The sequence below is a fragment of the Vibrio sp. ER1A genome (assembly GCF_000733315.1).
In the GTDB taxonomy this organism is placed as follows: Bacteria; Pseudomonadota; Gammaproteobacteria; order Enterobacterales; family Vibrionaceae; genus Vibrio; species Vibrio mediterranei.
The window spans coordinates 38,633-96,303 of record NZ_JPJA01000088.1 but is presented as its reverse complement, the minus strand read 5'-3'; the positions used below and the strand labels follow the sequence as shown (position 1 = coordinate 96,303).

The window sequence follows — 57,671 nt, the reverse complement described above, 5'->3', positions numbered from 1 at the left end:
GTCATCAATATCCGAATCTAAGCATCAAACTGGACACCAAACAGAATCAAAGTGATTTTCAGTTCGAACCATACGATGCTGCTATTTTTTACAGTGAAGGTATTTATCCTAACCACTTCAGCCGGCGACTCTTTGCTGGTCAGCGTATACCGGTTTGCAGCCCGGAGTACGCTGAAAAACACCAACTGCATCTTGATGATTCTCAACTAAAAGACGTGCGTTTTATTCACAACAGCGACAGCATTGCTTGGCAGCACTGGCTCAATGAGATGCAGCTCAACATCAACTGCCAGGTTAAGTGTGACTATTATAGCGATAACAGGATTGCCATAGATGCGGCCCAGCTCTCTTTGGGAGTCGCTCTCGGCAGAAAGGAGTTTATTGCACCGTTAATTAAGCAGGGAAAGTTAGTGGCTCCATTTGCCAGCGTGGAATCAGGTAAAGGCTATGATTTAGTCTGCCCAAAAGGAATGGAACAGCGGGTAAAATTTCAAGCGTTGTCAAACTGGTTAACAGAACAACTGCGCGACAAGCATTAACAACAACTGTTTCTCATCTATTCTCCAGCAAATATAAAAAAGAGGTGCCACTGCACCTCTTTATTCATTACGCTATAAGATATTAAAGCTTACTGAACTCTCGATTTACTTTGTATGCCTCTGACGTGACATACGCTTCCATATCTCTCACTTTATGCTCCATCGAGTCAAAATCGCGCTCTAGCGTATTCAGCAAGTCTTTCGCGTTTTGCCCTTGTTGCCAAGGTTTACTCTTCAATGAGTGTTCTTTCTTGGTTTTCATGGCTTCAACAAAGTTGTCAGGCTGCTTTTCTAGCATCAAGCTCATTGCTACGTACGCCAACAAGACTAAAAAGCTCCCCCCTAACAGCGCCGCCGAAATTACAAGAATTCGTATCAGCCAAACTTCAATACCGAAATAATTGGCTAAACCTGCGCACACCCCTGTCAGCTTACCATTGACCGGATCTTTATACAGCTCTCTATGAGTCATAGGTTTGCCTCCAGTTTGGGGATTCCGCATCCAGAATTCGCTCTAGGTTATCCACACGTAGCTGCATTTTCTCTGCACGTTGAGACAGCGATTGCAGCTTTTGGAAGTTTTGCTGCGACAGACCACTCTCTGATTTACGCTTGCTGCGGTAGTGGAGAAAAAGCCACAGCGGTGCAACAAAAATCAAAAAGACAATTAGTGGACCCGCAATTAAAAATGACGACATACTTTTCTCCTAATCCGCATTATTTTTCGTTATTCATTTGCTCTTTAAGCTTAGCGAGCTCTTTATCAATTTCGTCCTGTGCTTGCAGCTCAGCAAACTCTTGATCTAAAGACTTCGCGTTACCTGTTTTCGAATACAGATCCGCTTCCGCTTCTAGTTCATCAATTTTGCGAGAGTATTGTTCAAACTTCGCCATCGCTTCATGAGTGCGGCTGGTATGCAAGTGCTTCTGCACATCACGACGATTACTTGCTGCTTCCGAACGGATGATCAGTGCCTGCTGCTTCGCACGTGTCTCGGTAATTTTGGCTTCTAATTTAGCAATTTCATTAGTGAGCTTGTCGATGGTTTCTTCCACCAAAATTTGCTCATCGTGCAGCCCTTTCACCACATTTTCAAGCTTCTGCTTTTCAATCAGTGCTGCTCGCGCTAAATCTTCACGCTTTTTTGTTAACGCAAGTGTCGCTTTTTGCTGCCACTCTATAATTTGCTCTTCAATCACTTTCACTTTGCGAGCTAACTCTTTTTTGTCGGCAATCGCTTTTGCTGAGTTAGTGCGAACTTCAACTAATGTATCTTCCATTTCTTGAATGATCAGACGAATCATTTTCTCTGGATCTTCTGCCTTATCAAGTAAAGCGCTCACGTTTGAATTTACAATATCTGCAAAACGAGAAAAAATACCCATACTACTTCTCCTAATTGGATGAGCTCGCCAATGAACTCTGAATCGTTGCTACAGCTAATCCAATTAACGTGCCAATTTGTTAAACCCATAATATTCAATAAGATAGATATTACACTCGCTTAATCAGATTGACATGCTATGATGACTCTAGCCAACTATTGGTAATATTTACCAACCTAGAGGACTCACTATGGCGCAAAACTTAATTGGCGAATCTCCAGCTTTTCTAGCTGTACTCGATAAAGTATCTCGGCTCGCTCCCATTGACCGTCCTGTACTGGTTATCGGTGAGCGTGGTACAGGTAAAGAACTGATTGCTCAGCGTTTACACTACTTGTCTAAACGTTGGGATCAACCTTTGGTTTCTCTTAATTGTTCAACCTTGAGTGAAGGGCTAATCGACTCTGAGCTGTTCGGGCATGAATCTGGCGCTTTTACCGGCGCAAAAGGTCGTCACCAAGGACGATTCGAGCGAGCAGAAAATGGCACACTGTTCTTAGATGAGCTCGCTACTACCCCTTTATCTGTGCAAGAGAAGCTCCTTAGAGTGATTGAATACGGGCAGTATGAGCGTGTAGGCGGAGCAAAAGCGTTGGAAGCAGACGTTCGACTGGTTTGTGCCACCAACGAAGATTTACCAAAACTCGCAGAGCAAGGAAAGTTCCGTCCTGACCTTCTTGATAGGCTGGCATTTGACGTGATCCATCTGCCGCCTCTGCGCCATCGTCCCGAAGATATTCCACTATTAGCCGAGTTCTTTGCGATAAAAATGTGTCGAGAGTTGGGTCTACCGTTCTTTGTTGGGTTCACCGAACAAGCTTGGCAAAGCATGGCTGACTACCCTTGGCCAGGTAACATTCGTGAATTAAAAAACGTAGTTGAGCGTGCTGTGTATCAACAACGGACCAATGAACAGCCCATTGAGTCATTAATATTCAATCCATTTGAAGGTCAATTCGGTGCACTCCCATCAATGAGAGCGGAACATAGTGAGAAGCCTTCTGAACAAGAGTCTCAGTCCTCTCAACCTTCAACTGAAGAAGCGTTTACCTTTCCACTCGATTTTAAAACATGGCAGGATGAACAAAATATAAAGTTGATTAATGAAGCACTTAAGCAAGCTCAATACAATCAACGCGGTGCTGCTAAGCTGCTAAGCTTGAGCTATGATCAGCTAAGAGGTTTAGTGCGAAAGTATAAACTGGTTTGAGCAGGGTCAGACAGTTGCCACACTTTTTAACCAATTGCACGATAAGTACTTGTGATTATTGGTTTAGCTGACGATTTAGTGGTAAATTACCCTGATCTCAATACAGATATTACGTTCGCTAAAATGAATGTAGCGTGTTTATGAAGGCATTAATCAATTTATCGCTTGGACTTTGCGGTCTCATCCTATTGACAGGTTGCGAAGAAAAAGTCGATCACTCGAAAGTTAGACAAGACGGATTCGTCTATTGCGACCAAGGTCGTCCTAGTACTTTTAACCCGCAATTAGTAGACGGTGGCATCACTGTCGAATCCATTGCGCCGCAGTTATTCGATACGCTACTGACGCTAAACCCAGGCACTCACCAACCCGTTCCAAACTTAGCAAAATCTTGGCAAGTTAACGAGGAAGGCACAGAGTACACGTTCACTCTGCGCAAAGGTGTAGAGTTCCAAACCACTGAATGGTTTACTCCCACACGTCCAATGAATGCGGACGATGTTGTATTTAGCTTCACGCGTATTATCGACCCTAACAATCCGTTCCACGACGTAGGCGGCAGTGTCTATCCGTGGTTCGCAGGCATTGACTTCGCAAATTTGGTCGAGAAAGTTGAAGCATTGGATGACAATACGGTCAAGTTTACTCTATCGAGGCCAGACAACTCGTTCCTTTCCAACATTTCGACGGCACACGCACCAATCTATTCTGCTGAATATGCTGATCAACTCGTCTTTTCCGATCATAAACTCGATATTGATATTTACCCTGTTGGTACCGGGCCTTTCTACCTAGACGAATACCAAGTCGCAGATTTAGTTCGCCTAAAGCGTCACGAAAACTACTGGCGTAGCAAAGTAGATATGGAACAAGTCGTATTTGATATCTCTCATCGCGGAGCTGGCGCCTTAGCTAAACTATTAAGAAATGAGTGCGATGTCCTGAACTCGCCTATTTCGAGTCAAATCCCTGTGATATTGAATGAAGAGTCCATCGTTCTACAAGCCAAACCAGCCATGAACGTGGCTTTTGTGGCTATCAATACTCAGCATAAAGCACTTAGTGACCCCAGAGTTCGTAAAGCCCTGAATCTCGCGATCAACCGCGACAACATTCTCGAAGCGGTTTATTTTGGCACCGGAGAGAAAGCTTATAGCCTTCTTCCACCAAGTTCTTGGGCACACCAGAAAGATGCTACTCAAATTCGCTACGACCGTAATTATTCAATGGCGCTGCTAAAAGAGGCTGGCTATGAGAAAGGTCTGGAGCTCACTATGGCGGTACCTCTTGAGCCACGAGTCTACAACCCGAGTCCACGTAAAACGGCAGAACTTATCCAAGCTAACTTAGCCGATGTAGGGATTACCCTTAACCTACTCACCGATGATCGAGTCGATCGCCAAGAGCTATCGAATATTGAGTCCGTTGATCTACTGCTCACAGGTTGGGTGGGAAATACTGGCGACCCAGATAACTACTTACGTCCTTTGTTATCTTGCACGTCAAAACGTGAAGGTTTGAATCTATCTATGTGGTGTAATGATGACTTCGACTTTCTGTTAGATCTGGCGCTTGAAGTGAGTCAACCAAGATATCGACTCAATCTATATCGACAAGCACAAAACATTTTGAATGAGGAAGTTCCTGTGTTGCCTATTGCACACGGTCAAAAATATCAAGCACATAGCGATAGCCTGACAGGTTTTAGAACCAGTCCATTCAACGCCCAACCGTTTGATCAAGTTGTGAGGTTGAAGTAGATGTTTTGGTATTCTGTCCGCAGACTAAATCTATTTGTCATTACGTTATTGATCCTGACTTTCGTCGGCTATAGCTTAGTCAGACTTGACCCTGATTCTTTCTGGACTACTCAAGCGTTTTTCCCTGGCTGGCTTGATTATGTCGCTCAATTGTCTCGTCTAGATTTTGGACTGACTAAAGCTGGTGTACCCATTACCCAAGAGCTTTCAGCTGTACTTCCTGCAACTCTAGAGCTGTGTTTTGCCGCGTTTATGATATCTGTGTTTGTAGGTATTCCAGCTGGCACCATCGCGGGTATGAGACAGGGTAAATGGTTGGATAACATCATTTCGTTCTCATCCATGGTGGGTTATGCCGCCCCCTTATTCTGGATTGCGTTATTGATGATTATGTACTTCTCGCTGAATTATCAATGGTTCCCTGTTGCAGGACGCTATGACCTACTTTATGAAATTGATCATGTCACAGGGTTTGCACTCATTGATGCTCTGCTGTCGGACGCACCTTATCGCAAAGAGGCGTTACAAAGCGTTATTGAACATATGATTTTGCCGTGTTTAGTGCTCGCACTCTCACCAACAATGCAAGTTATCCGTATGATGCGTACTTCAGTAACCGAAGTAATGGGACAAAACTACATTCGAGCTGCTCGAATTAAAGGTTTGTCGAATTATGAAATCGTCATTGAGCATGTGCTACGTAATGCCATTCCACCTATTATTCCTAAACTTGGAGTTCAGCTCTCAAGTATGATCACACTTGCCATTATGACCGAGTCTATTTTTAACTGGCCGGGTATTGGACGTTGGCTGCTGGATGCGCTCTCCAATCAGGATTACGCATCAATTCAAGCAGGCGTCTTGGTCGTGGCTTCTATCGTCTTAGCAGCAAGCATTTTGTCAGATTTGTTGGGTGCGATGGTCAACCCTCTAGTAAGGAAGGAATGGTATGCTGTCAGATAACGTCTACCAAGAAGAGCGCATTCCTACTCAGCTTGAGCGATTCTGGCGTAGTTACCGCTCGAATAGCCTATCAATGTTTGGCCTTTGGTGTTTGGTCTTTGTCATTATCATCACTATTGCATCGCCATTTATCACTCCCTACGACCCAATGGCGCAGAGCTCCTATTTGTTGATCCCACCATCTTGGGATCCTCAAGGTACCGTCGATTTCTTCTTTGGAACTGACGACTTAGGTCGCGATATTTTGTCACGCATTATCGATGGCTCTCGCCTATCTTTTGGCGCAGCAATTATCATTACCGCGATTGCAGCAGCAGTAGGATGCTTGATTGGTATATTAGCAGGAATGACACGTGGCCTGCTCTCGAGTACGCTGAACCACCTTCTCGATACCGTAATGTCTATCCCATCGCTACTACTAGCGATCATTTTCGTAGCTTTTTTAGGTCCCGGTGAGTTCAACATTCTACTAGCAATATGTTTAGCGCTCATTCCTAGATTCATTCGCTCAATCTATGTTGCGGTTCATACCGAAGTTGAAAAAGACTACATCATGGCTGCTCGTTTAGACGGTGCGAACGACTTTTATCTGCTGTGGAACTCTATATTGCCTAATATACTAACGGTCATTGCAGCCGAAGTAACATTTGCATTATCCATCGCCATTTTAGACATTACCGCACTTGGTTTCCTTGGCCTTGGCGCACAAGCCCCAAGCAGCGAATGGGGAGCAGTGTTAGGTGATGCCGCCGAGTTGCTCTATTTAGCACCATGGACCGTTATCCTTCCAGGTTTAGCTATTCTGTTTACCGTTGTCGTGGTGAATATTGTTGGTGAAGGTGTGCGCAGCGCACTAAACGCGGGGATCGAATAATGCCAGTTTTAGATATTCGACACTTAACCATCGAAATCGAGACACCACAAGGTCTCGTCAAAGCGGTGGATCGCATGAGCTTCACCATTAATGAAGGTGAAATTCGAGGTTTGGTTGGCGAATCCGGTTCAGGAAAAAGTCTTGTTGCCAAAGCCATTGTTGGTGTCTGTAAGGACAACTGGCGCGTGACTGCCGATAGAATGCGGTTAGGTAATATCGATCTACTACAACTCACGCCTCGTGAGCGCAGACGTGTTATTGCTCGCGATGTGGCAATGATCTTCCAGGAACCTTCAACCTGTCTAGACCCGTCTGACGAAGTGGGCAAGCAGCTTATAGAGTCGATCCCTTCTCGTTCCTTTGAAGGTAAATGGTGGGAGCGATTTAAGTGGCGTAAAAAGCAAGCTATCGCGTTACTTCATAAGGTTGGCATTAAAGACCATACCCGTATCATGAACAGCTACCCCTACGAGCTCACTGATGGCGAATGTCAGAAAATCATGATCGCTATGGCAATTGCAACCAAGCCAAAGCTGCTAATTGCCGATGAACCAACCAACGACTTGGATCCAATTACTCAATCGCAAATATTGCGTCTTTTAAGTCGTATGAATCAGTTAAATAACACCACCATCATTCTGATTGGTCATGACTTAACGACCATTACTCAGTGGGCGACTCGAATTACAGTGATGTACTGTGGTCAATCGGTCGAATCGGCTGATACTGCAAAACTACTCGCAAAACCCAAGCATCCCTATACAGTGGCGCTGCTCAAGGCAATGCCGGATTTTGGCGATTGGATTCCACACAAAGAGAAACTGCAATCTTTACCAGGTTCTATTCCACCATTGCAGCACTTACCGATTGGCTGTCGCCTTGGGCCTCGTTGCCCCTATGCGCAAAGACAATGTGTGGAAATCCCTAGCGCTAAACGCATTAAGAATCATAAATACAGTTGTCACTTCCCTCTTAATACGGAGAAAAAAGCATGAGCGCGTTGTTAGAAGTCTCCGGATTAAAAAAAGACTTTGTAACTCGATCTAAGCTATTTAAGAAGAAAGTTCAGCACGCAGTCAAACCGGTGAGTTTTGACCTAGAGGCTGGGCAAACTATCGGTTTTATTGGCAAGAATGGCTCTGGTAAATCCACACTAGCTCGTATGCTTGCGGGTGTAGTTGAACCAACCGCGGGAGAAATTCGAGTCAATGGCGATTTACTTGAACACGAAGATTACTCCACCCGTTGCAAACTGATTCGCATGATCTTTCAAGACCCAAACACGTCTTTGAATCCAAGAATCCAGATTGGTCGTATTTTGGAAGGCCCGCTAAAACGGAATACCAATATGCCTCCAGAAGCGCGTATGCGACGAGTAAAAGATACTTTGGTTCGCGTCGGTTTACTTCCAGAGCACGCCTACTTCTACCCTCAGATGCTGGCAACCGGTCAAAAACAGCGTGTCTGCCTTGCTCGTGCTTTGATTCTTCAACCTTCCATTATTGTCGCAGATGAAGCACTTAACGGGCTTGATATGGCGATGCGCTCGCAAATTATTAACCTATTCTTAGAGCTTCAAGAAGAGATGGGGGTTGCCTTCGTTTACGTGTCACAACACTTAGGCATCATCAAACATATTACCGACAAGGTCATGGTGATGCACGAAGGCGATGTAGTGGAATATGGCAACACGAACGAGATCATGACCAACCCACAACATATTGTGACTCAGCGTATGGTGGAAAGCCATTTCCGTAAAACCCCAATGCACAGGTAGAAGTTGTGTAGGTAAGACTTTGCACCGTTATAAGATACGCGTTCTTAAGACGAAAAAAAGCCAGCTGTTTGAGCTGGCTTTTTGCTAACTGGAACGCTTAGCGTCGAGTCTTAGAACGAGCGCTTTGCTCGCCAGCAGACTTTTTGTTGCGACGTTGCTGGTTGCTGCGACCTTTAGGTGCGTTAGCACGCTCTTCATGACGGCGTACCGCACGACGAATTTTCTGGCTACGAGAACGTTCACGTTGACGTGACGTGTTCTGGCTAAGGTCTAGCATGGTTTCTTTTTCAGGACGTAATTCAACAAGCTCACGAAGATAGTTCACTTCTTTCAGTGTCAGCTCCATCCATCCGCCACGTGGCAGTTTCTTATCTAGATAGATGTCACCATAGCGAACACGTTTCAGGCGGCTAACTGTCGTTTCTTGTGATTCCCAAAGGCGGCGAACTTCACGGTTACGACCTTCGTTGATAACTACGTAGAAAGTATGGTTCATACCTTCACCACCGGCATAAACTACATCTTCGAAACGAGCCATACCGTCTTCAAGTTCTACGCCGTTCACCACATTGCGAACTTTCTTCTCGTTAATTTCACCAAATACACGTACCAAGTACTCACGTTCAACCTGACGGCTTGGGTGCATTAGACGGTTTGCTAGCTCACCATCAGTAGTGAAAAGAAGTAGACCTGATGTGTTGGCATCAAGACGACCAACTGAAATCCAGCGCGAACCACGGATCTTAGGTAGGCGATCAAATACTGTGCGACGACCCTCAGGATCGTGACGAGTACACAGCTCACCTTCCGGCTTATAATAGGCCAGCACTCGACAAACCACTTCTTCTTGTGCTTTGGCGGAAACAGTATGACCATCAATACGGATAACCGCATTTTCGTCTTCTAGACGTTCACCCAGTCTTGCTACCTGACCATTAACACTCACGCGCCCAGATTTAATTAGGGCTTCAAGTTCACGGCGTGAACCATGGCCTGCGCGAGCAAGCACCTTTTGTAATTTTTCGCTCATTTACCTACCTATAATGTCGTCTTCACAGACGTCGAAACCAGATAATGCGACCTTAAAAATCGCGGTCGCACATTATCGCAAAGAATTCTGTTAGACGCACCAAGTTTCTTACCTTTATTAGTAAGAAAACATTGACCTATTATTGGAATGGCGTTGGGTCACCAGCCCCGGTTCTTAGGACCTTCGCTTCATCATCGCTGAAGTCGATAACTGTGGTTGGTTGCTCACCCAAATAACCACCATTCAATATACAGTCAACAGCATGTTCCAGTTGGTCGCGAATCTCTTCTGGATCCGATTCTGTCACTTCGTTGCCCGGTAAAATCAATGACGTTGACATTAAAGGCTCGCCTAAAGCTTCTAACAGATCCAAAGCGATTTGGTTGTCAGGAACACGAATACCTATTGTCTTACGTTTAGGATTCATCAAACGACGAGGAACTTCTTTAGTCCCTTTAAAAATAAAAGTATAAGGGCCAGGAGTATTGTTCTTCAACAAACGGAAAGCGGTGTTGTCTACTCGAGCATAGAGAGATAGCTCAGACAAATCTCGACATAGTAACGTGAAGTTGTGTTTGTCATCTAAACGACGAATTTGACAGATACGCTCTAGCGCCTGTTTGTTCTCAAGCTGACACCCCAATGCATAACCAGAATCGGTTGGATAAATAATCACACCACCATTTCGAACAATGGCAACAGCCTGATTGATCAAGCGTGCTTGTGGGTTTTCTGGGTGTACATAAAAAAATTGACTCATTGTTATTCCTTCAAGCTTTTAGGATGCTCTCGGTACAACCTTCCATGTTGTTCGACTTCAAGAGCGATCTCTTAACTACTGCGTGCAGCATCCCCACTATCTAGTGTAGCGTTGTCCAGAGAGGTTGCTGTCTTTAATGATAATTGGTCCCATACTGGTTCTACTCCAGATGGAAGCCATAAATTCCTGCCTAACTCCATCCAAGGTGACGGGTAATGGAAATCCGACCCTTGTGAAGCTAATAGATTGTATTGTATCGCATAATCGGCAAGGTTGCGTCTTTCTTGAAGACTTTGTTGTGGCTGTGCTACTTCCATTGCATCACCGTTAGCCTCACAAAATGCAGCGATCAGTCGCTTGAGCCACTTTGCGGTTAATTGGTAGCGCCCTGGATGAGCGAGAACTGCCACTCCTCCCGCACTATGAATCGCCGCAACAGCTTCTTGCATTGAACACCAGTTGGGCGGCACATAACCGGTATTATTGCGCGTCATATATTTCTTAAACACTTGTTGCATGGTTTTAGCATAGCCGTTGTCCACCAACCACTTTGCAAAGTGTGCTCGAGTGATTGGTGCATCTCCCGCGATAAGCTTCACTTCTTCTAGAACGCCTTCACGAGTAGCCTTCTCCAACCTATGTGCAATGAGTTCAGAGCGCTCAACACGTCTTGCTTGCTGAGCTTCAATAAGCGCTAACAGTTCAGGAGAATCAAGTGACACGCCTAGCCCCACAATATGAATGTCTTTGTTCTGCCAGACGGTCGAGATTTCAATGCCATTAACCAACTCAATCGGCAGTGATTGTTGCTCAATAAATTCAAGCGCTTCGGGAATCGCATCCAAAGTATCATGGTCAGTAATGGCAAGAACCTTGACATCAAAACCAATTGCTCTGTCTAAAAGTTCGGCAACCGATAGTCGGCCATCTGAGGCTGTGGTATGGCTATGTAAATCTATCTTCATTTTTTCACAATTTCGGTTGACTTTCGCACCACGAACTAGTTAACTAGTACGCAGATACATTATTTGAGTTAAGCACGTATGTTACTAGATATTCATACAATCAAAAAACCTTTAAACCGTATGGTTAATTCTCTACAAGGTTGGTGGCGCACTTGGACACAATCCGAGTGGGCTTTTTTGCGTGCATAATCAAAACCTAATTTGATTAAAGCCCACTCAAACGAGTGGGCTTTTTTGTTTTTCGATTTAACTGATTAATTAAGCAACAAATTGAACCTATTCAACGTTGGGCAAACGTTTTAATTATGCGAGTATGTATCAAGATTGTTGCAAAAGCAGATTCAAAGAATTTAGAGGAGGTTTTGTGAACAAAGCCATTACCATCAAAAAGCAAGGTCGTTTGGAAGTACTGTCATTGCAAGTACCTTATACCCAAGATCCGACTCGACTGTTTCATACGCTATGTGAAAACAAAACAGACAGTCTGTTGCTTGAGTCTGCTGAGATTGACTCTAAACAAGATCTCCAAAGTCTGCTTATCGTTGATTCAGCGGTAAGAATTGTTTGTGAGGGTCACAAAGTTCGCTACGAAGCCTTAACCACAAACGGCGTTAACTTGCTCAATATCATTGCTCAGAATCTTGCTGAAGGCATTGAATTTACCCTACAAGAACGTGAGTTGGTCGTTCAGTTTGAGATGCCTGATGATACGCTTGACGAAGATTCTAGACTTCGTGAAGCCTCTTCTTTTGATGCACTTCGTCTTGTACAACACAGTTTCGACCTGACAGACCAAGATAAAAATGCATTATTTATGGGTGGGCTTTTCGCTTATGACATCGTTGCCAACTTCGAACCACTAGGTGATGCTAAACAATCAAACCAATGTCCAGACTTCGTATTTTACGTTGCAGAGAGTCTACTTGTTGTTGACCACCAAAAAGAATCCTGCGACTTGCATACAACGTTGTTCAATCATGATGAAGATGAATTAGCTCGTATCCGAGGAAGGATTCTACAAATCAGTCAGCAATGCGATGACCTAAAACTTGTTCCAGAGGCGAAGAAAGTTGAAGGTATCGAAGAGAGCGTCAGTATCTCTGATGAAGATTTCTGCCAGATAGTAAGAGATTTAAAAGAGTACGTCGTTCGTGGAGACATTTTCCAAGTCGTTCCATCACGCCGTTTCACTCTGCCATGCCCTTCTCCGCTTGCAGCATACAAAGAGCTGAAGCAAAGCAACCCAAGTCCATACATGTTCTACATGCAGGACGAATTATTCACCCTATTCGGAGCATCACCAGAAAGCGCACTTAAGTACGGTTCTGACTCCAATCAAATTGAAATTTACCCTATTGCTGGCACACGACGTCGCGGTAAAAATACCGATGGCTCCATCAACAAAGATCTAGACAGCCGCATTGAACTGGAACTGCGTAGTGATATGAAAGAGAACGCTGAGCACATGATGCTGGTCGACTTAGCTCGTAACGATGTTGCGCGTATCGCAGAACCCGGCACTAGGCATGTCGCCGATCTGCTTCAAACCGACCGTTATAGCCACGTCATGCATTTAGTGTCCCGTGTTGTTGGTCAGCTCCGTGGTGATCTTGATGCCCTTCATGGCTATCAAGCATGTATGAACATGGGAACACTTACAGGCGCACCAAAGATTCGTGCGATGCAGCTCATTCGTCAATTTGAAGGACAAACACGCGGTAGCTATGGTGGAGCAGTTGGTTACATGAATGGTGCTGGTGATCTTGATACGTGTATCGTAATCCGCTCCGCCTATGTGGAGGATGGTGTTGCTCAGGTTCAAGCCGGCGCAGGTGTTGTATTTGATTCCGACCCGCAGTCTGAGGCAGACGAAACACGAGGCAAAGCACAAGCTGTTATTTCTGCTATCAAAACGGCGCACAAGGGGTAATCACGATGTCTACTACTATTTCCAGCAAAGCCAACATTGTGTTTGTCGACAACTTCGATTCATTTACCTACAACCTTGTCGACCAATTCCGTAGCTTAGGCCACAACGTAAAAATCTATCGTAATCATATTGCCGCAGACGTCATAGCCAACGCGGTGCTTGAATTGGACAATCCGGTGGTTGTACTTTCTCCAGGCCCAGGCGCGCCAGCAGATGCCGGATGCATGCCAGAACTCATCAAAAAACTGCGTGGCAAAGTCCCTATGATCGGTATTTGTCTAGGTCACCAAGCGATTGTAGAAGCTTACGGTGGTGTGGTAGCTGGTGCTGGAGAAATCATTCACGGCAAAGTCTCGATGATGGCTCATGATAACCACAGCATTTATCAAGGACTGCCATCACCAATGGCTATCGCACGTTATCACTCTTTGGTCGCAACAACAGTGCCTGACAGCTTAAATATCACTGCAGAAGTCGATGGTTTGGTTATGTCTGTAGCGCATGAACAAGACCGCGTCTGCGGTTTTCAGTATCACCCAGAGTCGATCATGACGACGTATGGCGCAACGTTGCTAAGTAACGCTATTGCGTGGGCAACGAAACAGCTTTAATCATTCAAACAACTGAACCAAATTCAAGGAATCGTAATCATGGAAACTATTATTAATAAACTTTACGACCAACAAGACCTGTCTCAACAAGAGAGCCAGCAGTTGTTTGACACTATCATTAAAGGGGAACTTGACCCTATTTTGATGTCTGCCGCGTTGACCGCTCTGAAAATCAAAGGTGAAACCCCAGAGGAGATCGCTGGTGCAGCCAAAGCGCTATTAGCCAATGCCAATCCCTTCCCTCGTCCTGACTATGACTTCGCAGATATCGTGGGTACTGGCGGCGATGGAGCCAACACTATCAACATTTCCACAACCGCAGCATTTGTTGCCGCTGCTTGTGGTCTAAAAGTAGCGAAGCATGGTAACCGCGGTGTGTCGAGCAAATCTGGTTCTTCTGACCTACTCGACTCTTTTGGTATCAACCTAGCGATGTCTGCCGAGGACACACGCAAAGCCGTTGATGATATTGGTGTTGCCTTCCTATTTGCGCCGCAATATCACGGTGGTGTTCGTCATGCGATGCCTGTTCGCCAAACCATGAAAACTCGTACTATCTTCAATATTTTAGGTCCACTGATTAACCCTGCAAGACCAAACATCGAATTGATGGGCGTTTATGACGCGAAACTGGTTCGTCCTATCGCAGAAACCATGCTACAAATGGGGATGAAACGTGCAGCTGTAGTACACGGTAGCGGTCTAGACGAAGTAGCAATTCATGGCGAAACGCTAGTAGCAGAAATCAAAGACGGGAAAATTACCGAGTACACGTTAACACCAGAAGATTTCGGCTTAGATGCTCATCCACTTGAGGCTATCAAAGGTGGTGAGCCAGAAGAAAACCGTGCAATCATCACCAATATGCTGACCGGAAAAGGGACTGACGCTCAACTTGGCGCTGTTGCTGTCAACGTTGCACTATTGATGAAACTGTTTGGGCATGACGACCTTAAGTCCAATGCTCAACAAGCGATAGACGCAATGAATTCAGGTAAAGCGTATCAGCTCGTCCAGCAACTCGCTGAGCGCGGATAAACCATCGACGACAACATAGGAAAAGAAAATGGAAACGGTATTAGCAAAAATCGTCGAAGACAAAAAAATCTGGGTTGCGGCTCGTAAAGAGTCTCAACCGCTAGAAAGCTTTAAGGCCGATCTAGTGCCATCAGATCGCAGCTTTTATGGAGCGCTGTCGACAGGAAAAGCTGCCTTCATTCTTGAGTGCAAAAAAGCGTCCCCATCTAAAGGGTTAATCCGCGACGATTTCGACTTGGACTACATAGCCTCGGTGTACAACAACCACGCAAGCGCGATCTCTGTTTTGACCGATGAGAAGTATTTCCAAGGTAACTTTGACTTCCTACCCCAAGTTCGTCGTCAGGTTAAACAGCCAGTGCTATGTAAAGACTTTATGATTGACACTTATCAGGTCTATCTTGCTCGCCACTACAATGCTGACGCTATTCTTTTGATGCTTTCAGTACTTAATGATGACGAATATCGTGAGCTTGCAGCCGTTGCAGAGTCTCTCGACCTTGGTATTCTCACCGAAGTAAGTAACGAAGAAGAACTAGAGCGAGCTATTGCGCTTAAGGCGAAAGTTGTCGGCATCAACAACCGCAACCTTCGTGACCTGTCGGTGAATCTTGAACGCACTAAGGAGCTTGCTCCAAAACTTCCTGAAGGAACCATCATCATCTCTGAATCTGGTATTTATAACCACCAGCAAGTTCGAGATCTTTGTCCGTTTGCTAATGGCTTCCTAATCGGTAGTTCGCTCATGGCAGAAGACAACTTAGAACTTGCCGTTCGTAAAGTGCTGTTCGGAGAAAACAAAGTGTGTGGCCTGACCCAAGCAGACGATGCGGCAAAAGCTTACCAGGCTGGCGCAGTAAAAGGTGGGTTGATTTTCGTAGAAAAGTCTCCTCGCTACGTCGATTTAGAATCAGCTCGCATGGTCATGAGTGGCGCTCCACTCGAGTTTGTTGGCGTGTTTCAAAACCATAACCCGGAGTTTGTCGCAGATACAGCAAATCAACTGAAACTGTCTGCGGTACAGCTGCACGGTAACGAAGACCAAGCCTACGTAGATACACTCAAACCTCTTCTTAATGATGATATCAAAGTGTGGAAAGCACACGGTGTCACCGATGAGCTGCCAGACCTAAACAGAATCAATGTTGACCGCCACTTATTGGATGCCAAGGTGGGTGAGCAATCAGGCGGTACCGGGAAAAGCTTTGACTGGCAATTATTAAATAACACCACTGACATTATGCTAGCTGGAGGACTGTCTCCTGAGAATGTTAAGCAAGCTAGTGAGCTTGGATGCATCGGCTTAGATCTCAATTCGGGCGTTGAGTCCGCACCGGGTAAGAAAGATGCCGAAAAACTCAACCAAGCCTTCGCATTAATTCGAGATTACTAAAACTTGCTCTAGTACGAGTAACAAGTTTCAACTAAAGGAATTTACCATGTCTAAATTAGATGCCTATTTTGGCGAATACGGTGGACAATTTGTTCCACAGATCCTTGTCCCTGCACTGGATCAACTAGAGCAAGCCTTTATCGATGCTCAGGATGACCCTGAATTTCGTTCAGAGTTTATGTCCCTACTACAAGAATACGCGGGACGTCCAACGGCACTCACACTAACTCGCAACCTCACCAAAGGCACCAAAACGAAGCTTTACCTTAAACGTGAAGATTTACTTCACGGTGGTGCTCACAAAACCAACCAAGTACTTGGCCAAGCTTTGCTTGCCAAACGTATGGGTAAAAATGAAATTATTGCCGAAACAGGTGCTGGTCAGCATGGGGTAGCAACAGCACTTGCTTGTGCGTTGCTTGGACTTAAATGCCGAGTATATATGGGTGCAAAAGACGTAGAACGTCAAAGCCCTAACGTTTTCCGCATGCGTCTAATGGGTGCTGAGGTAATTCCAGTTCATTCGGGTTCAGCAACACTAAAAGATGCCTGTAATGAAGCACTACGTGACTGGTCAGCCAGCTACGAAGATGCGCACTATTTGCTAGGTACAGCCGCAGGCCCTCACCCGTTCCCAACCATTGTACGTGAATTCCAACGTATGATTGGTGAAGAAACCAAAAATCAAATCCTAGCACGTGAAGGGGTTCTTCCTGACGCTGTTATTGCCTGTGTCGGCGGTGGCTCAAATGCCATTGGCATGTTTGCAGACTTTATTGAAGAAGAGAGCGTTCGCTTAATCGGTGTTGAGCCAGCTGGACTAGGGATTGATACAGACCAACACGGCGCACCATTGAAGCATGGTACTACAGGTATCTTCTTCGGCATGAAAGCACCACTTATGCAAGATCCAAATGGCCAAATAGAGGAGTCTTATTCCGTCTCTGCAGGTCTCGATTTCCCATCTGTTGGACCACAGCACGCTTATCTCAATAGTATTGGTCGAGCAGAATACGAGTCTATTTCTGACGACGAAGCGCTCGAATCATTCCAAGAACTAGCACGCGGAGAAGGTATTATCCCAGCTCTTGAGTCTTCACACGCACTGGCTTACGCGTTAAAGATGGCACGCGAAAACCCAGAGAAGGAACAACTTCTTGTTGTTAACCTATCAGGACGCGGAGACAAAGATATATTCACCGTTCACGATATCTTAAAAGAAAAAGGAGTTATGTAATGAGCCTGAATCAAGATCGCTACAAAGAAATGTTTCAACGCCTAGGCGAGAAGAATCAAGGCGCTTTCGTTCCTTTCGTGACAATGGGAGACCCAACCCCAGAGCTGTCTCTGAAAATCATCGAAACCTTAGTTGAGTCTGGGGCTGATGCGCTAGAGCTTGGCATGCCGTTTTCAGACCCTCAAGCGGACGGTCCTACTATTCAAGGCGCAAACATTCGTGCTTTGGACTCAAAAACCACACCGACTATCTGTTTTGAGCTACTGGCACAAATACGCTCAAAATACCCAGAGCTTCCAATTGGATTGCTCATGTACGCAAACCTCGTCTACTCAGGTGGCGTTGACACTTTCTATAAGAAATGCGCGGAAGTGGGCGTCGACTCAGTACTTATCGCTGACGTCCCAACTAACGAAAGCAAAGAGTTTGTTGAAGCGGCTCATAAACACGGTATTCACCCTATCTTTATTGCGCCACCAACAGCGAGTGAAGAAACCATTCAGCAAGTGGCAAAACTAGGCGGCGGCTATACCTACCTGCTTTCGAGAGCCGGAGTAACTGGTACTGAAACTAAAGCTAATATGCCTATGAATACTCAGCTAGATAAGCTCACTAAACATGATGCTCCGCCATCATTACTTGGTTTTGGTATTTCTGAGCCGAAACAAGTCTCTGAGGCATTGGCTGCTGGTGCGGCAGGAGCTATTTCTGGCTCTGCGGTCGTTAAAATCATCGAAAACAACTTAGCAGAGCCAGAAAAAATGCTAAACAAACTTTCTGAATTTGTTAAAGCGATGAAAGCCGCGACACAAAGGTAGACGTTTTTTTAGACAGTTCATTTCGCCCTTTCATAACAGAAAAGTTGCGTCAATTGCGCAACTTTTTTTTTACATCTTAACTTTCACAACTATTATCAATATCTTTCAATCCGTAAGTAATTATTAACCAAATTCAAAGCAAACGTTTGCTATCGGTCAATAGAACAGCATTCCTTCTAATATTCTTATCTAAATCACCTCTAATTGATTTCTATCTATTGCTAACAGTGCTAATAAAGTGTAAAAACTCCAACGAACATTAGTCTAACATTTGCCGTTCATCTGGAAGACTATGCTAGGATTTTATAATTTATTAGCACAGGAGTTAAGGAAGTGTTAAAAGAAAAGTTGATGCTAAACAATATTGGCGTCCAAGTCGTGATTGCAATGATCCTAGGTACCCTAATCGGTGCCATGATGGGTGAATCTGCGTCTATGTTTGCCCCATTGGGTACTATCTTTATTAATCTAATTAAGATGTTAGTCATTCCTTTGGTTGCTGTAGCTCTGATTTCAGGTGCTGCAGGTCTTGGTAACAGTAGTAACGCAGGTAAAGTTGGTGTCACCACACTAGCTTATTTTGGTCTAACTTCAGCTCTAGCAGTGGCGTTAGCGCTTGTTATGGGTGAAGTGTTCCAACCAGGTATTAATATCGATACAGCAGGCATCGAAGGCATGTTCTCTGCTGAATACGCTTCTAAGGGCGACCTACCTTCTTTCTGGGCAACCATTACAGGTATGATCCCGACCAACGTTTTTCAGTCCTTAAATGAAGCAAACATCCTACAGATCTTGGTGTTCTGCCTATTCTTTGGTATCGGCCTTTCTAAACTAGAAGAAACTCGTCGTAACCCTCTTCTTAATGGCGTAAACGCAATCGTTGATGTTATGGTGTGGATGATCAACAAAGTGATGATCATTGCTCCTATCGGCGTATTCGGCCTAATGGCAGAAGCCGTTGGCACCTTTGGCTTTGGTGCGCTAATGGTGGTATTCAAGCTGTTCGTCGTCTACATCGCAGCCATTCTTATCTTCGGCTTTGTTGTATACCCTCTGATGATTCAAGTGTTTACAAAGACCTCAGCGAAGAAGTTCATTAGTGCCATGAAAAAGCCTCAAGCAGTTGCGCTTTCGACGGCTTCTTCAATGGCTACACTGCCTGTAACTATGGACACAGTAGAAAAAGAATTAGGCGTTAAGAACTCGACCGCATCGTTCGTACTGCCACTTGGTGCGACCATCAATATGTCTGGTAATGCAATTTACTATGGTCTGGTAGCTATCTTCTTTGCACAGTTATTCAATATCGATCTTTCAATGGGCGCATACATTGCTATCATCGTGACATCGACATTGGGTGCGGTTGGTCAAGCCGGTGTTCCTGGCCCGTCATTCCTTGTCGTAGCGGTACTACTGGCGGCAGGCATTCCTATTGAAGGCCTACCTCTTCTATTCGCTCTAGACCGTATCTTCGACATGATTCGTACTGCTCTAAACATCACTGGTGATGCAGCTTGTGCGGTCATCGTTGATGCTCTGGTTGAAGAAGAAGCACAAGAGGCTGAGTTACAAAAACAGCAAGCGTAACTTAGGTCAAAAAACCGGTTTCACGGGCTGTCACTTTATAGTGACAGCCCTTTTTTATATAAAACTGTTTTAATACGACTTTTCTACTAGGTTATCTATGGTTACAAACAAAAGGAGTTTGACGTACCCATGGGAAAGATAATCTTTTATATGCCAACACCAACCTCTGACGCTCGAGCTTGGATGGAATATGGTGAAATGACCGACGAAGATGGCAATTTCTCCGACAACATTATGCATCGCAAAAACCATCGGTGGATACAACATCTTGCTACGACCAAAGATAAAGAAGCCATTCAGATCTGGTATCAAAAAGGCGTTACCATTAACGAACTGGTCAATATTTCTAATGATGACCAAATATATATCCGTGGACATGGATTCCCGGGGAAAGAACATATCACCATGGCTAAATGCTGGGGCACTGTCGTGGGTCACAGGTATGTCGTCGACCGACTAAAAGAAAATGGCCTTCCAAAGACTTTTACAGGCAAAATCAAATGCTATAACTGTAACAGTGCCTCTTGGGTAAATGGTCAGCGAAGCTTCGCTCAAGCTCTTGCGGATTATATGTATGGCTGGGGCTACGATAAATGTACTTACTACGGTTACAGAGGAAAGCTAGACTCCTACTATAAAAACGGATTTGATGGCATACACAAGTACATCCGTGGCGGCAATTTCACCGATGGTGTCTGCCGAGCCAGTGATGCCAGAGTGCAAATAAAACCGCAGGATCTTAACCCCCCTCAGTACGCATCGATCTCTGGTTTAAAAAAACCTATCACCGAATAGTGTATTAGGAATAGAAGATTAACAAAGGCCCGACTTTTCGGGTCTTTCTAGCTCGTCTCGTCACTGGCACACCTCCCTTGTCCCGAGCATCTTCACCACGAATTTGTTCAAATTGTTTTGTATTGGCAACGTTTTGGTTACACTGTCGTGAATCATCACTAAAAGGTTTGCGAGAAACATGAAGCAACTACTTGATTTTATTCCACTGATTATCTTTTTCGTTCTATATAAGATGCAAGATATCTACGTGGCTACGGGCGCATTGATCGTCGCAACCGCTGTTCAAATCGTCGTCACCTATTTCCTATATAAGAAAGTCGAAAAAATGCAGGTCATTACATTCTTAATGGTCGCTGTGTTTGGGGGCATGACAATATTCTTGCATGATGACAACTTCATAAAATGGAAAGTAACTATTGTTTACGTGATATTTGCGATAGGTCTAGCGGTTAGTCATGCGATGGGACGAAGTGCTATTAAAGGTATGCTGGGTAAAGAAATCACCTTACCTGACGCGGTTTGGGCCAAAGTAAACTATGCATGGGTCGGCTTCTTTTCTTTCTGCGCGGGTTTGAACATTTACGTCGCTTACTCCCTTCCACTCGACGTTTGGGTAAACTTTAAAGTCTTCGGTCTATTGGCCGCTACCCTGCTCTTCACCATTCTCACTGGTGTGTATATCTACAAACACATTCCGAAAGATGAAGAAGGCAAACCTGCCAAAAATGAGAACCAAGATCATACATCTTGATTCAAGGCGGAAGTTTTGTATACTCCGCAGATAATTGAAAACAGCGACCTACGGGTCGCTGTCTTGTTTCAGGAAGACTATAACCATGACCAATACAACATCAAACACACCTAAAGGCCAACCTATAATTCGCACGCTGGCTATGCCGGAGAATACCAACGCGAATGGCGATATATTTGGTGGTTGGATTATGTCTCAATTAGACTTAGCTGGCGGTATCCTGGCTAAAGAGATCTCTCATGGCCGTATCGTGACGGTTTCAGTTTCAGGAATCACGTTCAAGCACCCCGTAAAAGTTGGTGATGTAGTTTGCTGCTACGGTGAATGCACCAAAATTGGTAACACCTCAATGACTATCAATCTAGAAGTATGGGTTAAACCAGTAAGTCTAGAGGGTGTCGGTGAGCGTTACCAAGTATGTGAAGCTACCTTCCATTACGTTGCCATTGATGCAAATGGACGCCCCCGTCCAATTAATCCAAATTAAAGCAGTTCTAGCGATGACTTTTCCGTGAAAAAATGACATCTTAAGAGGACATGACTATTTGAAGGAAACAAATATGTGGTACGTTATTTTTTCACAAGACGTTGAGAACTCACTAGAAAAACGTCTCAGCGTTCGCCCACAACATCTGGAAAGACTTCAAACACTCCAAGATGAAGGTCGATTGCTCACCGCAGGCCCAATGCCAGCCATTGACAGTGATAATCCGGGAGATGCTGGGTTTACAGGCTCAACCGTTATTGCTGAGTTCGAGTCGTTAGCAGCAGCGCAACAATGGGCAGATGCCGACCCGTACATTGAAGCTGGTGTTTATGCTAACGTTATCGTTAAACCATTTAAGAAAGTATTCTAAAGGCGAACGATGAAAAAATCTCTTTGGATGGCTATCACGGCAGTGACCGTGTTAGCGGGCTGTTCTAGTACCAATGATGACCAACAACGTCAGATAGAAATGCTAGCTCAAAGCCGCGCTAGCGTGTTGTCTTCTGGTTTGCCGATCGAACAGGGCCCGTTGTCCATCATGAAGGCCTCTGCCAACAAAGGCACGGTTGAGATTATGATGATCTATAATACCGATGCTAAAGGCGCTAAACCGCTTGATACGGTATTACGTAATAGCATGAACTATTACTGTACCGACCGTGAAGTGAAGTCAAATCTGGATATGGGCTTGGCCTACCGGATCAAAATTCGCAACTCGCGCGGCCAACTTATGGTAGACCAGCTTGTCACAAAAGACTATTGCGACAAGCCGCCTGCGAACTAATTCGAATCATCAAAAAAGGCTTGCATCTGCAAGCCTTTTTTATTTTTCCACCGATTAACTTAGCTTTCTACGTAAGTTACTCGCTGCTTTCACCAAGTTGTTTAATGATACTTCCGTTTCTTCCCAGTTACGTGTTTTTAAGCCGCAGTCCGGGTTCACCCACAGTCTCTCTACAGGAATGCGCTCAGCTGCCTTCTCAATCAACTGCTCAATCCATTCAACGGTCGGAATGTTTGGAGAGTGGATATCGTAAACCCCCGGTCCAATCTCATTTGGATAGTTAAACTCTTCAAACGCATTTAGCAGTTCCATATTTGAACGAGAAGTTTCAATAGTAATCACGTCTGCATCTAACGCAGCCACAGATTCAATGATTTCATTAAACTCGCTGTAACACATATGAGTGTGTATTTGGGTTTCTGGTTTAGCACTTGCAGCAGACACCTTGAACGCTTTCACCGCCCACTCTAAATACGCTTTATGGTCACGCTGTTTTAACGGTAAGCCTTCGCGAATTGCAGGTTCGTCAATCTGAATGATGTTAATTCCAGCGTTCTGCAAATCATTAACTTCATCTTGAAGTGCTAATGCAAGCTGATTGGCTATCGTTTGTCGCGTCACATCCTCACGAGGGAACGTCCAGCATAAGATGGTCACAGGCCCCGTTAACATACCTTTCATTGGTTTTGAGGTTAACGACTGAGCATAGGTTGACCACTCGACTGTCATTGGCTTGTCACGTTCTATATCAGCAACCACGATGGCGGGTTTCACACAGCGCGATCCATAACTCTGTACCCAACCAAATTGAGTAGTTTGAAAGCCTGAAAGATTCTCTGCAAAATACTCCACCATATCATTACGTTCAGCTTCACCGTGCACCAAAACATCTAATCCGGTGGCTTCCTGTCGCTCTACCGTATCTTTGATAAACGCATGCATAGCAGTTTGATAACTTGAGAAATCAATGTCATTACGTTTGTACGCCGCACGTGTTTGTCGAACTTCAGAGGTTTGCGGGAACGAACCTATCGTCGTAGTTGGCAATAAAGGAAGCTTCAATACTTCTTTCTGGTGATGGGCTCGCTCATCATAAGGTGCGCAGCGATCACCGTTGGTTTGGCCCAAAGCGGCAACACGCTTTTGAACCTCAGGCTTATTTACCCAATTCGATAGCTCACGCTCTATAATGGGTTGACTGTATTGAGCACAATACTGTTTTGCATCTTCATCGCCATCTAATGCCTTAGCCAACCATTGCACTTCACTAACCTTCTGTTTGGCAAAAGAGAACCAATTTTTTGTCCCCTCTGGAAGTTTGGTTTCCAGTTCTAAATCAACCGGGCTGTGTAGCAAAGAGCATGAGGTGGCCACCCACAAGCGTTCACCAAGCTTTTCTTTTACTGGCTGCAATTGTTGGAGCTTACTGTGTAAATTTGCGCGCCATACATTTCGACCATTGATAGTACCGACCGATAACACCCAATCTTCTGGTAATTGATCAACCACGATATCTAGCTGTTCAGGAGCCGCAGCCACATCAATGTGCAGGCCATCAACACTTAGTTGCTTAATCACATCTAACGATTCAACAACCGAGTCAAAATAGGTTGTCAGTAGCACCTTCACATCACTTCTTATTACCTGATAAGCCAGCTTAAAACTACTTAGCCATGGCTTTGGAAGCTCAAGAGACAATATTGGCTCGTCAATTTGCACCCACTCTACACCCAGCTTTTCTAGCTTCGCTAAGATAGCTTGGTAGGCTGTCAAAAGACGTGGCAACAGTGTGAGTCTATCAAAACCGTCTTCGACTTCTTTACCAAGGTAAAGGTAACTCAAGGGACCTAGAAGCACAGGTTTCACATTGCGGTTATTTTGCTGAGCTTCATTTATCTCATCGAATAACTGGGTCCAACTGACTTGAAAACTATCTTGAGAGGAAAACTCAGGAACAATGTAGTGATAATTTGTGTTAAACCACTTCGTCATGTCTGACGCTGCTTCGCCACTGCAGCCGCACTGAGCTTGTGACTGACCTCGCCCTACACGAAAAAGAGTATCAAGGTCAGGAAAGCCTTTAGCATGTCGCTTTGGCACATGACCTAATAGTAAGCTGGTACCAAGTACATGGTCATACCAAGCAAAATCACCCGCTGTCACGAAAGACAGTTCATTATCGCGCTGCAGAGCCCAGTTGTTCTCTTTGATGTCACTTGCAGCTTGCTTGAGAGCAGCTTGGTCGCTCTCCCCTTTCCAGTATTTTTCTAGAGCAAATTTGAGTTCGCGTTTTTCACCGATGCGTGGATAGCCAAGAATGTGCGTTACTGTCATGTTGATGTCCTTTATCTGAAGCAGTCTGGATGGCTAAACTATCTCCCAGCCAACAAATATGAACAATCTCAAATTATTCACATTGAATATGAAATTAATTCAACAACAGATAGAAAACAATTTTGGACGTCTAGATGTTTACACATCCTATGAATCACGTTAAGTTAATAGTTAAGGGAACAGGATGAGGGATATTCATGATAGAGCTAAAGCACTTAAAAACATTGGCATCGCTACGAGATACAGGATCACTAACTGCGACTGCCACATCGCTACACCTAACTCAGTCCGCCCTCTCTCATCAACTAAAGGACTTAGAAGCGCGTATCGGCTCACCGTTGTTTATTCGCAAGACACGTCCAGTTCGATTTACCTCAGAAGGTGAGATACTGCTCAACCTCGCGAACGAAATTCTTCCACGCATCGCGCAAGCAGAGGGTGATTTAGCGGGTCTCAAGGAAGACATCAACGGTCGTTTACACATGGCCATAGACTGTCATTCTTGCTTTCAGTGGCTGATGCCTGCTTTGAAAGAGTACCAACTCGCTTGGCCACATGTAGAGCTCGATTTTTCCTCTGGTTTTGGCTTTGAGCCTATTCCTGCTTTAGTTGCTGGAGAGCTAGATTTGGTGATTACCTCCGATATCCAACCGCGCTCTGAAATACATTATGAACCCCTATTCGATTTTGAGATGCGTTTAGTCACGTCCATCTCTCACCCACTAGCAGAAAAACCTGTAATTGAGCCCGAAGATCTATCAGAGCAGACCTTATTGACGTATCCGGTTCAAAAGCAACGACTCGATGTAGTCAAACATTTCTTAACCCCAGCAGGGATAGAACCAAATAAATGGAAACAAGCTGACAACACCTTAATGTTGGTACAAATGGTATCGGCGGGTTTAGGGGTCGCGGCTTTACCCAACTGGGCAGTGAGTGAGTTTTCTCGTCAAGGATTAATTACCAGCAAGCCACTGGGACAAGGGCTTTGGCGAAGGCTCTTTGCCGCGGTGAGAAATGGGGAGAAGGATAAACACTATCTACAAGCCTTTTTCGGCACCGCAAGAACGCAATGTCAGCAGCATCTGGAAGGTATCAAGATCGCTTAAGTTCTATTGCAGAAGTGGATTCAAAAAGTGAGCCCTCCATAATGGAGGGCTTAATTCATTATAACGCAGTACTGGTTAAGAACGTGGACTCACGATTCCCAAACATACTGCTTGTTGTTTGTCCTGCGGAGAATCTTGATAAATCACTTCTTGCTGAATATCAGGTACAAACTGCGGCCATTCATTAGTAAAGCGAGCGAATACTCCTTCTTTACATCCTGCCCCCATATTGCCCATTAACAACACACCTTGCTGCTCAATTGCCTCTGCTGTGATATGACGATTGTAAACATTAGGTAGCGTCTCATTGCTCCACTGGTTTGTCATTTTTGGATGAGGTGCGATATAGAAGGTAAACCATTGAGAAAGCTCTGTACCACCAACTAATGTCAGTGGCTTATCATTGTGTTGATACCAAAACTGTTCTGCTTCACTGCTTAACGTCTTAATGCCACTAAAGCTCTGCCCCGCATTGCGAACGTTAAAGATCATCACCGAGGCATAACCAACAATCATAACCAATGCCATCACGGACAACACTTTAAATGGTCTCGATAGTTTACCTACAACATCTTTTGCCAGATAAGCAACCAATACTGCCGGCGCAGGCATAAAGAACGGGTGTAGCCATTCCACAAGGCGATTACCTTTATGGAAGGTAAACCAAGCCATGATAAGCACCAGCGGAGCGAGTAAAACGAACGTTGTTAACCATACTTTTTCAGGCACATCTTTAGTTAGTTTCAGCGCCCGTTTGCCCAGCAACGCCGCTAACAAAACAAACGGATAGAATACCGATAACAGCGCTAACCAACTACCAGGACTCAACTGTGCCGATACTTGACCACTCACCCACTTCACCGACGAGAAGTTGTTAGCAAACATCCAAAAGAAGTTTGGTGTTACTAAAGCTAGAAACGCAACAATGCCGGCATAGAAATACGGTTCTTTCCAAAAGCGACGCACGCTTGGCACTGTAAGGCTAAGTACAAATACCATCGCAACTGGTGCGAAGGTCGTGTATTTAGCCATTGCAGAGCAACCGGCTAACACACCAAACGGTAACCACCACTTCGCGTTTTCATAAACCGCTTTAACAAAAAACAGCAAAATCCATGACCAAGAACCAAACAACAAATAGTTGTCGTTATATGGGATGGCTTCAAAATTGATAACACCTGATAAGTTTAGAGTCAGTAGCCCCAACCAAGCTAAGGCCGTTGAATCTGTAAGTTTGTAAGCGAGTCTGTAGCAACCCAGCATACCCAATGCGATAACAGAGAAGTGTCCTACATACCAAAATGCTGATGCAAACTCTGTGGTATCTGAGACAAGTAAAATACGGGCAAAGAAGCCTACAAACCACGGATTGTTCGGACTTCCCCATTCCCCATTACTGGCCCAGTTCAACGCTTCCACTGCGTCATAAGGTACGGTTGGATCTAGGTGATAAGACACCAAAGACCAAGCGACGGCATAGAAAAAACACCACATGAATGCAAAGCGATGCGAACGCTGCACATCTGTTGAACTCATGGATGCTCGGTCAAAACTGAGAATAGTTGAAAACATTGGCTAAAAAGGGCTCCCCTAAAAAGTCAAAATAGAAGGTTTTGGCGATAGACTTTACTCACTTGAAGTGCATCACAAAATGGCTTCAAGTCATTTTTCTGTAAATATCTTATTTATTAATAAGTTACATAAATTAATGACACTTATAATATGAATAGTCTATATGGATAGATAGTCAAGAGCTGTAATGAAATGTCAGCATCGAAGGGACAGAAGAGTACCTTCAGATCGGAAGAGTAAAACGAGAAGTGACTGATTCTATTTATGAATCACACCATTCAATACATTCTGTACAAACTGCATTAAACCGTGTGATTCATAATAATTAGAGAGATGTTGAATTATTGCGCGTTAGCCGTTTGAGATTCCACCTGTTCGATGTGTTGAACCGCACTCTCAGAAAACCCATCGTGCAAGTGATAATAGCGTTTGTAAACAATGCCACTAATTGCCATTAAGATTGCAGGTAAGCCCACCATCATGAACTCAATGCCAAAAATAGTATCCGCAGTTTGTTCTACGTTCGGCACATAGCCGACTAATGACAGTCCCACACCAACGATGAAGCCACCGGCTGCACCCGCGAATTTTACCAACATGGTTTGAACTGAGAAAATAACACTCTCGCTGCGACGACCAGTTTTATATTCACCATAGTCCACAACATCAGCAAGCATCACTGTTTGTAGTGCATTCGCAATACCGATACCAAATTTGATAGCTGCACCTGAGAGACCGATAAGCACCACGTTACCCGGAGCCAAGCCACTCATCGCAAGTAACAGGCCACATGAGAGTATCGGGAAACCACAAGCGATAAACCACAAGTTCTTTCTAGGCAACTTAGCAGCAATGCGTGGGAATAAGAAAACACCCGCGACTTCCGCAGCACCAGCAACCATCATATAGATAGGGAAAAGTTCAGGATTTCCTAACGCATAAGAAAAGTAATAGATAGCAAATCCGCCCACTAGCAAGTTAGCGATTTGGAAAGATAATACCGTACCAATCAGTGCTTTTAGTTGGTCATTTTGACCAATAATTACCATGACATCTTTGAAATTAAACTTCTCCGCTGCGTTTGCTTTGATGTTGGTATCTTCTTTTACGTTACGAGCTACCAAGAAAGCACTTAACACAAATAGAATCGCGATTAGGATTGATAGATTGAAGAAACCGTCTCCTTGATTGCCATCTCCTAACGTACCAACAATATGCAAGCCGTAAGTACCGATGATAAACCATGCCAAGCTAGCGAATAGACGAGGCCATACGACTAACTTCTCGCGTTCTTGTCTAGAGCTAGACAGCGCTGGAATCATTGACCAATAAGGAATGTCCATAATGGTATAGGTCAGCCCCCATAAGATGTACGCTGCCGCAGCATATACATATAAGGTTGTACCCTCAAACATATGAGTACTAAACAACGCAATCAGAACAACCGCATTTAGAATCGTCCCAACAACAATCCACGGACGGAACTTACCCATTTTTGAACGAGTGTTGTCAACGATCACGCCCATAAGTGGGTCAGTCACAGCATCGAAAATTCGGGCCACAAGGAAGATTGAACCGACAAACGCAGCGGACAACCCTGCGACGTCTGTAAAGTAGAACATTAGGAAGATGTAGATAGGCGCACAAGCAAAGTCTTTGCCTAAAGCACCTAGGCCATATGAGAGTTTGGTTTTTAGAGTCAGTTGATCAGACATAGGTTACACTTAGTTTCTTTGATTTATTGGTCTGAGCGCAATCCTACTGACAGAAGAGTCACCTTTCTGTGATCCATGACCACAACTGGAAACGTTTACACGGACATATTTAGAAATGAGATCTAAAACAACAAAACATAACAATATGTAAATTAAATGTGATCGAATACATCTAATATTAGCTTTAAGGAGTAAAAACAAACAGGAAACGATTACAAATAGACCAATAAAAAAGGCTGCAAGACAAAGTCATGCAGCCTTTTTGCAATCAGTACAGTTTAGAGTCTCTGTAACACCACTAGAACCGCAGATTCTGAGTCTAGTATCGGCATCGTCAACCCAATCTCTTCGCACCATTCTCCGGTTAACTCACATCCCTCTTCCATCCAAGGCGGTTGGTAGTTAACGATGTCATCAAACAAAGCAGGTTTATCAATCACGGAAACTTTGTACCTTGCTTTAGGATCCAATCCTGGTATCCGTAGATGCCCACTCAACGAATTCGTTGGCATGGCCAACTGAGCGATCTGGATAACCGCTTGAGACTGGTCCTTGGCAATAACAGCCGAGATCTGATGAGCGTTATCATCGGTTTCAAGACGCCATGAATTCCCGCTGTGTAGCAACGATCGCAATGATTTATGCAACTTGATGTAGCGCTCAAATCCTTGCTTTTCAATGTCACTTTCTTTGACTGGATCAAGTTCGATTCCCATATGACCGAACAAGGCGGTGAGGCCCCTAAATTCGATAGAGTGACGGCGTCTGGTACTATGGCAATGACTCGCGCCGATATGGCTCCCCATGACTTCCGGTGGGAAGAAATAGCTCATACCTCGTTGTATAGACTGTCGCTCGAGCGCACCATTATTATCTGATGCCCAGAAGCGATGGGTACGCTTCAACACTTCAAAATCGATTCTCCCACCGCCTGCTGCACACGATTCAATTTCTACGTTAGGATGTTTTTCTCGCACTTTATCAACCAGCTGATAATAGCGAACCACTTGTTGATACCCAGCCGCTCTACCTTTGTGTCCAGGTTGCACCACTTCACGATTCATATCCCACTTGATATAGCCGATATTGTATGTGGATAGGAAATAATCCAAGCGCTCAAACAAGAACTCAAACGCTGCATCATTTTGAAGATCGATGACATATTGGTTTCGCCCAGTAGGTTGTTGATAGCCATCAACTGCCAGCAGCCAATCAGGGTGACTACGATAAAGATCGGAATTTTTGTTGATCATTTCCGGCTCAAACCATAGGCCAAATTCCATTCCGAGACTATTTACATGCTCAACAACAGGCTGCAAACCGTTTGGATATTTCGTTTCATCTAGAAACCAATCCCCCAACGCAGCTTTGTCGCCATCGCGGCCCTTAAACCACCCGTCGTCTATAATAAAGCGCTCAACGCCCATCTGTGATGCTTGTGTCGCCATAGACATAATGTAGTCAGGATCGTGATCGAAATAGATACCTTCCCATGTATTTAGGTGAATTGGACGAGGTTTATTCACAAACTCAGAAGGTAAAATTGAGTGGCGGACGTGTTCATGGAATTGCTGGCTCATGCCATTCAACCCTTTATCGCTGTAACTGGCATACAGCCAAGGAGTAGTTAGACTTTCACCTTGTTCAAGAGTCACTTCTCCGGGCAGATAGATAACTTCAGCCTGAGCATAACGGCGGCCATCAGCTTTCACATCAACTCTTAACCTGTGGTTCCCACTCCACGCAAAATGGAAACCCCACACATCACCAGACATTTCATCAAAATGGCTGGTACCCGCAATAATTGCTGGATAATGCTCATGAGAGGTCCGCCCACGGCGGTTCTCTTGTTGGAAGCCTCCTTGCAATAATGGCTGGCGTACCGTTTGGAATTCATGGACCCAGCGCCCGAAGAAGCTCATCAACTCTTTGGCTCGTTCTGGCAACATCAGAGTATTGGCTAATCGGTTTACTTGATACGCACCCGACTTGGTATTCGTGAGTGAATGGCGAACCTTAACCACATCGTACTGATCCAGATGCAGTTCAGTGGTTAACGTTAGCCCCGCAGTAGCATCTTCACTGATTAAGGTAAGCTGACCATCCTTGTGGAGAGTCTCTGAAATGGTAAAAGCCGGCGCCCAATCTAGGCCGTTGCGGTGTCCCTCTATGGCCGGACTGCTAAATAACCCGCGAGCTAACTCCGGAGTTAAAGACATAGCGATATCATCATCCAAGCGCCCATAAGGAACTGGGCGATGCAACGCCAACCGTGATTGAGGGTCAGACACATCGATGTTCTTACCCCAGTGCAAAATCTCAGCTAACTCCCCGACTTCAAGAAGCATCTGTGTGTTGGTGCCCTTAAGTTCAATCAGCGTTTTATTTGTCATTCACTCTAACCTCAGAAACGATTTGCTCTACATAATAGCTTCAAATCATAGAAATTCTGTGAGGCACTGCATAATCATGGAAACGTTTACAATTATGATCTATTCAAAGCGTGTTTTCTGAACATAGGAAGATAAAGCGACGGAACGTAAAGTTGTGTTCAAACAAGACGGTCAAATAGAGTTAAACTTTATTCACAGTGACATTTTTGGAAACGATTACTCTAATCGTTAAAAATGGGGGTTCACGCACACTAATAGCGTTTGTCATATTTGCTTAAGCATTGTTTAATAAAATGATTAATAAGATGTAGAGAGCGTCATGGCCACAATCAAAGAAGTCGCAAAAGAAGCTGGCGTTTCAATCGCGACCACATCCCGAGTTATAAACAATGCGCCCCACACCAGTGAGGCCGCTATTGTTGCAGTTCAAGCTGCCATGAAAAAGCTTGGCTATCGACCAAATGCAAACGCACGTGCGCTGGTTAGCAAATCGTCCAACACTGTAGGGATTCTGGTACACGACGTATCTGCTCCGTTCTTTGGGGCTATGGTTAAAGCCATAGATACCATTGCTGCAGAACAAGGCAAACAAATTCTCATTGGTAGCGGATACCACGACCCCGTCAAAGAGCGAAATGCCATCAACCTGCTCATTAGCAGTCGCTGTGAGTCACTTGTCATCCACAGTAAAGGACTGTCAGATGAAGAGCTCACTGAACTTGCCGACGAAATACCTGGAATGATGCTCATTAATCGCTCTGTTCCGGCAATCGCAGATCGCTGCATTGCACTCGATAATTTCAAAGGTTCGTATTTGGCCACTGAGTTTTTGATTAAAAACGGCCACGAGAAAATAGGTTATATCGCCTCCAGCCACGACATCGATGATGCTCATGATCGTAGAGATGGTTACCTAGCGGCACTCAAAGATCACAACATCGAACCCAATGAAGAATTTATAGAGTATGGTGAGCCGGATGAGATTGGCGGTGAACAAGCCATGGTGAACCTACTCGCCAAGAATCTATCGATTACTGCCGTTGCTACTTATAACGATGATATGGCGGCAGGCTGCTTAGCATTAATCCAAGAAAATGGTATTCGAATTCCGGAAGATATGTCTGTTATTGGATTCGATGATGGATTGATCGCTCGTTTTATCTACCCTCGACTAACAACTATTCGTTACCCAATTCAGGTGATGGCTAAACAAGCTGTATTAGAAGCATTGCAAAGAGCCAGCGGGAAAGACGTTGAAAGAGCACAAAACCTATTTGCGCCAATATTAGTAAAACGCTCTTCAGTAAGCAGAAGATAACTGGAGTTAGATCGGTGCTGCGCTACTCAAGAGCGCAGCAATCCGTAGACAGCGTGGTCAACAACCCTGCCATTTAAGTTCTCATTGCGAGTAATTATCCCTTCCAGCGAGAAGCCCAAACGCTCCGCCACATTTCTACTAGCCGTATTTTCCGTAGCAGCACACAGCTGAACCTTCTCCATACCAAGCTCATTAAATGCATAATCGATAAGCCTACCGACGCTGCGCGTTACAATCCCGTTACCTTGTGCCTTTGATGACAGCCAGTAACCTAACTCCACCTTCTTCAGCGACAGGTTGATAGCGTTAAAACTAATGTTTCCTACCAACTCGCCACGATAGATCATGGCACACACCAAAGATTTACCATCCGCGTAATCGTGCAGTGACTGGGTAATAAATCGCTGGAAAAAAGCTTCTGAGTCGGCATGAGGTGGCCACGCTAACCATTGCGCTAAGTAGTCACGTTGATCGTTAACAATCTCCAGATACTGTTCTGCAAAAGAAGGCTGTACCAACGCAAGCTCAATTTCGTTATCAACTTTTAGAGTGAACACCACAAGTCTCCCTTCAACATCTAACTAACAGATTAATCAGAATCTTTTCTTTTAATAGTGGTCTAGTTATACCTGATTAATGAGATTTCACAATTATCAGATTTTTGCGGGACTGATATTTCCACAGAATCACTTGGTTTACGCCGCATAACCTGAGACAATCCGCCGGTAATTCTTATATCAAATGGCTCATTATGAAAATCTTAGTTCGAAACCTTGACCGTGACACAATAGAACACGACGTACGAAAACTGTTTCTAGGCTACGGCCGCGTTGTTGAGTGTACACTGGTGTTGGATAAGGAAACGGGTAAGTCCAAAGGCTTTGCGTTCGTAGATATGCCAAACGAAGATGAAGCGAAAGTGGCGATCAAAGAACTGAACCTTACCATGTTCAATGGCAGCAAGATTCGCGTCAAATTTGCAGGTCACTAATTTGCAGGTCACTAAGACCAATAAGGCCAGTCTAAGACTGGCCTTAACATTTTCTAGCAAAACGTTTCAATATACAGACGCTCTACTTTATCCCTCGCCCATTGCGTTCTACGTAGAAACTTGAGCGATGATTTAATAGAAGGATCATTCGAAAAACAGTTCACTCGAATGATATCGTGTAGCCCAGACCACCCATAATGTTCCACCAATTGAGTAAGAATTTTCTCCAGCTTTAGACCATGTAGTGGGTTGTTTGGTTGTTCAGTGCTCATTAAAAGTTCCAAAATAGTGTGTGGGTGGAATGCGGCGCTATTTCATCATAGGCTCTAGCCAGAAAGCAATCGCATTTGCTGTTGTCTTTCAATACATCGTCTTATGTCACTACTACACTCAGTATTACAGTTACATTATCAATAGCAAACTTCTTACTTTTTAGAATGAAAACTCAGGACTTAACCATGACTACTATCACTTTGGAAACGAACGTCGGCAATATCGACATTGAGCTCAATATAGAAAAAGCCCCTGTTAGTGCCAAAAATTTTCTTAAATATTGCCAAGAAGGTTTTTACCAAGGAACAGTATTTCATCGTGTCATTGACGGGTTCATGATACAAGCTGGCGGTTACAACCAAAATCTTGAAGAAAAGCCGGGGCGCGCACCTATCGTCAACGAGGCCAATCGAGGACTTAAAAATGTGACAGGATCTATAGCGATGGCTCGTACTGAAGCTCCTCATTCTGCAACATCGGAATTTTTCATTAATTTAGCCGACAACGACTTCCTTAATCACACTGCCACCACAAACCGTGGCTGGGGCTATTCGGTTTTCGGCAAAGTGACCGTAGGCATGGATGTGGTCAACGCCATTGGAAAAGTAACAACGCATTCCTACAAAGGGCATGATGATGTCCCTTGTGAACCTATTGTCATTACTAAAGTGGTGGTGAATTAGCCACCATTTGCCCACTTTCATGGCAGTGGATACAAAACTAAGATTTTTGTATTGCAACTCAATAAATATCAACTTAGCCTATGAATAAATGGATAAAAATTTAAGGATCTTAGTGTGAAGCCCTTTGCTGTCGCCCTCCCTCTAACCTTGTTGTTAGCAAGTACAACTGCTAGCGCTCATAGTTTTCAATTTAACGCGGGCGTAGATACCAATAAATCATTTGCCTTTGGCATTGAAGGGTTGGTTTACAACAATTTTCTGCTAGGAGCGCAAGCAAACTTAGGCTCTACTGATGAGTACAATTCAGGCCCTTACAATCACCCAGATATTTCCAATGCCACCTATACCCAAAAACGCTCATTGCAAAGCTACAGTCTCTATGCTGGCTACCAATTAGATACGACTATGCTAAAAGGTCTAGCGTTTAAAGCTGGTGTTTCTCAGATAAGAGCCAATTTCAATGCCGATGTTTACGGTACAGAAAATGGCAATGCAACATCTGAAGTGCTGTATGACATGACTAAGACTAAATACGCGCCGTTCGTTGGGTTGGGTTATCCGGTATCGGATAATATCGTGTTGAGTGTGCACGCTACGTTCGACGGAATCGATACAATCGTTGTTGATGGTAAATCTGAACCTTCAGGCTTTGACAAAACAACGGTTAGCTTTTTAGCTGGTTTCAGGTTTTAATCGTTCTTAAGAAGCAGAGAGCATCCCAACCGGCATGCTCTCCGTACCACCGTATCACATCAAGTAAGTTGTTCGATAAACGATTGCCCACTTTCAGGTAAGCCTGCACCAAAGTATTCAGCAACACTTGCACCAATATCAGCAAGAGTGTTTCGTTCACCCAAATAAACATTCTCTAGACCAAGTTTATGGACCAATAGTGGTACTTTTTCCCTAGTGTGTTGCCCATGACCAATATAGGGGTCATTCCCATGGTCGGCTGTAACCACTAAAATATCCTCATCGTTCATCAATTGCATGATTTTAGCGATTCCAACGTCGCTTTTTTCCAACACCTGCCAATATAAATCTGGATCTTGTCGATGCCCAGATAAATCGGTTTCCTGCACATTGATACAAATAAACCCATGTTTTCGCTTATCAATTTCCTGATAAGCAATAGATAAGATCTGTTCGGTATCCACTAATCCTTTGAAACTCACACCAAGGTCGTTTTCTACAATGTCGGCCACCTTACCAACCAAAACAGTTTCACAATCAATATTGGCGAGTAAATGGGGTACTTGCACTAAATGGTTAACCCCGTACCCTAGGTGTGCGACTTGAAACCCCCTTTCATAAACTCTAGATTTAGGTGCATTAACTCCAATGCACTCTCCACGGACTTCTATCGAATCAATAAGCTGTTCGGTCGCATCAAGTCGCCCTCCAAATACAATGTTTCTTGCTACATCATTATTTGCACGAATAATTCGACCGATATTCAATAAACTATCAAATTCGATACGATTTAAATCCGCAGCAACGTTATACACCTCACCTAATTCAGCTTCCAGATTGTCGCCAATCACTACGGATTGCTCGACCAACAGTACAGCAAGCTCTCCTCTCTTTACTCGCTCAACGAAATACCCCGCCTCTTCAAGGGACTCTTGAATCGTATCAATGGAGTTATGAAATGGATTGACCCTTGGTAATTTAGGTAGCGTTCCCATAAGCTCTTGATGTCCAGCAAATGTGTCGCATCCTTGGTGTTTTAGGTTGATGGTACCGGTGTTGGCGTTAGGGTTTTGTTTAAGGCGCGATACGTTGCAATCAACAACATTATTAAGTCCCAATAACGCTAGAGCGGGTAAATCTCCATTGGGGTAAGAGGCCAGTAGTTTGTATGCGGTATTCGCTCCAATATCTTTGGTTCGGCTTTCATAGACATCATCCATGGCACCAACACCGAATCCATCCAAGACAATAACGATAAATCTACCCATCTATCGCCCCTCCCAGTGAATCATAGCGCCCGATAACCCTTGGGTTCCCAGATTGAATACCATCAACTAAAACCACATCGGAACGAGTGACAAAGACCTGAGTTCGAAATGCCATGATTATCGGTGTACCTATTTTATGGATCCCAGATACTTTTAGGTGATAATCGATAGCGTTCACATCCTCATTGCTAACAGGGAATACCGAACCATCAATCAATGCATGTTCAAGTTGACCACGACGGTAGTAACCACCGCCATAACAATACGACGCACCTTGAAACTGATGAGAAATCTCTGATAAATACAGCATCGCAACTTTTTCAGGCTGACTGCCATCAATGTTAGCTGGGAATGTACCAGTCAAAGCATGCCCCGGCTCACCATGCGTTCCACCTAGCCGTTTAATCATGGTTAAAGTGTTACAACATGTCGCTGAAGGCATGTTAACTTGGTGAGGCACCCCACCCTCTGGCCAATGTTCGATGACTTGATGCAGCGTGTCGACATTCTCTGTTGCCGTAAGCTGCTCACCATCAAACAAAAAGCAAGGGAAATGAGTCACTCCTTCTAGGCGAATCCCCTTCATTTGACCAAGTGTCTCTAACACAGCGTCGACTTCAGCAATCGGAAATCCTGCCTCTTGGTTAACATAAAGCCTGTCCTCGTCACCATAAAACTTCACTAGCACAGGTTGCACTCTGCCGCACTTTGAGGCTGCGTCTGAGATTTGACGTGCTTTATCTAGCGAATAGACGGTCATAACTTCTGGCTTCATCTCTCCCACGATTTGTTCCACCATAGCCGTCGGAGGCTGGACTAAATGACCTACGTGTTGAACTTGGACTCCCGCTAAATGCAAAGCTCGCGCTTCCTTGAAATCCACGGCAACAATTCCGTCATAGCCTAAATCAAGAAGTAGCTGTGCTAAATATGGGTTACGCCCAAACTGTTTGGTCATGCCATACAACTTTAACCCAAGGTCGTTAGCACGCTGCCTTATGACTTTGGCGTTTGCTGTAAATTGTTCGACATCAATGACGTACGAATCCGGTAACAGGTTCCCCTGCTCATGAAGAGCAAGGGTAGCCTGAATCAGTGCGTCGTTTTGATGTTGCAAAGCATTTAAATACATATACTTTTCAATCCACTCATTTATTTTCATTTTTTTGAAGATTAATTTCCAAAAAAATCCAGTTACGACACACTCAGTTTGATTGCATACAGATTGCTCAAAAGAAAACTGATTTCCGTCTCAGGCATCTCTGGTACGCCAGACGCCGAACATAACTGATTGTTCATACTGACAATGTCTGAAAATACGTCGTCATCTTGCATTTCTTTTAGAATCTCAGAGTCCAAGCCTTCTACAATAGGATTGCTTTGTAGTACTCGGTCAATAGCACGTGCAAAATGAGTCATCGCCATCTGAAATTGTTCTGAATCCTCTTTCACATTCCATTCAATCATCAAGATTCCGACAGCCCTCATGGTCGCATCAAACGCGATTTGACTGATTACATTATGCTCCAAAAGAAGAGACATTCGTTGTTTCATAATTTCTCCAAATCTCTGTACAGATAGGTATGAAAAAAGCTGTACACGTATTTATGCAGGAACAAAAAGCCCAAAGACGTAAAGTAGGTTTAACACCACCCCAGTAAGTATTGCCGCTACTGCAGGCGCTGCAATTTTCAAAATTGGACGACCCATTACTTCGTTCAAGTAGTACAACATTGCAAAGATCGTAAACCCGGTCGTGCTACCCATTTTCATCACTGCAAGCACACCCCCAATAAGCAAAGCAAATTCCATTAGCGTGTTCATGCTATTACGAATATTGTCCGAAGCATTTCGAATTGAAGGGAACTGCTCTAAGAAGCGACCAATACCACGAAGCAAGAAGATCTCGATGCAAATTGTAATCGCGCCAAGTACTGCCGCCACAGGTACATTTGGTGAGAGATATCCCACTACAAACACAAACGTAAAGCCAACAACGCCATAGACCCCAGTAGCAAGTGCCGTAGTGGCAATCAGTGGAATAAAACCTAAACCACGCATCATTTCAGACAAAGCGACTTGGTTTAATGCTTCTTTTTGAGCAACAGGATCTTCTATTTTGTAGGCATCTGCTAACGAGTAAATAGAGACTTCTGAACCCGCAAAGATTCCCGACGCAGCGGCGGCGGCTATCAGTGCACCGACAACAGCTAAGTAAGGCATGTTCTTGAAAATTCGCTTAGTTCGCTCTTCAAACAAGCTTCGCATACCACTCATATCTGGAGGGGTAATACCGTTCGCTTTATCTTGAACATCTTTACGAATCGCTATAGCCACAAGCATCACCATACCAACAAAGATCTGAATCGACTCAGGATAGATACCCGTAAACTTCATCACAAACAGTCGTGATAGAAGTATCACAACACCTGCAACAGCCCCTGCTTTCCATCCAAACTGGTAGAAAATAGCTAACAGTGGGAATAACGCAAACGCCGACATGACAGGTGTACCCAACTCACCCAAAGCACCCAGCGCATCAATTGGAAGACCTGTCAGAACCGCATTAACACCAGCCAGACTGGTAACCACTAATACGCCCCAAATGCCGCCCCCAAGCACCGCCATAATGCGGCTCGTTGCCATAACACCTATGATGTCCGTCGGTAAGAAAAGCAGCCACGGGTTAAGAAGGCCAGTCGATAAGGTAAAAGAAATACCCACAGACGCGACAAAACCGATAGACAAACCAAAAGCAACGGAACCAGCATCTCGGCGTGTCATGTTGCCTTCAATCAACTGCGGCAATATGGGTCGTATCCCGTCGTGAAATACGGCGGCCGACATATGTGCGACTAAAGCAGTCATTGCACACAAGGTCGCAATTAGAGCAATGTTGGTGATATCCATAACTACACCTCTCTCGCTAGCAATGTCGCTAACATAGGAACGGCGTGGTCTACGTGCTCAATTGATAATCCAAATGCCTTTTTGCCTTCGGTAATAAATTGAGCAATTTGCTCTTCCTTCGCTTGAATAGCAGGCTTTGCAATCGTGCACGACTCATTGAAGCCGATAATAGCAATAGCCATGCTAAGTGCTGCGCCCGCACCTGTATTGCAAGCCCCGACGTAGTAATCAAGTTCTCCAGCTTTTACTTTCATCGCGGCATCCATGTCGTTGAGAATGTGGCACTCAAACTTTCCTGGTGCCGCCTCTTCTATCTGCGCTTTGATTTGTTCGCGTTGTAAGCCCGCGATTGCGATTGTTTTCATTCTGCTTTCCTTTTATGTTTATCCGTTATTGAAAATTCGGTTTGGATTGTGTTTGAGCATAATTTCGACATCACTTTCGCTTACACCAGAAGCGAACAGTCGAGGAACAAACTCCTCCATTAAGTAGCTAAAACCTAACCCACCATTCGCTTTTAAATGCGAACGTCGAGTTATATCCATCGACAACATAAGTTGCTCGACGTATCCCCTAGCGATCAGGGTATTAATCACTTCAATTCTCTTTTCATCTGGGTAGTAACTGTTCTTACCAATTGTATCGAGCTGCACGTAACACCCGTGATCCAACAAGTAAAGCAAGTCATCAAGGTTATCTCGAAGGTCGCAGTGTCCTATCGTCACCTTCCTAAGGTCGATACCTTCACCACCAAGTAACTGGATCTGTTGCTTCGCCATCGTGCTAAATGAGGTGTGAGTTGAAATAGGCGCGCCTGTTTCTTTGTGAGCAATGGCCGCAGCTAAGAAGACGTTCTTTTCTAGTGGGGAGAATTGGTTTTCGCTGCTCCCAATCTCACCAATCACAGACGCTTTTAGAGAGGTGCCATCCAGAGGCTGTTCAATTTCGTCAATCATGGTTTGGGCAATATCTCGAATCGACAGATTCGCTAAGAAATCCGGAAAGAAACCCTCGATGTAATAGCCAGTCGACAAAACAACATTCATCTCTGACGCCTTAATTAAATCCTCAATAAATTGAGGATTTCTACCCATAAAACGATTAGTCACCTCAACGATATTCCGTACTCCAAGTTTCCTAAGCGAGATAAGCTCCTGTTTAATCAATTCAAATTGATCAAGTTTGCAATCAATATCTCCCTTCTGAGGAGATAAATCGATATGCAGATGCTCATGGCAATAGGTAAAACCGGTTGTGTCGAATGACATCTCATTTTCTCCTTGTTAGCTAGAACCTAATAAGTTGGAATCACTTTACCGGATATCACATCCGTTTGATGCGCTAGTAGCTTCTCGTTATCGACGAATTTCTTTAGCATAGCCTTTAGATAGTCCGAACCTTTTCTAACCATCAATACTGCGATCGACGCCTTTTCAAAATCCGGAATAGACGTTAGCGGCTCTTCGCTAAGGCCCATCGCCTCAATAGAATCTTCTCGTGAGGCATACCAGATTGCAGCATCGATCTCCCCTTTGACAATCTGTTTGAGACATTCGTTATAAGGTACTGGAACCACTTCAATTTCTTGATCTTTAAAGTAGATTTCAGTAAGCAGTTTTTGGTCTGGCGATTCAGCATCAACACCGATTCGTTTAATGTTATTACGCTCCGACTGCCTGTAAATCAATCGATGTTCTGGTACATAACTGTGTGCATCCAACTCTACTGCAATCTCTAAGTCGCCCTCTGCAACATACTTTTCTGACGCCAGTTTGGACATGATAGCGATATCGTAGATACCGTCACTAAGACATTCCGCCCTAACCCCTGCGCCTCTCATATGAGCAAAATACAGGGGCACGTTGTCTATCTGTTGCTTAAGACCAGAGGCCAATCCCTCGTAATGCTTTGTATACGGCAGCGGCATCGCACAAACGATATTACCAATCTCGGATATACCCACCAGCTTATTGAAATTTAGTGAAGAGATAATGGTGCCATTACGCCCTTGACGGCTTAGGTAGACTGCTTCTTCCTTTTCGATAAATTTAATCGCGTTTGCGACATATCCAACGGAACAACCGATGTCAATCGACAGCTCATCAATCGTCTTGAGTCTATCTCCAGCCTCAGTCGTTAACAAATAACGGGCGATATGAATAATGGCCGCTCCGTTTTTCTTTATATAGTTTTGACTACTCATTTTTTATTCTTCATTTTTTTGAGGATTTAATTTAACCATATCAGAACAATAAAAAAAGCAAAGCGCGTCACACTCTTATTAACTACTGACAAAAAGCATTAAAACTGGATTGCCAGTCACCAAAAACGAAAAAAGTGCCGGATTACTCGACACTTTCATCTATTGCTAACCTTACAAGAACAGTGTGGGCTTGATTATCACTCCACCAATTCACCCGCTCCTTGCAGTGAGCGCTGACTGTTTTCTACTAAGAATATCGTTGCCGTCTGCTTTAACATTGCCCACTCGGCATCATCAACAAAAATGCCTTCTACCCAAGCGGCTTGCTGTGAGCTAGAAAGTTCAGTGCTATCGATATGGGTGTTGTATTGGCCCGCTAATGCTGTCTGGTTAAAGTCCTCAATCGACAGTTCAATCGTCATCGAGTGAAGGTCGTCTTCAACAAGGTCGGTGTCAGAAAAATAGAGCTCAGGTGCAACACATCCTCGGTTGAGTACATAAAGAGTGCGTTTGGGCTGACTACCATTGCTCCAATATGCTCTACAAGCAATACCCTTCGCTGCCAGTTTTACCAATTCACTATACGCCAACCAGCGATTGTGACAGTTCAATAATGTCATTTTGAGCTGCTTCTGCCCAACCATCGACTCAAGTGCGAAATCTAAGATCACAGGCAGATGGCACGCTACGCTATTTTGGTGGAGGTCCACCTCCAGTAAACCTGGTTCAACCTTATTGATTTGAACTGCGCAGTCTTGTTCAAGACCTAGGTAGTTACATGCATTGTTAAAATGGCGAATCCCATTAAGTCCAACCATTTGCAGGTCTGCAACCATATTAGCAATCACGTCCGCTTCGCCACAGGAGCGTTTCATTCCCAAAAAAGCTTTGTTTACCGCAGCGACTAATTCATTGTGAGATACGATCATACCAACGTCCTTATGGCGTAATAGAGTTAATGGAAGTCATAGATTGCTCACTAGGCAACAATGGAAAGATCCAATTATCTTGGTAATTCTCATCGCCGATTTCGTCTAGCAATGGGGCACCTTGGAAAAAGGTGACTCGGACCCAGCGGTCAGATCGAGGATCAAACTTCGTCGCCCCAAAGATGGCGAGTTTGCAACGCAATAAATGCATAGGTAGTGACTGTTTATGGAGAACATTCATTTGAATGTCTCCCATCACGCGATTACCTAGCGTCCATACCCTTCTTGCAATAGCTCGATATTGAGGAGAATGCAGCAGAAATTGCGCAATCGACATCTCTTGAGATTGTTGCTCTAACGCTCTGTACAGGTAATACGCTTGTCTACCAATATCAAGCGGTAGTTCTTTATCTGCACCTTGTTCTTCCTCACGAACACCTAAGCGTGGCTCTTCTTTGTCCTGTGACCGATACCAGAACCAATAGTTGTTTTCTGGCATCGAAAAGTCAGTACTAACTGCCCACTGATAACGAGTTTCCAATAACCAAATCAAATCACTGACTTTTTTACCCGTTGGCAAGTACAGCGTTTCATCCGTATTCATCTGATCTGCAAATACATCAACTTGTTCTGGGTAGAGCTCCATCAGACACGCAATAAGGATTTCTTGGGCTTCCATATTCATTAACTGATTTTGTTTGAGCAAATCACCCCAAGTTGAGGCATTTTCAAGATGTGTAGCTAGGTCGTCTACTAGTAAAGACAATTCATCAAGCGCCTGCTGATTTAAGCTGTTTTGCACCTCATTAATCGTTATTACTTGCTCCAAGTGCATAGTCGCTTTGCTAAGCAGAACTTTAAGTTGCGGCAACTTATCTTTATTAGTTTGCTGCGCCAACACCATCGCGAGTGCTTTTTCTCGTGACGTCATCCACTGGTCAACGATGCATGGGTGATTAATCAAATATGGCGCCATACCAAGCCCAGTCGCATTTCCAACGCCCAAGTATCGCTGCAAACCGCGATCTAATGATATCGCTTTATCACCGCCTTGTTGCGTCGCCAAGTAATGCACCCAATCCAAACTGAATTCGCGTAGCAGATACACCGCGCACATTTGGGCGCTGAATGACTGACTAAAGTCATCGTTATCTTCCAGTAACTTAAAGTCAGCAATGCCGAACTTACCATTACCGTAAACTGCCGTTGTACGCAGAATATAACCAACCTCAGCAAGCTCTTTCGCGTCTGGTTGAGTGCCCTTGGCAAGGTGAGAAACAATATGTTCGAAGACTCGAACACTCTTATTGGCGCGAGCTAATACAAGAACATCGTTGGTATTGCGCCCTGCTTCTTGAAGCGGCACATTGGCACGCAGCTTTTCCAACAGAGACACATCAACATCTCCATACACTAGGGCGAATGTCACATCCCATTTCTCCGCGATCACGCGATCATTGCGCTCTTCATCAGCAATCTGGTCACAAAATACCACTAGATGATATACGTGCTTAGGTGTTGCGAGACGGTAAATGACGTGTCCATACCCTTGCGGCGACAACTGCCATTCATGCTTACTCACCTGCCAATTTTGCTGTGCCATTTTGCGGATTAAGCTGCGCACAAAACTGATTCGATTTTGATGCATAGCGCCAAGTCGTTGTGGATTCATTACCACATCAACGCTACGAAGCGGAGTCTCAGTGTAAGTTGAACGATGTACATCCATTTTGCTCACCTGTTTTAATTATAAGAATGATTGGAGCTGTGTGGGGTGTGAACCTAAGCCCACACAGCATTCACGTTATTGAAGAACTATTGTTGTGTTTATAAGCCTTGTTCTTTCGCCAGTTTCATCGCGATTTGCGGAGCATTCCATAGTGAGGGCAACAGCACTAAGGATACTGGTACCGCGGTTATCACGATAAAGGACTGCAGTGCCGAAATGCCGCCCGACCCCAGTGATATTAAGATGATTGCCGTCACCCCCATCATTACTCCCCAGAAGGTACGGACGATGGCATTTGGCTCCGTTTCGCCACTGATGACAACACTGATGGTATAAGTCATCGAATCTCCCGTAGTGACGATGAATATGGTGGTAAGCACTAAGAACAAAATGGAAACTAGCATTGGCATAGGTAGCTGTTGTGTTACTGCGAGTAACGCTCCCGGAAGGTTAAACCCTTCGAATGCTTTACTAACACTACCAGGGTCGGCAATCTCGAACGCAAGTCCAGTCCCACCAACGATGGTGAACCAGAAACAAGTCGCGAATGGCGCCGCAATACTAATGATAGAAATGATTTGGCGAATGCTTCGACCACGTGAGATACGAGCAATAAAAATCGCCATTAGTGGTCCATAACCTAAGAACCAGCCCCAGAAGAATACCGTCCACCAGCTCAGCCACCCTTCATCGCCTCGATATGTCGCCATTGGAATAAAGTTATCCAACATGGTACCCATACCCTGGATATAGCCATTGAAGATAAAGTTAGTTGGACCAAACAGTAGGATGTAAACCATCAGCGCAATAGCTAAGATGACGTTATAACGGCTCAACATCTGCATTCCGCGATTAAGCCCGCTGAGTGCTGATAGCGTGTATAGCACTATCGCGAACAGAATAATGATCAGCTGAGTGGTAAAGCCATCTGGAATATCAAACAGTGCGTTCAATGCATAGCTCACTTGCAGCCCCAGAAAACCAATAGGTCCGATGGTTCCTGCGGCAACTGCAACAATACAACATGCGTCAATCAGAGCACCGGTATGACCTTTCAGCGCACGCTCTCCCAACACTGGATACAGTAAGGTTCGAGGTTTTAAAGGTAAGCCTTTGTCATAGTGCAAATGCATCATAACAATAGAGGTTAAGCTGCCAACAATTGCCCATGACAAGAAGCTCCAGTGCATAAATGACTGCGATAAAGCATTAATCGCAGTTTGCATAACGCTGTCTTGGGGACCGTACAGAGGAGGAGGACTCACATAGTGCGCAATAGGCTCAGCTGCTGCCCAAAATACACCGCCCCCTGCCAGTAAGGTACAGAATAGAATGGCCATCCAGCGAAATGAGTCTAGCTCTGGTTTCACGTTACCACCCAAAATCACCTTGCCTGTTCGCCCTGCTGCGAGACCAAGACCAATAAGAAAAGTGAGTAGTAGTAATATTTGCCAGTAAGGACCAAAAACTTTTACTGACCAGCTAAAACCAGCGTTGACTAGGGAAGAAAGCAGCTCGCCATCATAAAGCGCAAGTGCAACAAACAGAGCGATAAAGCCGCCACTGTACCAAAATGCAGGGTTACTCAACCCCAACTTATCCGATGAAGAGAGTTTACTTTGATGTTCTATCTCCGCGCTTGCAGAAGACGGTGGTGCTGTGTTCATGCCATTGGTTAGATCAGACATACTCTGACTCCAGAAGTTTGTGTTGCTCGCCTTGGGGAAAGCAACCTATGTTGTGTTTAACGCTCACCTATTGTTTTTGTATTGGCGAGCTCTTCCATGTTCGGGTTTACGCTATAGATTTGGCTCCAATCCTTGTTGTAAGAAGTCAAACCAATTAACACCCATAATTTTCCCCGCCTCGACTTCACTAAAGCCATGACGGACTAATCCGTTGTAGATGTTTTCCATTCCTTTGCTGCCGCTGAACCAAGGAAGAGCATCAGGCCAACCTGAGTTAGCAGCCGAGCCTTCGCCATAATCCATGGTTTTTGACCAGCGTCCGTTGCGCATCCACTCCAAAACTTGTTGAGGTTGATTCAGGCAAAGGTCGCTACCGATACCAATGTGGTCGATACCTGCAATATCCGCCGTTTTCTCTACCATTTGGCAGAAATCCTCTAATGAACACTCACTGCCATTGGGTAGATGAAATGGATAAAGGCTAAATCCAATCAGGCCGCCACGCTCGGTAAGGGATTTGATCACCGTGTTCGACTTGTTTCGCAGTGCATCATGAGCGAACGTTGGATTGGCATGACTGATACAAATTGGACGAGCAGAAAGGTCTATCGCCTCCAGCGTTGAACGTTCGGCGCTGTGTGACATATCGATGATCATGCCGACACGGTTCATCTCTTCGATGACTTGCTTACCAAAACGGGTGATGCCTGTGTCGTGCTTTTCGTAACACCCTGTCGCTAATAGGCTTTGGTTGTTGTAGGTCAGTTGCATGATGAGCAGCCCTTGACGGCGCATGACTTCAATTAAGCCAATTTCGTCATCAATCGGAGAACAGTTCTGCGCCCCCATAAAAATGCCAACCTTGCCCGATGCCTTTGCAAGCTCGACATCTGCCATGGAATAAACCGGCATAATGAGGTCGTCGTTTTGCTCGAAACGAAGGTTCCATTCGGCAAATCGAGTCAGTGTCTCACGTGCATTCTCGTGATAAGCGATAGTAACGTGAACAGCGGTAATGCCGCTGGCTTTGAGCGTTTGAAAATACTCTCTGTCCCAATTGCAGTATTGCAATCCGTCTATGACAATCCCTTGCTGGTACATACCCCACCTCTTGCTGTACTCATTGAATTGGTGTTCAAAATGAGTGACGTCACAACGTCACTCTCTCGGCGTCGTGTGATGATTAGTAAGGGCGTTGGTACGCTGTTTTTACTACGGTATAGAACTCTTTTGCATATTGACCTTGCTCACGAGGACCAAAGCTAGACTCTTTACGACCACCAAACGGTACGTGGTAATCTGTGCCTGCTGTTGGCAAGTTCACCATGGCACAACCGGTTTGGATCTGTTGTTTGAAGATGGCACTGTTTCGCAGGCTTTGTGTGATGATGCCACCCGTTAATCCAAATCGTGTGTCGTTCGCTGTTGTGATTGCTTCGTCAAGGTCGGCAACTCGAATAACGCTCGCCATAGGCGCAAACACCTCTTCTTGGTTCACTTCCCACTCATTCTTAGTGTTCAAGAACAGTGTTGGTGACATGTAGTAACCCTCATGCGCAAGATTCAGACGTTCTCCGCCAAATGCTAGCTCTGCTCCACTTTGACGAGCTTTTTCAATCCACCCAAAGTTTGCCTCTAACTGGTTGCCATCGACGACAGGTCCCATAAAGATGCCTTCTTCAAGTGCGTGGCCTACTTTTAGTTCGCTCATGCGCTTAATGAGTGCTTCAACATATTGGTCATGAATGCCATCCATCACCACAAGACGAGAAGACGCAGTACACTTTTGGCCTGCGCCAGAGAAAGAACCAGCAATCGTCGCCTCTACTGCAATCTGAATATCAGCATCGTCTGCAATGACCAGAGCATTTTTGCTACCCATTTCCAACTGGCAACGAACAAAATTCGGGGCGGTTGCGGCGGCCACTTTACGTCCCGTTTCAACAGAACCCGTGAAGCTGACGCCGTTCACATCTGTTGAATTGATCAAAGTGTTACCCACTTCAGAACCACTACCTAACACCAAGTTAAACGTGCCAGCAGGTATGCCTTGACGATGGATAATTTCCGTTAAAGCCACCGCACTCGCTGGAGTAAGATTCGCAGGTTTCCAAATAACGCTGTTACCAAAAGCCAATGCAGGTGCAATCTTCCAAGCCGCCGTTGCTGTTGGGAAGTTCCAAGGGGAAATAATCGCAACCACACCAACAGCTTCACGAGTCACTTCCACCGAAACGCCCGGACGCACTGAATCAGCACTGTCACCTATCTGACGTAACACCTCAGCCGCGAAGTATTGGAAGAATTGACCAGCTCGATAGATTTCACCACGACCTTCTAAAAATGGCTTGCCCTCCTCGCGAGAAAGCAAGGTACCAAGTTCATCGCAGCGCGCTATCAGTTCGTCTCCAATTGCTTGAAGTACCGCTTGCTTGCGTTCAATAGGCGTTTTTTCCCACTCTGGCTGTGCATGTTTAGCTGCGGATATGGCTTGCTGAACCTGCACTTGGCTTGCCTGAGCAAAGTGACCTAGATTTTCAGAAATATCTGATGGGTTAATGTTGGCGATGGTGCTCACACCAGACTGCCACTCCCCTGCGATGTACAAGGCATTTTCAGTTGGAATAGTAAGTTGTTGAGTCATTTGTGCTTTCCTTGTTCTGTAGCGCGCTAGATGGGATCTAGCCGCCAATATTCTGCTTAGCTGATTAGTAAACTGTCGTTACTCTGGTTGCGGCGCGGCTGCGTACACAACAAACTCCACCAGCATTTCTTCTCTCGCTAACCCCGCCACGACCATAGCTGCGCGATTTGGATAAGGTGCTTCAAAGTACTCTGCATAAACTTCATTGACGGTTTTGAGGTACTCTCGGTCTGTCACGTAGATCAACACTTGCAGAACTGAATCTAGAGACGAACCTGCACATTCTAGTGTGTGAGAAAGGTTGTTAAATGTCTGACGGGTTTGTGCTTCAATGCCACCATCAACAACAGCTCCAGTATCATCGATAGGGATCTGCGCGGTATATAATGTGCCATTGTTGACGATCGCCCATTCAAGTGGCGCCTTTGAAGCAAATAGAGAAGTTTTAACTGGAGACTTTTGGGTTTGAAAATTCACGAGCAATCCACCATTTGTAACAACTATGTTTCTTGATGGTTAAATAATGCTACTTGATATTTGATAAATCTAACGGTAAATTTTTTACATTTGATAAGTAAAATCTATCACTTTACAAAAAGTACGGTGACAAAAGGGCTTAAGGAAGTGGTCTAATGAGTATCAAACTTCAACAATTGCGGCATTTTGTGATGGTGGTCGAAGAAGGTGGATTCAGAGCCGCCTCAAATAGAGCCAACCGCTCGCAAGCAGCATTATCCACATCAATAAAAGAACTTGAAAAGAACTTAGGTCAGGCGCTGTTTGAATCCGGGAACAAATCTAAACTCACACCATTTGGCGAGATATGTCTGCCCAAAGTAATCCAGTTCCTTAACGTCTATAGTGCATTAGATAATGATTTACGAGCCGCTGCCGCGGGACAACAGGGACGAGTCAGAATCGCCAGTGTCCCCTCTGTCGCTGCTAAGCTGATTCCCAGTGTATTGGGTACTTTTTGCGAACAATTTCCCAATGTGGAGGTAAGTCTGATTGATGATAACGCCGCTGGTGTCGAAGCACGACTATTGTCAGGGGAAGTCGACTTGGCCCTAGGTAATAGCTCACACCTTGAGGATGGCGCTATCGAGTTTACACCGCTTATCTCAGATCCTATTGGTGTCGTCTGTTTGAAAGACAACCCTATTGCTTCTCAAAACGAAGGCATCGAATGGCAAACTCTGTTACAACAGCCGTTTATCAGAAATGGTACTTGTAAGCTCCTAGACCCAACACCAGCCAGAGCTCTCAGCGAGCAGGCTTTGTATTCCGTCGAAAATATCACCTCTCTTTTCTCTGTATTGGAGCTTGGTATTGGCATTACCACACTGCCAAAACTTGCCTTTCCCACTAATGAAACTCGCTTAGTCTGGCTTCCTCTGATCGACCCACCTTTACAAAGGCAAATCGGGATATTTCGCCTTACTGAGCGAACGATTTCCCCTCAAGCACAAGCATTCCATGACTTATGTGTGACTTATTTGAATTATGACAATTAGCGGACATCAAGCACCTACACAACACTCAAAAGGATGTTCAGAAAAACCTAGCATTGCGCTAGGTTTTTCATTACGTTACATAGCTTGAGCAAATAGCTTAAGGATTTCTTCTCGTGTAGGAACTCTAGGGTTGCCTCCAAGACATGGGTCAGCCAGAGTCTTATCTAACCAAAGAGCAAAATCACTTTCTTGAATGCCTAGCTCTGCTAAGCCATTTGGAATTTGCACGCGCTGTGAAAGCTGACGAATTCTCGCTATTGCAGCTTTCGCCGCAGATTCATCATCTAAGTCCGCAGTACTCGAACCCATGGCTTCGGCAATCGCTCTAAACGGTTGCGGACGTGTCTGAGCATTGAACTCACACACTTCCGGTAACAAGATAGCATTACAAACACCATGAGGAAGGTTATGTGTAGCACCTGGTTGATGAGCCATGGCGTGAACCAAACCTAAACCAGCGCTGTTAAACGCCATACCCGCAAGAAACTGAGCACAAGCTAATTGTTCACGCGCCTCTAGATTCTGGCCATCATCTACCGCAACAGGTAACCATTTATTGATGAGGCGAATTGCTTCTAAAGCCGTCGGTTTAGTTAGTGTATGTGCACCGGGTGTAACATAAGCTTCAATGGCATGGGTGAGCGCATCCATACCCGTGCTAGCGGTTACGCTGCTTGGTAATCCCAACATAAGCTCAGGGTCATTAACCGCCAAATCAGGGATCTGTTTGGCATCGATAATCACCATTTTTACTTGCCGTTCTTCGTCAGTAATAACCGAATTAGAGGTCATTTCTGCCGCTGTCCCTGCTGTCGTATTAACCGCGACAAAGTAGTCACCTACAACTCGCACTTTGCCTACACCTTCATAATCACAGATGTCACCGCCATTTGAGGTCACTATGCGTATAGCTTTAGCACAATCTACAGGGCTACCTCCACCTACAGCAATGAAACAGTCACACTGTTCCTTTTGGTACAGATCTACCCCTTCTCTTACTAGTGCAGCCGTCGGGTTTGGTGTCACTTTATCGAACAACACATAATCAATGCTGAGCTGCTCCAATTGAGCCAGTAATGAATCAAGAATTCCCAGTTTAACCAGATTCGCATCTGTCACGATAAGCGCAGTGTTAATCGATTGAGCTTGGATCTCTTGTACCGCATCATTAATAGCGCCAGCCCCAGCTAAACTCAACTTGGGCAAATTTAAAGAAAAAGCCATGGTCATTTCCCTCTACATCTTCAATTAGGTTATTGGTAACTACTGCTCGACTCTCAGTCCATATGACTTGAACTTGCCCAAGACCTTTTGCATTTCAGCATCGTCAAGCACAGGGACATCTGGTGTAATCGCCATTGTTTTCAGATAGAGGTCAGCCAATACTTCGACTTCATGTGCTAGCCACAGTGCTTTTTCTAAATTAGCCTCACCCGCAATAAGTCCATGGTGTTGCAGCAAAATGGCTTTGCTGTTTGCCATCCCTTCTTTGACATACTCGGCTAGTTCGTGACTGCCAAAAGTAGCGTAAGGGACACAAGGGATCTCTGTCGCACCCGACGCAGCAACCATATAATGAATCGCTGGGATTGGTTTGTTCAGAATGGATACCGCCGCACAATTAATGGCGTGATTGTGAACTACCGCGTTAACGTCTTCACGAGTTTGATAACAAGTCAGATGGAAGTGCCACTCTGAGGACGGTAACTTTCCTTCCTCAAAGAACCCATCATGAGTGACATACACAATATGATCGGGTGTGAGTTTGTCGTATGCGATGCCCGTTGGTGTGATCAACATACCGTTATCAAAACGAACACTGACATTTCCAGCAGTGCCTTGGTTCAACCCAAGTCTTGTCATTTCAAGGCAAGTGTCGATGATTTGTTGCGAAAGTTGTTGTCTGTTCATGCTTATAGTTCCTTAAATTCTGTTACGCCTTTCTTGAGAATGATGTTGCCGTATTTTGCCGTTTCGCCTGTAACGACAACGGCGGTGCAACTTCTCACGCGTTCATAAAAAGCAAATCGTTCGATACGCTCAATCATGGTTGCATCAATGTTGTTAGTGTTTATTGCGGTTAGATAGCGATCCTCAACCGAAGGATCTAGCGTATCGCCTTCAACAGCCTGCATCATCGCCAAGGGCTGCTGAACATATTGGTCCAATTCAAATAGTGGGATGATGCCGCTTAGTAGCGTGCTAACTCGAATACCATCAGCCCTAATAACGTTGGAATTAAAGCTCGCAGCCGGAAAATGTGCGTCTGCAAGTAAGATTTCGTCTCCGTGTCCCATGCCTGCTAATGTTGCAATTAACTGCGGAGATAGCGCCGGATGAATTCCTTTAAGCATATTCTGGCTCCTTCTTTGTGCTCATTAGGTGATTACGTGGTTCGACTCTCGTTGTCGGCGATTTCATGGCATTTTGAGCCTCAGATAACGAGTTAAAATGACCAACACCGTAAAACGCCACCATTGCAGCTCCAGTTACCGTCGCCTCTGCTTGGTCGACGATTAATAGTGGCTTTTGAATGGCATCGGCACGCAGTTGGTTCCAGAGCGTATTCTTTGTCCCTCCACCTACGGCAATAACGGGTAAACTTCCTAAATGGCAACGCTCTGCAAGGTAATCAAAGTTACGTTTGAACTGCAGACTTAACCCTTCAAAAACAGCTCGGGTAACCTGTCCTCTCGTGGTGTGAATAGACAAACCTTCAATAGCACCGTTACCTTGTCCTCCAGCGTCGACAGAAAAATCTGGATTAAAGCGAACATTCCCTGCTCCAGGGCCGGCGGACTCAGCTTCTGAAATCATGATCTGATAAAGTTCGCTGCTGTCTTTTTCCGCTTGATAAAAGTGGTTAACAACCCACTCAATAACAGCGCTGGACAACCATTGGATAGCCGGGTTGTATACCCCTTGAACCGCATCCAATTCGACTGTTAGTCCTTTTTCAAGAGAGTCTCTATCCACCTTGGGCTTCGACGAACGAGCCATGAGAATTTCCCATGTACCTGAACTTAAAAACGCTTGGTCTTGTTCAGCACCAGAACCAATTAACGCAAACTGAGTATCATGTCCGGTAGAAACGACTGGAGTCGACTTTGGTAATCCCAACAGCTCAGCCACCTCATCGAGTACCAACCCAGCCTGACAACCGGCATCTATTAGGTTCGGAAAGTGCTCAGCACTTAAATCTAGGTATGACAATGTCTTATCATCCCAATTACCATCACCTAGACTTGTTAGCATTGAGGTACCAGCCATGGTTCGATCTGTGGTCAGTTCTCCGGTTAACTTGTGAGTTAGCATCGAGGAAATGAACACAAACTTGTCCATCGATTGATAGATCTTCGGCTCGTTATCTTTAAGCCAACGAAGCTTGTAGAGCGTATTGAAGCTGTAGTCGCCAACCCCATTACTTTGGTAGAGAGCTAGTCTGTCGGTCTCTGTCTCTACTTGCGACATCACAGGTACCGTTCTCGGACATTTCCAAGAAATAATTGGATAGATTTGTTGAGCGCTTTTCGAATACGGTGCACCATCAACCCCGAACGTGGTTACTGTCACCGCCACTATCTGCTCTGCATTCAGTTGGCTAGTAACCGCGGTGCAGCACCTGACCAGCTTGCTCCATATCTCTGCAAAATCCCACACATGGTATTGGTTTTCAGAACCCGATAACTGAGTGTTGTTTTTGATGTAGTGCGAAGCGAGTATTTGTCCGTTATCGGAGACGGCAATGGCTCTAATATTGGTAGCGCCACAATCCAAAACTATTACTACTGACATAACGCGATCCTATAGGCGGGTTTCCCCGCCTTACCTAGTTACTTATATAGAGGGCCAAAGTTGGCACAAGCTCGGTAGTCTTGACCTTCCGCATCCTGACCAAATGCGCTCCAAGTATGCGGGCGGAAAATCTCGCTCGACTCAACGTTATGCATAGACACCGGAATACGTAGCATGGAAGCTAAGGTAATGAGATCCGCCCCGATATGACCATGAGTGATAACGCAGTGGTTCGCACCCCAATTAGCCATGACCGAGTACACGTCTCTAAATGCGCCAGTGCCAGTGAGTCTTGGAACAAACCACGTCGTTGGCCATGTTGGGTTGGTACGCTCATTCAACGTATTGTGAACATTGCCAGGAAGCGTGATGGAATGCCCTTCCGCAATTTGTAGCACTGGGCCAACACCCTTAATGAGATTGATTCTGTGCATAGTGAATGGCATGTCACCATGTGTTAGGAAGTTCGAAGAGAAACCGCCCCCACGGAAGTATTCACTTATTGCAGGTGGCCATTGAGTAGCATCTAGGCATTGTTGCGCATCTTCAACCGTCATATCCCAATGAGGCTTGATAACAGGTTTGCCTTGCTCATCTTTTGCTTCGCCACTGCCATCTAACGCAGCGGAACCGGAGTTAACAAGGTGAATGAAACCAGATTCTGGTTTGTAGCCACTCACTCGTTCTACCGCACTATCAGACCAATAGGTTCGAACATCGCAAAAAACCTGAGCTTGACCGGTAAGCATCTTGCCAAACAGCATGTTTACGCCGTTCAAACTATCATTCTCTGTAGCTAGGGCAAACGGTTCACGGAGTCCATTCCAGTCAAAAGACGAGTTAAGGATCGCTTCGCTAAAGTCACCGTTTGGCAAATGATCAGTCCAGTGGCGTTGACCTTGGAAGCCGCCCACTACGGCGTTGTGTCCCATTGCTTCTTCGCCAAAGCCTAACTGCGCTAGTTTAGGGTTACCTATCATGAGATCGCGCATGATCATCGTCATCTTAACGACTGTTTCCCAATCTTGCTGCTTTTGCTCTTCAAGCAACGCTTCGCCGTTATAGTCTTTGCCTTCTTTACAGTTTTCTTTTGTCCATGCTAATGCCAACTCAAACTCATCTTTATCGTAGACTTCACGATCCAAGCGTCGCTTAATTTCAGTCATGTCGACATATTCATTTCTCATTCCCAAATAACGTTGGAAGAAATCTGGATCGACCACCGAACCTGCAATACCCATCGAGACCGAGCCCATGGACAGGTATGACTTGCCTTTGATGGCTGCTACTGTTAAGCCAGCACGGCAGAAACGTAAAATCTTATCCTGAACATCTTGAGGAATAGATGTGTCATCAGCATCTTGCACCTCTTGCCCATAGATAGAAAAAGCGGGTAAACCAAGCTGAGAATGTCCAGCCATGGCCGCGGCTAAGTACACCGCTCCTGGGCGTTCTGTGCCATTAAAGCCCCAAATCGCTTTTGGCATATGTGGATCCATATCGATGGTCTCTGTACCATAGCACCAGCAAGGTGTAACAGTAATTGAGACCCCTACATTCTCGCGACGAAACTTATCTGCACACGCCGCTGCTTCCGCAACACCGCCTATCGTGCTGTCAGCGATAACACATTCAACCGCAGTGCCACATACATGCTTAATGTTTTCTTCAATGAAAGCAGCGAGGTTCTTCGCCATATTCATAGTTTGAACTTCTAGAGACTCGCGAACGCCCATTTGGCGACCATCAATGGTTGGACGAATACCAATTCTTGTTAGGGTTGTAGTCATAATTTTGTTCTCGTTTCCGTTAAATTGAATTACTGCTTAATTTTGTAGCCGTTAAGGCCGAAGTAGATAAGGTATGCAAAGCCAATTAGAGGGATAATGAAGGCAGCTTGAATACCCATCGAATCTGAGATTTGTCCCATAATGGCGGTGAGTACTGCGCCACCTAAGATAGCCATAATCAGACAGCTACCTCCAAATTTTGAATCACTGCCAAGGTCACGAAGTGATAGACCGAAGATGGTGGGGAACATCAATGACATACATGCTGAGATACCAACTAAGGCGTAAGCACCAACCACGCCACCAACAGTCATCAGCATTAGCACGAGAACAGAGGCTACCAAGGCGAGTGCCGCTAATAGTTTCTCCGGTGCGATGTACTTCATTAAACCAACGCATACGAATCTAAAGACACTAAAAGTAATGATTGATACCAACAGGTAAGTGGATGCTTCCGCTTCAGTGCCGCCAACTTGAGTCATCACATAACGAATCGTCCACGACCAACAGCCAATCTGACAACCAACATAAAAGAACTGACCGATCACGCCTTTGACAAAGTGTTTTTTCTGCATCAGGCGACCAAATGTGGCGCGGATAGACATGTCTATGTCGCTCTCAGCAACCGTGTCTTTTGCTGCCGGCATCTTAGTGAACGCAATCGCTAACCAAACAAAGACAATCACCGCCGCCACCATGAGATATGGCATCATTACTGCGTTCAGTTCAGATGTTTGAATCGCAGACAACTCAGCTGAGCTCATGGCGGCGCGTTCTACATCCGTTGCTGGGTTCAATTGAGATAAGATATACACCTTACCGATCACTACCCCAGTAATAGAGCCCACAGGGTTAAAGGCCTGAGCAATGTTTAAACGTCGTGTTGCCGTCTCTTCCGGTCCCATCGCGATAATGTAAGGATTGGCACTGGTCTCAAGGATGGATAGACCACCCGCAAGCACAAACAGCGCCATTAAAAATGGTAGGTATTGCATTGCTTGTGCTGCCGGGTAGAACAGGATGGCTCCACAGGCGAATAGACCTAATCCCAGTAGCACTCCCGCTTTATAACTATAACGTTGAATAAAAAGAGCAGCAGGAAGAGCCAGTACAAAATAGGCTCCGTAAAAGGCGGTTTGTACCAATCCTGATTGCATATCGGTTAATGTAAAGACCTTTCTAAATTGAGCGATCAATACGTCGGTCATATTGTTTGCCAGTCCCCATAAAGCAAAACATGAGGTAAGCAAGATAAACGGTATTAAAATACTCTTAGGTATGACTTCAGAGTTTCCTTTCTTTGATCCACGGTCCGTGGTGGATATTAGTACGTCGGTCATTTTCTTTTCCTTTAGATATACTGTACCCTCCAAATTAATGTTGGATACTGTTTCACGTTATTGGATTAAACTAATTATTTTATAT

At 44.9% G+C, this 57,671-nt stretch carries 55 protein-coding genes, 1 pseudogene and 1 other annotated feature (1 of these 57 cut by a window edge); of the genes and pseudogenes, 25 read left to right on the top strand and 31 right to left on the bottom strand.

Features of this window, described 5'->3' with window-relative positions; genetic code table 11:
- Positions 1-539 carry the 3' portion of a LysR substrate-binding domain-containing protein gene (locus HW45_RS16100; protein WP_038228156.1) on the top strand. The gene continues 358 nt to the left of window position 1, outside the view, so only the last 539 of its 897 coding nucleotides appear in the window; its start codon lies off the left edge, out of view; the stop codon is at positions 537-539.
- Positions 540-621: 82 nt separating this feature from the next.
- On the opposite strand, the gene pspC is transcribed toward HW45_RS16100, so the two are convergent.
- From pspC to pspA, 3 genes are read right to left on the bottom strand one after another with little or no spacing between them, the layout of a single operon-like run.
- Positions 622-1,041, bottom strand: a complete 420-nt coding sequence (gene pspC, locus HW45_RS16095; RefSeq protein WP_171388743.1) for an envelope stress response membrane protein PspC — start codon at positions 1,039-1,041, stop codon at positions 622-624.
- A complete protein-coding gene (gene pspB, locus HW45_RS16090; protein ID WP_038228152.1) occupies positions 1,001-1,237 on the bottom strand; it encodes an envelope stress response membrane protein PspB in 237 nt (78 codons plus the stop codon). The genes pspC and pspB overlap by 41 nt, the downstream gene beginning before the upstream one ends.
- 19 nt (positions 1,238-1,256) lie before the next feature.
- Positions 1,257-1,925, bottom strand: a complete 669-nt coding sequence (gene pspA, locus HW45_RS16085) for a phage shock protein PspA (protein ID WP_038228150.1) — start codon at positions 1,923-1,925, stop codon at positions 1,257-1,259.
- Positions 1,926-2,115: 190 nt separating this feature from the next.
- Between pspA and pspF the strand changes: the two genes are divergently transcribed.
- The 6 genes from pspF to HW45_RS16055 all read left to right on the top strand — a co-directional run bounded on the left by pspF (position 2,116) and on the right by HW45_RS16055 (position 8,509).
- Complete coding sequence (pspF, locus tag HW45_RS16080; protein WP_038228148.1) at positions 2,116-3,135, top strand: phage shock protein operon transcriptional activator; 1,020 nt, start codon at positions 2,116-2,118, stop codon at positions 3,133-3,135.
- A 140-nt stretch (positions 3,136-3,275) separates the two neighbouring features.
- Positions 3,276-4,895, top strand: a complete 1,620-nt coding sequence (locus HW45_RS16075) for an ABC transporter substrate-binding protein (protein ID WP_038228146.1) — start codon at positions 3,276-3,278, stop codon at positions 4,893-4,895.
- Positions 4,896-5,858: an ABC transporter permease gene (locus HW45_RS16070; protein WP_038228144.1), complete on the top strand. Its 963-nt coding sequence runs from the start codon at positions 4,896-4,898 to the stop codon at positions 5,856-5,858. It begins immediately after the preceding gene.
- Positions 5,845-6,732, top strand: a complete 888-nt coding sequence (locus HW45_RS16065) for an ABC transporter permease subunit (RefSeq protein ID WP_006073874.1) — start codon at positions 5,845-5,847, stop codon at positions 6,730-6,732. Before HW45_RS16070 ends, HW45_RS16065 begins: the two co-directional genes overlap by 14 nt.
- A complete protein-coding gene (locus HW45_RS16060; protein ID WP_006073871.1) occupies positions 6,732-7,727 on the top strand; it encodes a peptide ABC transporter ATP-binding protein in 996 nt (331 codons plus the stop codon). Before HW45_RS16065 ends, HW45_RS16060 begins: the two co-directional genes overlap by 1 nt.
- Positions 7,724-8,509, top strand: coding sequence for a peptide ABC transporter ATP-binding protein (locus HW45_RS16055; RefSeq protein ID WP_006073870.1), 786 nt, complete (start codon positions 7,724-7,726; stop codon positions 8,507-8,509). The genes HW45_RS16060 and HW45_RS16055 overlap by 4 nt, the downstream gene beginning before the upstream one ends.
- A 97-nt stretch (positions 8,510-8,606) precedes the next feature.
- On the opposite strand, the gene rluB is transcribed toward HW45_RS16055, so the two are convergent.
- The 3 genes from rluB to rnm form a co-directional block, all read right to left on the bottom strand.
- Complete coding sequence (gene rluB / locus HW45_RS16050; protein WP_006073868.1) at positions 8,607-9,539, bottom strand: 23S rRNA pseudouridine(2605) synthase RluB; 933 nt, start codon at positions 9,537-9,539, stop codon at positions 8,607-8,609.
- 139 nt (positions 9,540-9,678) lie between these two features.
- Complete coding sequence (locus HW45_RS16045) at positions 9,679-10,299, bottom strand: L-threonylcarbamoyladenylate synthase (RefSeq protein ID WP_006073866.1); 621 nt, start codon at positions 10,297-10,299, stop codon at positions 9,679-9,681.
- 71 nt (positions 10,300-10,370) lie between these two features.
- Positions 10,371-11,264, bottom strand: a complete 894-nt coding sequence (rnm, locus tag HW45_RS16040) for an RNase RNM (protein ID WP_038228142.1) — start codon at positions 11,262-11,264, stop codon at positions 10,371-10,373.
- A 135-nt stretch (positions 11,265-11,399) separates the two neighbouring features.
- Positions 11,400-11,502: a sequence feature (Trp leader region), on the top strand.
- Between the two features lie 126 nt (positions 11,503-11,628).
- Between rnm and HW45_RS16035 the strand changes: the two genes are divergently transcribed.
- The 12 genes from HW45_RS16035 (at position 11,629) to gspS2 (ending at position 22,695) form a co-directional block, all read left to right on the top strand.
- Complete coding sequence (locus HW45_RS16035) at positions 11,629-13,194, top strand: anthranilate synthase component 1 (RefSeq protein WP_038228139.1); 1,566 nt, start codon at positions 11,629-11,631, stop codon at positions 13,192-13,194.
- 5 nt (positions 13,195-13,199) lie between these two features.
- Positions 13,200-13,805, top strand: coding sequence for an aminodeoxychorismate/anthranilate synthase component II (locus tag HW45_RS16030; RefSeq protein ID WP_038228137.1), 606 nt, complete (start codon positions 13,200-13,202; stop codon positions 13,803-13,805).
- A 39-nt stretch (positions 13,806-13,844) separates the two neighbouring features.
- Positions 13,845-14,843 carry an anthranilate phosphoribosyltransferase gene (gene trpD, locus HW45_RS16025; protein ID WP_006073858.1) on the top strand — a complete coding sequence of 333 codons (999 nt, stop codon included), beginning with the start codon at positions 13,845-13,847 and terminating at the stop codon, positions 14,841-14,843.
- Positions 14,844-14,871: 28 nt separating this feature from the next.
- A complete protein-coding gene (trpCF, locus tag HW45_RS16020) occupies positions 14,872-16,236 on the top strand; it encodes a bifunctional indole-3-glycerol-phosphate synthase TrpC/phosphoribosylanthranilate isomerase TrpF (protein WP_038228135.1) in 1,365 nt (454 codons plus the stop codon).
- A gap of 46 nt (positions 16,237-16,282) precedes the next feature.
- Positions 16,283-17,473: a tryptophan synthase subunit beta gene (gene trpB / locus HW45_RS16015; RefSeq protein ID WP_038228133.1), complete on the top strand. Its 1,191-nt coding sequence runs from the start codon at positions 16,283-16,285 to the stop codon at positions 17,471-17,473.
- Positions 17,473-18,291 carry a tryptophan synthase subunit alpha gene (gene trpA, locus HW45_RS16010; RefSeq protein ID WP_038228131.1) on the top strand — a complete coding sequence of 273 codons (819 nt, stop codon included), beginning with the start codon at positions 17,473-17,475 and terminating at the stop codon, positions 18,289-18,291. Before trpB ends, trpA begins: the two co-directional genes overlap by 1 nt.
- Positions 18,292-18,642: 351 nt before the next feature.
- Positions 18,643-19,878: a dicarboxylate/amino acid:cation symporter gene (locus HW45_RS16005; protein WP_038228130.1), complete on the top strand. Its 1,236-nt coding sequence runs from the start codon at positions 18,643-18,645 to the stop codon at positions 19,876-19,878.
- Positions 19,879-20,007: 129 nt separating this feature from the next.
- On the top strand, positions 20,008-20,673 hold the full coding sequence (locus tag HW45_RS28405; RefSeq protein ID WP_152559683.1) for a hypothetical protein: 666 nt from the start codon (positions 20,008-20,010) through the stop codon (positions 20,671-20,673).
- Positions 20,674-20,851: 178 nt separating this feature from the next.
- On the top strand, positions 20,852-21,424 hold the full coding sequence (locus HW45_RS15995) for a septation protein A (RefSeq protein ID WP_038228128.1): 573 nt from the start codon (positions 20,852-20,854) through the stop codon (positions 21,422-21,424).
- An 85-nt stretch (positions 21,425-21,509) separates the two neighbouring features.
- Positions 21,510-21,911 (top strand): acyl-CoA thioester hydrolase YciA, encoded by a 402-nt coding sequence (gene yciA, locus HW45_RS15990; protein WP_038228126.1) that lies wholly within the window; start codon positions 21,510-21,512, stop codon positions 21,909-21,911.
- Positions 21,912-21,984: 73 nt separating this feature from the next.
- Entirely contained in the window at positions 21,985-22,281 is a 297-nt protein-coding gene (locus tag HW45_RS15985; RefSeq protein ID WP_006071598.1) for a YciI family protein, read from the top strand.
- Positions 22,282-22,290: 9 nt separating this feature from the next.
- On the top strand, positions 22,291-22,695 hold the full coding sequence (gene gspS2 / locus HW45_RS15980) for a GspS/AspS pilotin family protein (protein WP_038228124.1): 405 nt from the start codon (positions 22,291-22,293) through the stop codon (positions 22,693-22,695).
- A 54-nt stretch (positions 22,696-22,749) separates the two neighbouring features.
- Here the strand turns inward: gspS2 and metE are convergent, their stop codons facing one another.
- Entirely contained in the window at positions 22,750-25,029 is a 2,280-nt protein-coding gene (gene metE / locus HW45_RS15975) for a 5-methyltetrahydropteroyltriglutamate--homocysteine S-methyltransferase (RefSeq protein ID WP_038228122.1), read from the bottom strand.
- Positions 25,030-25,226: 197 nt separating this feature from the next.
- Between metE and metR the strand changes: the two genes are divergently transcribed.
- Positions 25,227-26,138, top strand: coding sequence for an HTH-type transcriptional regulator MetR (metR, locus tag HW45_RS15970; protein WP_051868167.1), 912 nt, complete (start codon positions 25,227-25,229; stop codon positions 26,136-26,138).
- 75 nt (positions 26,139-26,213) lie between these two features.
- Here the strand turns inward: metR and HW45_RS15965 are convergent, their stop codons facing one another.
- The 3 genes from HW45_RS15965 to HW45_RS15955 all read right to left on the bottom strand — a co-directional run bounded on the left by HW45_RS15965 (position 26,214) and on the right by HW45_RS15955 (position 31,818).
- Positions 26,214-27,710, bottom strand: coding sequence for an ArnT family glycosyltransferase (locus tag HW45_RS15965; protein ID WP_081875839.1), 1,497 nt, complete (start codon positions 27,708-27,710; stop codon positions 26,214-26,216).
- A gap of 341 nt (positions 27,711-28,051) precedes the next feature.
- The gene (gene melB, locus HW45_RS15960) at positions 28,052-29,425 is read right to left on the bottom strand and encodes a melibiose:sodium transporter MelB (RefSeq protein ID WP_038228117.1); all 1,374 of its coding nucleotides are present in this window, start codon (positions 29,423-29,425) and stop codon (positions 28,052-28,054) included.
- A gap of 278 nt (positions 29,426-29,703) precedes the next feature.
- Positions 29,704-31,818 (bottom strand): alpha-galactosidase, encoded by a 2,115-nt coding sequence (locus HW45_RS15955; RefSeq protein WP_038228115.1) that lies wholly within the window; start codon positions 31,816-31,818, stop codon positions 29,704-29,706.
- Between the two features lie 319 nt (positions 31,819-32,137).
- Between HW45_RS15955 and HW45_RS15950 the strand changes: the two genes are divergently transcribed.
- Positions 32,138-33,136 (top strand): substrate-binding domain-containing protein, encoded by a 999-nt coding sequence (locus tag HW45_RS15950; protein WP_006071589.1) that lies wholly within the window; start codon positions 32,138-32,140, stop codon positions 33,134-33,136.
- Between the two features lie 26 nt (positions 33,137-33,162).
- Here HW45_RS15950 and HW45_RS15945 read toward each other — a convergent pair whose 3' ends face one another.
- The gene (locus tag HW45_RS15945; protein WP_038228113.1) at positions 33,163-33,693 is read right to left on the bottom strand and encodes a GNAT family N-acetyltransferase; all 531 of its coding nucleotides are present in this window, start codon (positions 33,691-33,693) and stop codon (positions 33,163-33,165) included.
- Between the two features lie 194 nt (positions 33,694-33,887).
- Between HW45_RS15945 and HW45_RS15940 the strand changes: the two genes are divergently transcribed.
- Entirely contained in the window at positions 33,888-34,127 is a 240-nt protein-coding gene (locus HW45_RS15940) for an RNA recognition motif domain-containing protein (protein WP_031495002.1), read from the top strand.
- A 53-nt stretch (positions 34,128-34,180) separates the two neighbouring features.
- Here HW45_RS15940 and HW45_RS15935 read toward each other — a convergent pair whose 3' ends face one another.
- The gene (locus tag HW45_RS15935; protein ID WP_038228109.1) at positions 34,181-34,399 is read right to left on the bottom strand and encodes a VF530 family DNA-binding protein; all 219 of its coding nucleotides are present in this window, start codon (positions 34,397-34,399) and stop codon (positions 34,181-34,183) included.
- A 186-nt stretch (positions 34,400-34,585) separates the two neighbouring features.
- On the opposite strand from HW45_RS15935, the gene HW45_RS15930 reads away from it, so the two are divergent.
- Both HW45_RS15930 and HW45_RS15925 read left to right on the top strand, forming a co-directional pair.
- Positions 34,586-35,083, top strand: coding sequence for a peptidylprolyl isomerase (locus tag HW45_RS15930; RefSeq protein ID WP_038228107.1), 498 nt, complete (start codon positions 34,586-34,588; stop codon positions 35,081-35,083).
- 114 nt (positions 35,084-35,197) lie between these two features.
- Positions 35,198-35,776: a hypothetical protein gene (locus tag HW45_RS15925; RefSeq protein ID WP_038228104.1), complete on the top strand. Its 579-nt coding sequence runs from the start codon at positions 35,198-35,200 to the stop codon at positions 35,774-35,776.
- A gap of 59 nt (positions 35,777-35,835) precedes the next feature.
- Here HW45_RS15925 and HW45_RS15920 read toward each other — a convergent pair whose 3' ends face one another.
- The 13 genes and pseudogenes from HW45_RS15920 to HW45_RS15860 all read right to left on the bottom strand — a co-directional run bounded on the left by HW45_RS15920 (position 35,836) and on the right by HW45_RS15860 (position 49,624).
- Positions 35,836-37,044, bottom strand: coding sequence for a phosphopentomutase (locus tag HW45_RS15920; RefSeq protein WP_038228101.1), 1,209 nt, complete (start codon positions 37,042-37,044; stop codon positions 35,836-35,838).
- The gene (locus HW45_RS15915; RefSeq protein ID WP_038228565.1) at positions 37,037-38,176 is read right to left on the bottom strand and encodes a YhfX family PLP-dependent enzyme; all 1,140 of its coding nucleotides are present in this window, start codon (positions 38,174-38,176) and stop codon (positions 37,037-37,039) included. Before HW45_RS15915 ends, HW45_RS15920 begins: the two co-directional genes overlap by 8 nt.
- A 62-nt stretch (positions 38,177-38,238) precedes the next feature.
- Complete coding sequence (locus HW45_RS15910; protein WP_006071582.1) at positions 38,239-38,598, bottom strand: hypothetical protein; 360 nt, start codon at positions 38,596-38,598, stop codon at positions 38,239-38,241.
- A gap of 51 nt (positions 38,599-38,649) precedes the next feature.
- The gene (locus tag HW45_RS15905; protein ID WP_006071581.1) at positions 38,650-39,954 is read right to left on the bottom strand and encodes a YhfT family protein; all 1,305 of its coding nucleotides are present in this window, start codon (positions 39,952-39,954) and stop codon (positions 38,650-38,652) included.
- Positions 39,955-39,956: 2 nt separating this feature from the next.
- A complete protein-coding gene (locus HW45_RS15900) occupies positions 39,957-40,319 on the bottom strand; it encodes a DUF2620 domain-containing protein (protein WP_031494231.1) in 363 nt (120 codons plus the stop codon).
- A gap of 18 nt (positions 40,320-40,337) precedes the next feature.
- Complete coding sequence (locus HW45_RS15895) at positions 40,338-41,222, bottom strand: hydrolase (protein ID WP_038228099.1); 885 nt, start codon at positions 41,220-41,222, stop codon at positions 40,338-40,340.
- 26 nt (positions 41,223-41,248) lie between these two features.
- Entirely contained in the window at positions 41,249-42,157 is a 909-nt protein-coding gene (yhfZ, locus tag HW45_RS15890) for a GntR family transcriptional regulator YhfZ (RefSeq protein ID WP_038228096.1), read from the bottom strand.
- A gap of 197 nt (positions 42,158-42,354) precedes the next feature.
- Positions 42,355-43,086 (bottom strand): DUF3726 domain-containing protein, encoded by a 732-nt coding sequence (locus tag HW45_RS15885; RefSeq protein ID WP_038228093.1) that lies wholly within the window; start codon positions 43,084-43,086, stop codon positions 42,355-42,357.
- A gap of 10 nt (positions 43,087-43,096) precedes the next feature.
- Positions 43,097-44,815 (bottom strand): hypothetical protein, encoded by a 1,719-nt coding sequence (locus tag HW45_RS15880; RefSeq protein WP_038228091.1) that lies wholly within the window; start codon positions 44,813-44,815, stop codon positions 43,097-43,099.
- Positions 44,816-44,913: 98 nt separating this feature from the next.
- A pseudogene (locus tag HW45_RS15875) lies at positions 44,914-46,437 on the bottom strand (BCCT family transporter); the annotation flags it as partial.
- A 177-nt stretch (positions 46,438-46,614) separates the two neighbouring features.
- Positions 46,615-47,604 carry a membrane dipeptidase gene (locus HW45_RS15870; RefSeq protein ID WP_006071574.1) on the bottom strand — a complete coding sequence of 330 codons (990 nt, stop codon included), beginning with the start codon at positions 47,602-47,604 and terminating at the stop codon, positions 46,615-46,617.
- An 82-nt stretch (positions 47,605-47,686) separates the two neighbouring features.
- Entirely contained in the window at positions 47,687-49,147 is a 1,461-nt protein-coding gene (locus HW45_RS15865) for an aldehyde dehydrogenase family protein (RefSeq protein WP_038228085.1), read from the bottom strand.
- 78 nt (positions 49,148-49,225) lie between these two features.
- A complete protein-coding gene (locus HW45_RS15860; protein ID WP_038228083.1) occupies positions 49,226-49,624 on the bottom strand; it encodes a RidA family protein in 399 nt (132 codons plus the stop codon).
- A gap of 155 nt (positions 49,625-49,779) precedes the next feature.
- Here HW45_RS15860 and HW45_RS15855 point away from each other — a divergent pair, with 155 nt between their 5' ends.
- Entirely contained in the window at positions 49,780-50,661 is an 882-nt protein-coding gene (locus HW45_RS15855; RefSeq protein WP_038228081.1) for a LysR family transcriptional regulator, read from the top strand.
- A 75-nt stretch (positions 50,662-50,736) separates the two neighbouring features.
- On the opposite strand, the gene fucO is transcribed toward HW45_RS15855, so the two are convergent.
- The 6 genes from fucO to fucP are packed head-to-tail and all read right to left on the bottom strand — an operon-like array spanning position 50,737 to position 57,586.
- Positions 50,737-51,885 carry a lactaldehyde reductase gene (gene fucO / locus HW45_RS15850; RefSeq protein WP_038228078.1) on the bottom strand — a complete coding sequence of 383 codons (1,149 nt, stop codon included), beginning with the start codon at positions 51,883-51,885 and terminating at the stop codon, positions 50,737-50,739.
- A 39-nt stretch (positions 51,886-51,924) separates the two neighbouring features.
- Positions 51,925-52,572, bottom strand: coding sequence for an L-fuculose-phosphate aldolase (gene fucA / locus HW45_RS15845; RefSeq protein WP_038228076.1), 648 nt, complete (start codon positions 52,570-52,572; stop codon positions 51,925-51,927).
- A 2-nt stretch (positions 52,573-52,574) separates the two neighbouring features.
- Complete coding sequence (gene fucU / locus HW45_RS15840; protein ID WP_038228073.1) at positions 52,575-53,015, bottom strand: L-fucose mutarotase; 441 nt, start codon at positions 53,013-53,015, stop codon at positions 52,575-52,577.
- Positions 53,008-54,456 carry an L-fuculokinase gene (gene fucK, locus HW45_RS15835; protein WP_038228070.1) on the bottom strand — a complete coding sequence of 483 codons (1,449 nt, stop codon included), beginning with the start codon at positions 54,454-54,456 and terminating at the stop codon, positions 53,008-53,010. The genes fucU and fucK overlap by 8 nt, the downstream gene beginning before the upstream one ends.
- Positions 54,457-54,494: 38 nt before the next feature.
- On the bottom strand, positions 54,495-56,246 hold the full coding sequence (gene fucI, locus HW45_RS15830) for an L-fucose isomerase (RefSeq protein ID WP_038228067.1): 1,752 nt from the start codon (positions 56,244-56,246) through the stop codon (positions 54,495-54,497).
- Between the two features lie 29 nt (positions 56,247-56,275).
- A complete protein-coding gene (fucP, locus tag HW45_RS15825) occupies positions 56,276-57,586 on the bottom strand; it encodes an L-fucose:H+ symporter permease (RefSeq protein WP_038228065.1) in 1,311 nt (436 codons plus the stop codon).
- Positions 57,587-57,671 lie beyond the last annotated feature (85 nt).

Bases quoted from the DNA above. Each gene is read 5' to 3' on its own strand.
- HW45_RS15900 (WP_031494231.1), bottom strand. From the start codon at position 40,319: ATGAAAACAATCGCAATCGCGGGCTTACAACGCGAACAAATCAAAGCG.
- fucU (WP_038228073.1), bottom strand. From the start codon at position 53,015: ATGCTTAAAGGAATTCATCCGGCGCTATCTCCGCAGTTAATTGCAACA.
- HW45_RS15870 (WP_006071574.1), bottom strand. From the start codon at position 47,604: ATGTACCAGCAAGGGATTGTCATAGACGGATTGCAATACTGCAATTGG.
- HW45_RS15950 (WP_006071589.1), top strand. From the start codon at position 32,138: ATGGCCACAATCAAAGAAGTCGCAAAAGAAGCTGGCGTTTCAATCGCG.
- gspS2 (WP_038228124.1), top strand. From the start codon at position 22,291: ATGAAAAAATCTCTTTGGATGGCTATCACGGCAGTGACCGTGTTAGCG.
- HW45_RS15935 (WP_038228109.1), bottom strand. From the start codon at position 34,399: ATGAGCACTGAACAACCAAACAACCCACTACATGGTCTAAAGCTGGAG.
- HW45_RS15930 (WP_038228107.1), top strand. From the start codon at position 34,586: ATGACTACTATCACTTTGGAAACGAACGTCGGCAATATCGACATTGAG.
- HW45_RS16065 (WP_006073874.1), top strand. From the start codon at position 5,845: ATGCTGTCAGATAACGTCTACCAAGAAGAGCGCATTCCTACTCAGCTT.
- HW45_RS16030 (WP_038228137.1), top strand. From the start codon at position 13,200: ATGTCTACTACTATTTCCAGCAAAGCCAACATTGTGTTTGTCGACAAC.
- HW45_RS16070 (WP_038228144.1), top strand. From the start codon at position 4,896: ATGTTTTGGTATTCTGTCCGCAGACTAAATCTATTTGTCATTACGTTA.
- HW45_RS16060 (WP_006073871.1), top strand. From the start codon at position 6,732: ATGCCAGTTTTAGATATTCGACACTTAACCATCGAAATCGAGACACCA.
- metR (WP_051868167.1), top strand. From the start codon at position 25,227: ATGATAGAGCTAAAGCACTTAAAAACATTGGCATCGCTACGAGATACA.
- HW45_RS15920 (WP_038228101.1), bottom strand. From the start codon at position 37,044: ATGGGTAGATTTATCGTTATTGTCTTGGATGGATTCGGTGTTGGTGCC.
- HW45_RS28405 (WP_152559683.1), top strand. From the start codon at position 20,008: ATGGGAAAGATAATCTTTTATATGCCAACACCAACCTCTGACGCTCGA.
- HW45_RS15865 (WP_038228085.1), bottom strand. From the start codon at position 49,147: ATGACTCAACAACTTACTATTCCAACTGAAAATGCCTTGTACATCGCA.
- HW45_RS15885 (WP_038228093.1), bottom strand. From the start codon at position 43,086: ATGATCGTATCTCACAATGAATTAGTCGCTGCGGTAAACAAAGCTTTT.
- HW45_RS15965 (WP_081875839.1), bottom strand. From the start codon at position 27,710: ATGTTTTCAACTATTCTCAGTTTTGACCGAGCATCCATGAGTTCAACA.
- yciA (WP_038228126.1), top strand. From the start codon at position 21,510: ATGACCAATACAACATCAAACACACCTAAAGGCCAACCTATAATTCGC.
- HW45_RS15895 (WP_038228099.1), bottom strand. From the start codon at position 41,222: ATGTCATTCGACACAACCGGTTTTACCTATTGCCATGAGCATCTGCAT.
- HW45_RS15915 (WP_038228565.1), bottom strand. From the start codon at position 38,176: ATGTATTTAAATGCTTTGCAACATCAAAACGACGCACTGATTCAGGCT.
- rluB (WP_006073868.1), bottom strand. From the start codon at position 9,539: ATGAGCGAAAAATTACAAAAGGTGCTTGCTCGCGCAGGCCATGGTTCA.
- HW45_RS15910 (WP_006071582.1), bottom strand. From the start codon at position 38,598: ATGAAACAACGAATGTCTCTTCTTTTGGAGCATAATGTAATCAGTCAA.
- fucK (WP_038228070.1), bottom strand. From the start codon at position 54,456: ATGTCAGTAGTAATAGTTTTGGATTGTGGCGCTACCAATATTAGAGCC.
- fucO (WP_038228078.1), bottom strand. From the start codon at position 51,885: ATGGCTTTTTCTTTAAATTTGCCCAAGTTGAGTTTAGCTGGGGCTGGC.
- HW45_RS15940 (WP_031495002.1), top strand. From the start codon at position 33,888: ATGAAAATCTTAGTTCGAAACCTTGACCGTGACACAATAGAACACGAC.
- HW45_RS15985 (WP_006071598.1), top strand. From the start codon at position 21,985: ATGTGGTACGTTATTTTTTCACAAGACGTTGAGAACTCACTAGAAAAA.
- HW45_RS16055 (WP_006073870.1), top strand. From the start codon at position 7,724: ATGAGCGCGTTGTTAGAAGTCTCCGGATTAAAAAAAGACTTTGTAACT.
- fucI (WP_038228067.1), bottom strand. From the start codon at position 56,246: ATGACTACAACCCTAACAAGAATTGGTATTCGTCCAACCATTGATGGT.
- melB (WP_038228117.1), bottom strand. From the start codon at position 29,425: ATGTCTGATCAACTGACTCTAAAAACCAAACTCTCATATGGCCTAGGT.
- trpD (WP_006073858.1), top strand. From the start codon at position 13,845: ATGGAAACTATTATTAATAAACTTTACGACCAACAAGACCTGTCTCAA.
- trpA (WP_038228131.1), top strand. From the start codon at position 17,473: ATGAGCCTGAATCAAGATCGCTACAAAGAAATGTTTCAACGCCTAGGC.
- HW45_RS16005 (WP_038228130.1), top strand. From the start codon at position 18,643: ATGCTAAACAATATTGGCGTCCAAGTCGTGATTGCAATGATCCTAGGT.
- fucA (WP_038228076.1), bottom strand. From the start codon at position 52,572: ATGAACAGACAACAACTTTCGCAACAAATCATCGACACTTGCCTTGAA.
- pspF (WP_038228148.1), top strand. From the start codon at position 2,116: ATGGCGCAAAACTTAATTGGCGAATCTCCAGCTTTTCTAGCTGTACTC.
- trpCF (WP_038228135.1), top strand. From the start codon at position 14,872: ATGGAAACGGTATTAGCAAAAATCGTCGAAGACAAAAAAATCTGGGTT.
- HW45_RS15905 (WP_006071581.1), bottom strand. From the start codon at position 39,954: ATGGATATCACCAACATTGCTCTAATTGCGACCTTGTGTGCAATGACT.
- HW45_RS15855 (WP_038228081.1), top strand. From the start codon at position 49,780: ATGAGTATCAAACTTCAACAATTGCGGCATTTTGTGATGGTGGTCGAA.
- pspB (WP_038228152.1), bottom strand. From the start codon at position 1,237: ATGTCGTCATTTTTAATTGCGGGTCCACTAATTGTCTTTTTGATTTTT.
- HW45_RS15955 (WP_038228115.1), bottom strand. From the start codon at position 31,818: ATGACAAATAAAACGCTGATTGAACTTAAGGGCACCAACACACAGATG.
- HW45_RS16045 (WP_006073866.1), bottom strand. From the start codon at position 10,299: ATGAGTCAATTTTTTTATGTACACCCAGAAAACCCACAAGCACGCTTG.
- pspC (WP_171388743.1), bottom strand. From the start codon at position 1,041: ATGCGGAATCCCCAAACTGGAGGCAAACCTATGACTCATAGAGAGCTG.
- yhfZ (WP_038228096.1), bottom strand. From the start codon at position 42,157: ATGAGTAGTCAAAACTATATAAAGAAAAACGGAGCGGCCATTATTCAT.
- rnm (WP_038228142.1), bottom strand. From the start codon at position 11,264: ATGAAGATAGATTTACATAGCCATACCACAGCCTCAGATGGCCGACTA.
- fucP (WP_038228065.1), bottom strand. From the start codon at position 57,586: ATGACCGACGTACTAATATCCACCACGGACCGTGGATCAAAGAAAGGA.
- pspA (WP_038228150.1), bottom strand. From the start codon at position 1,925: ATGGGTATTTTTTCTCGTTTTGCAGATATTGTAAATTCAAACGTGAGC.
- metE (WP_038228122.1), bottom strand. From the start codon at position 25,029: ATGACAGTAACGCACATTCTTGGCTATCCACGCATCGGTGAAAAACGC.
- HW45_RS15880 (WP_038228091.1), bottom strand. From the start codon at position 44,815: ATGGATGTACATCGTTCAACTTACACTGAGACTCCGCTTCGTAGCGTT.
- trpB (WP_038228133.1), top strand. From the start codon at position 16,283: ATGTCTAAATTAGATGCCTATTTTGGCGAATACGGTGGACAATTTGTT.
- HW45_RS16075 (WP_038228146.1), top strand. From the start codon at position 3,276: ATGAAGGCATTAATCAATTTATCGCTTGGACTTTGCGGTCTCATCCTA.
- HW45_RS15995 (WP_038228128.1), top strand. From the start codon at position 20,852: ATGAAGCAACTACTTGATTTTATTCCACTGATTATCTTTTTCGTTCTA.